Source organism: Pseudobutyrivibrio sp. ACV-2 (assembly GCF_900107545.1).
GTDB lineage: Bacteria > Bacillota > Clostridia > Lachnospirales > Lachnospiraceae > Pseudobutyrivibrio.
The window spans coordinates 132,079-189,749 of sequence record NZ_FNQZ01000007.1 but is presented as its reverse complement, the minus strand read 5'-3'; the positions used below and the strand labels follow the sequence as shown (position 1 = coordinate 189,749).

The window sequence follows — 57,671 nt, the reverse complement described above, 5'->3', positions numbered from 1 at the left end:
CTTGACCTTATCCTGGGTCTTCTTAAGCTTACCAACAGCAGATTCTTTCTCAGCCTCTTTATCAGGCTCATGCTCCTTTGTAGCTATACGCTCTTTGAAGTTCTCAGCCAGCTCAAATACCTTTTCCTTTGAATCATAGTGATATAGATTATCCGAAAGGATGTCCTCTGGCTCTAACTCACAAGAATTCACATTGGATATCATCTCCTTAAGTGAATCTATATCGTGAGCCATAGACTCAGGTACTAAAAGCACCTCGTGGATTGAACAAGGGATAATATAGAAGTCTTCTCCCATCTTTTTTGCCTGCTCATCCAAGAAGCCCTCATAAGCAATAACACCAGCTCCATGATGCTTATCCGCCACTGTTCCAACGAGAATCTGATCTTCTGGTCCACCAGCAGGGAGCATAAATCCTGCATCCGGAATAAGCTCTGCAATTGTTCCAAATAAAGTATTAACCTCCACAGGTCTGATCTCCGGTGATGAAATAAGAGCATCCTGATGAAGTTGCTCCTTTGTAATATCCATCTTCTCAAGCATCTCATTTGTAACCACAACTGATGCTATTCCATCATCCATCTGTCCAAGCAATACGCGATATACAATCGCTATATCCTCCATATCTTTGTGAGGAACCTTCTCTAGAAGTGATGAATTCTTTTCCGCATTTACTGCTTCAAGTACCAGCTTGTCCTTGATGAAATCATAATCTGTAAGCTGATTTGCATCGTAGCTTGGCATGTTAGAAATAGCGTCATCCATCATCCTTGTCGCGTGGTTCAGAACCAGGTCGTAATCATCTGTTTTCTCATATGCTGCAAACAGATTTGAGAAATTACCACTAGGCCCCATCATGGAATCCTCTAGCTTAACAGAAATTGCGTCATAAGCACCCTGATTAAGCTTCTGTGAAGGGCCAATATCAACACTGGCGATCTCATGCCCCTTTGCCTCAAGATTCATCTTAAGGTCTTCTTTGAACTGCTCTTTGAACTGTTCATAGTCCATCATAATGGTGTATACCTCCTTAAAAAAATGATTAATTTACCCCAAAAAAGGGTAAAAAATAAGAGCAATTACTCAATTGAATAATTGCTCTATGTACTGTATTTATCACGTTTTTTGAGGTAAATGGTGTATGAAATTTATACACCATTTTATACACCATTTTTTCATGAGACCAAATGTAAGAATGCCCATTTTACGCCATTTTTACACCATACGTTATGACAACTTACGATAAGTTATGATAGCTTATAACAGGTTACGACAATGCCCGCAACCCCAGTATTTACGCTATTTCTCACTAATCTTATTCCACTCATAAGGGGTGTTCTGATATACGTAGTAATTCAACCAATTAGAATACAAAATATTCCCATGACTTCTCCACTGAAGCAAAGGCTTCTCCTCAGGATCATCATTAGGATAATAATTGACTGGAAGTGCGATATCCAATCCTTTGCCCTTGTCGCGCTTGTACTCGCTGTCCAGTGTGTAGCGGTCGTACTCTGGATGGCCCATGACAAAAATATTGCTGCCGTCCTTTGACATGCAAAGGAACACACCAGCTTCTTCGCTCTTAGCGCAGACTACAAGCTCATCGCAGGCTTCGATATCCGCGGTGCGCATGCCTGTGTGACGACTGTGTGGAGCGTAAAATATATCATCGAATCCACGGACAATAGGAATCTTTCTGTTTTGAACTCTATGTGGGAAAATGCCAAATTTCTTTTCATCCAAATCATATTTTTGGATGCCATAGCGGTAATACAATCCAGCCTGGCAACCCCAGCATAGATGAAGTGTGGATGTAACATGGGTTTTTGTCCACTCGAATACGTGGGTAAGCTCCTCCCAGTAATCTACCTCCTCAAAAGGCATCTGCTCCACAGGCGCACCTGTGATGATAAGCCCATCAAAATATCTATCGTACACATCCTCGATACGCTCATAAAATGTATCTAAATGTGTCTTACTTGTATGTTTGCTTTCATGACTTCCCACAGTCAAAAATGTCACATCCACCTGCAGTGGAGTATTTGAAAGAGAACGCAAAAGCTGAAGCTCCGTATCCTCCTTTAATGGCATAAGGTTTAAAATACCGATTGATATAGGTCTAATGTCCTGATGAGTAGACCTATTTTCATCCATAACGAATATGTTTTCATTTTCAAGTATTGCCTTTGCAGGTAAATCATTTTGTGTTCGAATTGGCATACTTCTCCCTCTCCTTCATCAAAAACTAGTATATCTCACGTAACTTTTTTAATGATAACACAACCTAACGGCTTGCGCCATGCATTAATTCTTTATTATTATACATACGCTCATCGGCTTTGAGATATACCAGATTTGAATCGGCATTAACATATTCGTGTTTATAGGCGTAACCAATTGCAGCGCTGCGATGAATAGATGAATCTTCTTTATTTAAATCATCTAAATAATTATTTAGTTTAGTTGCATATTTCTCGACCTGTGTCATGACATCTCTTTTAAGAATAGCAACAAATTCGTCTCCACCAATTCTTGCAACAAAACCTATCTGGCCAAAGGTCTCTTTTAGTCCCTCTGCAAATTCTGTCAAATATTTATCTCCTGACAAATGCCCCATGTTATCATTTATAGTTTTCAGTCCATTCAAATCAATACTGACTATGCAATAGTCATCTTCTTTATTTATGGATGACATATATGAATCATATCTAGCTCGGTTTGCCAGGCCGGTAAGTTCATCAGCATAGGCAAGATGAGCAAGTGATGAATACTCCTTTTGCCTAGCATAGGACTCAGATATAAAAGTGTAATAATTGAGCAGAGTTGCAAAAACCATGCACATGGCCCCCATCGGAACTGCCAATTTTGAAAGCATAATCTGCTCAGAAACTCCTATCATCTCCAAATAATAAAAAAGTACATTAAACAAAAAGGATACGCCAAGGGCTCCCAGCCCAACGATTTGCACATATTGGGCTATAGTGGCTTCCTTCAAGCCAGAACCATTGCGAAGTAGCATGACAATCATAAAAACAATCAATACAATTCCGTCAATTTGATAAATCACTAGTGTTTGGTTAATGTGAGTTATCCCTGCAAAATGAATAAATATTAATATGAATGGGATTACTGAACCCGTAATAGCAAAAATCAAAAAAATTTTCTTTTTAATATAGTCTCTCATACAGCCTATTACTACATACATAATTGGGACTACCATATATAAAGAAATATATTCTATTTCAGTTTGATGTCCATTAGTTTCAATGAATAAATCCAGCAATTTAAACTGTGTCATAAGCCATGTTCCAAGAACTATATATAGCAGTGCCGAGTAAATCTGCATATTCATCTCTGCTATCTCGCTTCTGAAACCTACTGCCACCGCCAAAAATACAATACCAAAAACAATGAGAAAAGCTGATATCAAAAACACAAACATATGTTTATATACTTCATATAACAGTAAATCAAAATATCCGCCTACAGCAGGAGCCTCATAAAAATTATATGCTCCTTCTTCTGTAACCAGTAAATCTATTTCCACTGTCACAGGAGTATATGACCTTGGCAATGCCACAAAATTATTTTCACAACCAATAAATCTGTTATTTTTGTAGGCGCCTATAAACCTTTCATCTACCTTTTTTGAATTAGCATAAACAGTCCATTCACTAAATCTGGACTCAAACATAATTGTTGGTGAAACATAATCTCTTAAATTGACACCTTCCTTTGTAAAGACAATCCTGTCTCCTTCCGCTGAGCCGCTTCCAACAATACTTCTCAGCATGGACAATTGCACGTCTTCATAGGTTTTGTCGTTATAAGTCACATTCCAACCATCGTTTAATACTGTAACATTTGAATAGCCCTTAGGTTTTAACAAAATGTTTCCCAGCGATACAATTATTACAAAAGCGATAAAGGCTATTCCAAGATAAACATACTTTTTACCCATGGTGAGCCTCCTTCATTTTGTACATACGCTGATCTGCTAAATAAAAAACATCATGAACTTTTTTCCCTTCCACCTCAGATGCAAAGGCATATCCTGCAGATGCTGATAATGTAAATGTATCTTTCTTTTCATTAAAAATTCTCATTTCTTCGTTAAGATTATCGATACATTTTTCAATTTCCTCAGGACTTGAATTTTCAAAAGCAGCTACAAACTCATCCCCGCCATTACGTGCCAATATAGCCGCACCGGCAAAAGTCTTTTTTAACAACTGGGCAAAGGTCTTTATCATCCTATCCCCTTCTGTATGCCCAAGTGTGTCATTCACCTGTTTTAATCTATCTAAATCCAGACTAACCAATGCATACTCCTCACCTACGGTTGCAAAAAATTCTGCACATGCGGCTCTATTCATCAATCCTGTCAGTGCATCCGTATATGCCAAGCCCTCTAATTGAGCCTTTATCATATCTGCGCTCATATGATTAATACCATTCATTAGATAATAAACAAAATGGCACATCATAAAAATCAACATACCAAATTCCAGGGAATCCACAGTTGGAAATAGTTTCTTGTCGGTAAAATCGCTATTTACATTAAAACTTAATACCATAATCATTTCTATTAACGCAGAAATCACTAAGCTGAAAAAGCCAAAAATTAGATAATAATCGGCATCCAATCCTGCATAGTAATCCGTCTCTAAATTCTGTTTGAATTGTTTTTTTAGAGCACTAACAAGCGATGGTAGAATAAGAATTATTTCTGCGAAACCGATAATACCAACAATTTCTCTGAATCTATTTATATGAATTATTCCAGAAAAATGCATTGTAAAGATAATTACTGGCAATACGATATTAATTTTTAAAATAGATTTTTGGAATTTTAATAATTCATTATGATTAATTGAGTGAAACAGAATTGTAAACGCCAACGGCATTAAAGATACACAGATATATTCCATCAAAGAAAATAGCATTTCATGATTTCCTACGAACCATAAAATGTCATTTTTAGATAAAATATAGCATCCCAATAGCATAGAAAAGAAAGCACCATAATATATTTGTGCTGCGTCTCGACGATTGAGAGACATAAAAATCCATAACGAACATAAAAGACATGAATAAATAACCAAAAAGCTACCTATAAACATAGAAATTCTATGATAGCTGAAGAAAGCTCGAATTAAATCACTTCTTCTTCCATAGAATATTGGAGATATTTTGCTGACTGAATCATCCTCACCCATGGTATATGTAATCATGATATTGTGGGTGGCAGCTTTTGGATTTAGATTTATCAAATTATATCTTTGCGGAATAAATCGTCCCTCTTCCAGATAATCTCTTCCATGGGAGTAAATTCTTCTTCCATCTACATACATATCAACTGCTTCGTGCTTGCTTCTGAACATTAAGGTAGTATGCTCAGATACGTTCAACGTGTTTGATATTGTTATTCTCTCACCTGCTTTACTACTACCTACTTTATAATCTGATAACGACGCATTAGTAATAACCTTTCCGCCACGAAAAATAGACCAGCCCTCATCCAAGCAGCTGATTCGATAATTAGACGATGCGGTAAACCAGCTACTTCCGAATACTAATAGAATTATAAGTAACATCAATATTAGCATCGGAAGTACCAGGAACCTTTTTATTAAGATTCTACGTCGAATTTCATCCATCATGGAATTATTATACAAATGATATGTGTTTTTTTTTGTAAAATTTCGTTACAAATTCAGCACAAATTAATTGTTTATTAATGAAATAAGCCCAACTTCATCAAGAACAGTTACTCCTAAAGCATTGGCTTTATCAAGCTTGCTTCCGGCTGCCTCACCTGCAACCAGATAATTGGTTTTCTTTGAAACAGAGCCTGAGCACTTTCCACCATTTAACTCGATAAGCTCCTGTGCTTCTTTTCTTCCCATAGTAGGCAAAGTTCCAGTGATTACAAAAGTAAGACCAGCAAGCTTATCAGTAGCACCTTCCTTTTCTTCCTCTACCATATTGACCCCGGCCGCCTTGATTCTACCGATAATATCAATATTCACAGCATCATGGAGATAGTTATAGATAGAATTTGCACTGATTTCTCCGATATCATTTACCTGCATGAGTTGCTCCACAGAAAGCTCCATAATAGCATCAATACTTTTGAACTCTTTCAATAAGGCCTTGGCTGCAGCTTTTCCTACATTTGGAATTCCAAAGCCTGTGAAAAGACGTGTTGCCTCATTTGATTTGGAACCATCGATAGCAGCAAGCAGCTTATCAGTATTCTTTTCCTTGCCAATAATTCCCTCTTCGATAAGCTCATCTCTTTTATCCTTAAGGGTGTAAATATCAGCGATGTCCTTGATGTAGCCTCTGCGCACCAAATCGATAATATAAACCTCTCCGAACCCCTTTATATCCATTGCATCTCTCGATACAAAATTAATAATATGGCGTTCAAGCTGGGCTGGACAGCTTGGATTAGTACACTTCATATCAGCAGTATCTGCATCTCTTGTAACAGTGCCTCCACATACTGGACAGACATTTGGAATCTTAAATGTGCTTACCCCTTCAGGTCTTTTATCATGCTTTACCTCTTTGACCTTAGGAATGATTTCACCAGATTTGTACACCACGATAGTGTCGCCTATACCCACGTTCAAATCATCGATAAAATCCTGGTTATGAAGTGTAGCACGGCTGACACTTGTACCGCATAGACGAATCGGCTCGAAAATAGCGGTAGGTGTCACACGTCCGGTGCGACCTACAGAAAGCTCTATATCTAAAAGCTTTGTCTCCTTTTCCTCAGGAGGATACTTGTAGGCAATATGACCGTTTGTGTACTTGGCACTGGTAGAAAAATCATTTCTATATGCCACCTGGTCAATCTTTACCACAGCACCATCTATATCAAATTCAAATTCCTCACGCTTCTCACCTATTTCATCGATAACAGCTATTATTTCTTCTGCTGATTCGCATATACGGTGAAAAACGACAGGAACATTGTGCTGATTTAAAATATCAAGTCCATTCACATGACTTTCTGTTAATTCTTCTGGACCCTGCTGGACATTAAACACAAACATCCTGAGGCCACGCTGCTTTGTGATGTTGGCATCCAGTTGACGAAGTGTTCCCGCTGCCAAATTTCGAGGGTTAGCTGCCAACTTGCCACCTTTTAATTCCTGGTCTTCATTATATCTATCAAAATCCTCATGGGACATATATACCTCACCACGAAGTTGCAAAGAATCATAAGGTAAATCTAAATATTTGTTTACATCAGGAATAACAAGAGCATTTTCTGTAACATCCTCTCCGATGAAGCCATCGCCTCTTGTCTCTGCAAGCTTTAGCTTGAGCTTTCCATGACTATCCTTTTCATATCTAAGCGTCATGCTAAGGCCATCAATTTTTGCCTCTACAGAAAATTTAGCGTCTGGATGAACTGCCTTTACTTTTTCCACCCAAGCTGTAACATCCTCTTTATTAAATACATCCTCAATAGAAAGCATCGGTACAACGTGTGTAACCTTAATTCCCGCTTCACGCATAGCCACACCACCAATTTTCTGTGTAGGTGAATCTGGTGTAACCCACTCTGGGTGTTCCTCTTCTGCTTTCTTAAGCTGTTGCATCAGCTGATCGTATTCAAAATCGCTTATTTCAGGTTCATTTTGATTGTAATAACGATCCATGTGATAATCTATAGTGTCTACTAATTTCTTATATTCTTCTATTTGCATTAGTTCTTCGATCCCTCTAGCATTTTTTTTAGTTTTTTTAGTTCTGATGGAGTGATATCCCTGTAGGTATCCTCCTTTAAATCGCCAAGATTGATATTCATAATCCTCACTCTTTTAAGAGTGCGTACATGATACCCAAGTGCCTGACACATTCGTCTGATTTGACGATTCAATCCTTGAGTAAGGATTATATTGAATTTATTAGGGCCAAGCTTTTTTATATGGCATTTTCTTGTGGTCACTTCAAGCTCATCTAGATATACTCCATTAGCCATCTTTTTAATGAAATCTGCAGTAATTTCTTTATCTACTGTAACAACATATTCCTTTTCGTGAGCATTTACTGCACGCATTATTTTGTTTACCAAATCACCCTGATTTGTAAGAAGTATAAGTCCTGTACTGTCTTTATCCAATCGACCAATAGGATATATTCTCTCAGGATAATTCAGATGATCTATAATATTATTCTTTTCACGTTTTTCCGCTGTGCATACTATTCCAGCAGGCTTATTATAGGCTATCAACACTTCTTTTTTGGACTTATTTGAAACTGGTTTACCATTGAATAACACCATGTCATCACTGGTAACTTTCATACCCATAACAGCCACTTCACCGTTTACAATGACATGACCTGCCTCAATAGCTGCATCTGCAGCCCTACGACTACAAACACCTGCATCGCTTAAATATTTATTTAATCGATATAGCTCTTGGCTCACTCTATCCTCCTAGTTAACAAATGGAGACCAAAATATGGTCTCCATTATTGTTTATCACTGTCTATAGACTAATTTGTTAAAAGGTCTGTTCGTATAAAACCTTCCTTGTCCTTGTATTTAACCTTTGTCCATCCCTCTGCATAGCTCATAACTACTTCAACAGTTTCACCTGCATAGGCAACCGCTACCTTAGAAGCAGACTTATCCATCTTTGAGCGGATATTGGTTGTAGACTGAATGGTAATCTTCTTTCCTTTTTCTAAAGAACCTGCTGATTTTGCCTCTTCTTTTTCTGTGGCTGTCTCAGTCTCTGTGTTGTCACCTGCTGATTTGACAGTTACAGCATCTTTGGTGATGTAGGCAGTTGTTCCATTGTAATCAAATTTATAGAAATCGCCCTCTTCACCATATATAGTAATTGCATTACCACTATCTAAAGAACCAAGTTTGTCGCTGTCTTTATCAGCTGCTGAACGAACATTTGCTCTAGAGTTAACCTTGCCTTCGTACGATTTTGACTTTGCTTCATCTGTTTCTGCTGCCTTGGTTTCTTCTTCCTCTTTGGCTTTAGCTTCTTTCTCAGCCTTTGCTGCCTCTTCAGCCTCCTTTTCTGCTGCGGCTGCTGCTTCTTCTGCTGCCGCGGCTACCTGGGCATTGTAATCTGTATTCCACTGAACTATTGCTGCCTTAAGTGTATCTGTCATAAATACCTTGAGCGCTTCATCACTCTTGATAGCTGCATTATATTCGTTTGTAACCTCAGCCTGAATATCAAGCAAATCCTGTTGACGAATAAATACTGAAATCAAATCAGACACTTTTGTATCCATCTCATAAATATTATTATTCTGATTGAATGAACCATATTTATTATTGATGTAAAGTTTTCCGTCAGCTGTTTCAAGATAGAAGAAATCCTGTCCAGGAGCTGGTGTATCGATATCTTTGTATTTAAGATTTACACGCACAGATGCAAGATAAGACCCCTTATCAAGTCCTTCCTTTGTATATATCTGGATATCTGAAAAATTATCAATATACTGGCTATAAAACTGAATATAACTGATTTCCTGGTCACTAAGTGGTGATGGGTCAACCAGTTTTTTAATTTTATCTGTATCACCATTAGCATAGGCTGTGTAGTAGTCTTCTATTAATTTATTGATTTTAGTATCTTTATTTTCTTTGAACTCTTTGTATACGCCCTCGCCAGAGGTATCAGTTACTGCGGATTTAGTACCTAAAAATAATACTAAAATCATGCAAATAAATATGCATCCTGCTAAAAAATATCTCTTATATCTAAAAATAAAATCCCCGCATTTGCCTGCGGCTTCCTTAACCTTTTCTATTACTTTATTTAAACTCATTTGCCCCTCCAGCTATAGTAACCAGGCTAATTTAAAACTGTAGACGGCCGGATTCGAACCGGCGGTCTTCGGAGTCGGAGTCCGATGCGTTATCCAGCTACGCTACGCCTACGAAATGCCTGCCGAATTATTTTAACACAACTTACTATTCACATCAAACTTTTAAAAAACTTTAGTTGATTAAAGTGCTACAATAAACTACACTATATTGTAAATTATAAAGGGAGGAAATTGTATGAATCCAACAGGAACTACTAAACTCATCTGCTTGCTTGGAAATCCTGTTTCTCACAGCATATCTCCAGCAATGCATAACACAGCTTTTGATGAGCTTTCTTTAGATTATTCATATATGGCCTTTGGCGTTGATGAAGATAAATTTGCAGATGCCGTAAATGGCCTGAAAGCTATTGGCTGTGCAGGTTTCAATCTTACAATGCCATTTAAAAATGCAATCATTCCTTTTTTAGACGAAATGGACAGCGCTGCATCGCTCTCTCACTCCGTAAATACGGTAGTAAATGATAATGGTAGACTTAAGGGCTATACCACAGACGGAATCGGTTTCTTAAGATCCATGACGGAGTCAGATATCAAATTTAAAGGTTCTACTATTACTATCCTTGGTGCAGGTGGTGTTGCAACCTCTATCGTCACCCAGGCTGCCTTAGAAGGTGTTTCTAAAATCAATATCTTTAAAAGGAAGAATTTCACCTTTGATAAGGTAGTTGATTTTGCAAATAGAATCACAAAATCTACTGGTTGCGACTGCTTCGTATATGATATGGCCGATAATGACATATTAGAATTTTGTCTACAGGAAAGCGACATACTAATCAATGGGACCAATGTTGGAATGGGCGATGATGACACATCTTTAATCCCAAAGGAATTTCTTCATCAGGGACTTGCTGTATGCGACACTATCTATCATCCAGAGCGCACCCGACTTCTTAAGGATGCCGCATCAAAGGGCTGCAAGACAATGAATGGAAAGCTCATGCTTCTTTATCAGGGAGCAGCTGCTTTCAAACTATGGACGGGCCAAGATATGCCTGTTGATATTGTTAAAGAAAAATATTTCAGTTAATGAAAAGAATCGAGGAATAAAAATGAGTTTCACTTACTTAAAGAAATTGCCTACACCAGAGGAAATAAAAGAAATGCTTCCAGTACCTGAAAAGGTACAGCAAATAAAGCTTCAGCGTGATAAGGAAGTTGCTGATATTATTACAGGAAAAGACGACAGATTTCTATGTATCATTGGTCCATGCTCAGCTGATAATGAAGATGCAGTATGCGAATATATCAGCAAGCTTTCAAGGGTAGCCGAAGATATTAAAGATAAAGTACTTGTTGTTCCTCGTATTTATACAAACAAACCACGCACTACAGGAAGTGGCTACAAAGGAATTGCTTCTCAACCTGACCCAAATGAAGCTCCTGATATGGTGGCAGGACTTATCGCAATGAGAAAGATGCACATCCGCGCCATGACAGAATCAGAGCTAACAGCAGCTGATGAAATGCTATACCCTGAAAACTGGGGATATGTCGATGACCTTTTGTCTTATGTGGCAATCGGCGCACGTTCTGTCGAGGATCAGCATCACAGACTCACAGTATCAGGCTTCGATGTTGCCTCAGGTATGAAAAACCCTACTTCAGGTGATTTTTCTGTAATGCTTAATTCCGTATATGCTGCTCAGCATCCACATCATTTCACATTTTCAGGATACGAGGTTAAAACAAGCGGAAATCCACTTGCTCACACTATCCTTAGAGGTGCAGTTTCAAAGCATGGCAACAGTACACAGAATTATCACTACGAAGACCTTATTCGCCTTCACAATATGTACGAGCAAATGGATTTAGTAAATCCAGCCTGCATTATTGATGCAAACCACTCTAACTCAAATAAGCAATTTAAAGAACAAATCAGAATTGTTAAAGAAGTGATGCACAACCGCAATCACTCAGATGCTATAAAGAGCCTTGTAAAGGGTGTCATGATTGAAAGTTACCTTGTAGAAGGATGCCAGCCTATCTCTGACCACCAGACCTACGGACAATCAATCACTGACCCATGTCTTGGATGGGAAGATACACGTCATCTGCTTTACACAATTGCTGAGCGCAATTAATAGCAGAATGACGTATAAATTATCCTTAGAAATTAAGCTATAAGTGATGAAACCTCAAATATTGAAATCAGGTTATTTTCCTTTCTACCAACTCCACTAATGAAGGACTCTTCCTTCTTTACGAATGGAGATGAATCCTGAATTTCATCATTTGCAATTTTTATTACTTCCTTGACATCATCAACGACAACTCCCATAAGCTCGTCATTTTCAAGGTTAAGAATAATTACGCGAGAGTCCTTTGTAATACACTCTTCCCCATAATTCATTCTTTTATGCAAGCTTACAATAGGGATTACTCTGTCACGAACATTAGTCATGCCTAATAAATATTCAGGTCCGTTTGGAACACTGGTAATATTTGGCATTTGGATGATACTGTTAATATTTGAAATATCAATTCCAAAGTATTCTTTATTAATGAGGAAAACAACATATTGTTTTTCCTCATTTTTTTCCGTATTAATAACTGTTAAATCGTTCATTTTTGTTCTCCTATGCAATCTTAAAGAACTTCATTTCATTATTTAAGCTTTCAGCGATACCTCTAAGGTGATTAGCCGACTCAGCAAGAGTTGAAACAGTAGCAGAAAGCTCCTCTACTGATGCACCTGTTGTCTCTGATGAAGCAGCATTTTCCTCTGAGATAGCAGAAAGTGAAGTCATAGCATTAGCAACTACTGTATTTGAAGAAACACATGTATCTGCATGGTCAGAAATCTTTGTCACACTTGAAACTGTCTCGTCGATATCATCAAGCATTCCGTGAACTGCCTCAAGAGTCTCACCTAATGCTTTCTGCTGCTCTATATTTCCATCCATAACAAAACCAGCTGCCTTAACTGCCTGTTCAGCTTCCTGTAACAGTTCATCCATTAAAACTCTGATTTCAGAAGCAAGACTTTCTGAGTTATCAGCAAGCTTTCTAATTTCCTCTGCAACTACTGCAAATCCACTTCCTGCCTCTCCAGCTCTTGCCGCTTCAATAGAAGCGTTAAGTGAAAGAAGATTTGTCTGTGAAGCGATATCAGAAATACCTTCAACACGCTCATTGATGTTTGTAACTGCATTCTGTGTTGAAGAAATCTTTGTAGCAATTTCCTCAATTTTAATAGTCATTGATGTGCTTGTATTCTGAAGAATAGCAAGTGAAGAGCTAGATGCCTCAGAAGCCTTCTTCATTCTATCTGCAAGTGATGTCATCTCTGTTGTCGAGTCCTGTACATTTTCTACAGCATCTGTAATAACATTTGTGCTCTTTGCTGCTGCCTGAATTTCCTCTGCCTGCTGTACTGCACCGCTTGCAATCTGCTGTACAGCAACTGCAACGCTTTCTGCAGTTGCAGCAATCTGATTCGCCATTAATGACAATTCATCTGAAGACTCTCCTACGTTGTTTGAAGAATCTACAATACTTCCTACGATAGATGAAAGTTTGTCCATAAGAAAGTTTGTATTATTTACAATATGTCCAAACTCATCTTCACGATCTGTGTACTCATCAATTCTGTTAAAATGTCCCTCTGCAAGCTCTGAAAGTGCGAGGTTTACCGCAAGAATAGGCTTAGTAAAGTTGTTAGCAATAAAGAAAGCAATTATTGCACCAATTATAAGAAGTACTATGCCAATTACCACAGTAGTTAATGCTGACATTCTTGCTTCATATACAACTTTGTTAATAGAAACAGTCATGCATGCTGTAACGCCAGTAATAGGCTCCTTTACATAAGAAACATATAATGGAACATCATCCATTACACATTCGTAAGTACCCTCTATCGCATCAGATGTCATAAAAGGAGTATCTGTCAATAACATAGGTTCATCATCAGCTGAAATCTCATATAGTGAATGAGCAGCTAATGTACCATCCTTATCCACAATAAATGATTCTCCGCCTGCATCAACAAGAACCTCATGTAACTGAGCTAAATCATAGCTTCTATATAAAACACCAATTATATTTTTTGTACCAGTCTGATATACTGGAACTGCAAGACAAATACTTCTGAGTTTTGTTGAGCTGCTTACCATTACCTCTGAAGCAGTGGTTTGTCCCTTCATGGCTCCCTTGAAATAATCTCTCGAAGCTACATCAGATAATTCTCTGTCATCGCTTCTAAGAACCATCTTTCCGGAGGTGTTAACAAGAGTCATCTCATTACCGTCAGCTAAAACAGAATTGATATACTGCATTTGCTTTCTTACCTTTGAACCGTTTTCACCAGAAGTAAGAAAATCTACAGTATCCTGTGAAGAGGCTACTGAATATAATGCAGATTCACCTTTTGAAAAGATAGTATTTAAAGATGCCTGCAAATACCATGCTGCCCATTCGTTATCATCCTTAGCCAACTGCTTTGCTTCTTTCGTAGAAGAATAATAGCTAATAGATGTTGCAACAAGAAGTGGAATAGCTGCGATTGCTACCATTGCAATAATCAGCTTTGTTTTTACACTTGAAAATAGTGATGCCTTAAATTTCATTGTCATACCTCCATGTATTTTTTGTGTTTAATTTGTGTTATTTTCGTGAACATGTTTTGCATTATAGCATTGTTTTATAACGTTGTCTTGTATTTATACGAGTACAATTAGCAATTTAGCACAATTTATTCATGTTATATATAGTGCAATTTGCACATAGAAAAAGAGAGACTAAAACTTTATCGCTTTAATCTCTCTTTCATAGTAAACAATAAAATATAAATAATCTTAATTAATTCTGTACATAAAAAACAAACTATCTTCTAGCAGCATAGGCCATAATAGCCGCAACAGTTTTTGCATCTTGAATTTTTCCTGAATAGCACATTTCCATTAAATCTTCGAGTTTCCATGATTCAACGTTAATATCTTCAGATTCGTCTAGATGCTGTCCTCCCAGTTTCTGTAAATCTGTAGCAAGATACACATCTATCATTTCATCACAGAAGGCAACCGTAGACTTAAGTGAAAGAATTTTTTCTAATTTTCCTGCTTTATAGCCCGTTTCCTCCTCTAACTCTCTTGCCGCACAAATAGATGTATCTTCATTTAAAGAATCACGTTTTCCCGCCGGCACCTCTAACGTTTCCCTCTCAAGTGCATTCCTATATTGACGTACCATAAGAATTTTGCCATCTGGTTCAACAGCAAGGACACAAGCAGCTCCCATTCGATGACTTACAAAATCCCACTTCTCAGTTTTTCCATTAGGAAGTTGCATTGTATCTTCATATATATCCAGAATTGTGCCCCTATGTATTAATTTTCTATCGATTCTTTTTAACTGATCCATTTTGTTCTCCATTAAAATAAGCGGCTGGAAAACCAACCGCCTAAAAATTTACTTCGCGTAATCGGTAACTCGTGATTCACGAATTACATTCACCTTGATCTGTCCAGGATATTCTAGCTGATTCTCAATCTGCTTTGAAATATCCCTAGCCATGATGACCATATCGGCATCTGTAACCTGTTCAGGAACCACCATGATTCGAATCTCTCTACCTGCTTGAATAGCAAAAGATTTATCAACACCCTTGAAGCTGTTAGAAATCTCTTCAAGTTCTTTTAATCTGTTTGTGTATGTCTCCATAGCCTCGCGACGTGCTCCAGGTCTTGCTGCACTAATTGTGTCAGCCGCCTGTACGATGCAAGCTATAAGTGTCTCTGGCTCTACGTCGCCATGATGTGCCTCAACAGCATTTACTACTGTCTGAGACTCTTTGTACTTACGGCAGAGATCTGCACCAAGCTGTACGTGTGTACCCTCCTGCTCTCTATCTACTGCCTTTCCAATGTCATGGAGTAAACCAGCTCGTTTAGCTACTCTTACATCAAGACCAAGCTCTGCAGCAAGTAATCCTGATAACTGAGCAACTTCGATAGAATGCTTTAACACATTCTGCCCGTAGCTAGTTCTGAATTTCATCTTTCCAAGTAATCTAAGAAGTTCAGGATGAATTCCCTGAACACCAACCTCAAGTGCAGCGGCATCGCCTTCCTCACGGATTTGCTGTTCAACTTCCTTCTTAGCTTTTTCTACAGTCTCTTCAATTCTAGCTGGATGAATTCGACCATCAACGATGAGTTTTTCAAGTGCAATACGTGCAATTTCACGTCTCACTGGATCAAATGCAGATAAGATAACTGCCTCTGGTGTATCATCAATGATAAGCTCAACACCTGTCATTGTCTCAAGTGTACGGATATTTCTACCCTCACGACCAATGATACGACCCTTCATTTCATCGTTTGGAAGCTGTACTACGGAAATAGTAGTCTCTGCCACATGATCTGCTGAACATTTCTGAATAGCACTAACTACGATTTCTCGTGCTTTTTTTTCTGCCTCATCCTTTGCTTGTGCAAGGCTTTCCTTGATAAGCTTTGCTGCGTCTAGTTTGACGTCTTCTTCTACAGATTTTAAAAGTTGTTCTTTTGCTTGTTCGGAGGTAAGTCCTGAGATTCTTTCTAGTTCCTGTACGCGCTGCTGATTAAGCTTTGCTACTTCCTCGCGCTGTTTGTTAAGCTGCTGTTCCTGACGAGCAAATTCTGCTTCACGTTTTTCAACGGCATCAAGCTTTTTCTCAAGGTTATCTTCCTTTTGAGAAATTCTATGCTCGCTACGCTGGATTTCTGCTCTGCGCTCGCGGATTTCTTTGTCGAGATCATTCTTCTGCTTCATGACATCTTCCTTTGCCTCAAGCATTGCCTCTCTCTTCTTTGCCTCCGCACTCTTAACTGCTTCATCAATGATTTCACGAGCCTTTTCCTCAGCAGAACCAATCTTTTTCTGACCTTGTTTCTCGTGAATGTTGTTTGAAACAACAAGAGTCGCAACAACTGCAACTACAACAGCAACGATAGCTACAATAATCGTCACTGCCACAGGAGCACCTCCTTATTAAATTCTTAATTGAATATAAAATAAAAGCTATAAAGGCTCTCATTTATACATATCAATGTAAATAGTTTAACTTTATAATGGGTTTATGTCAAGACTGTGCATACAATATATAGTGTATCAAAGCTATCTATAATTGCTTATATTCTCTAGCTTAGCGCACGATTGATTGTGTCCGATGAAAATCCCCTGGATGCAAGGAAGCGATAAATTTTTCCACGGTCCTCATAGGTGGCAGTTTCCTTGTCATAATGCTTTTTTGCAAGAAGTTTTTCTATTAAATCCTGCTCATCGACTGTGTATTCTTCATCTAATACACGCTCAATAATATCTGAAGAAATACCTTTGCCTAAAAGATCCTGCTTTAACCGCTGTCTGCTGCGACTATCCTGATAAAAGCGCACATGACTTGCAGCCATTCTGGCATCGTCTATGTAACCATAGTCGTTTATATAGTCTATAGCGATATCAATAATATCAGAAGAATAGCCGCCTTCTGAAAGCTTATCTCGTAAGTTTTTCTCTGAGCGATCCTGTTTTTCCAGCAGATGAAGGGCTCGTTTTTTACATCTGGGAATAAGAATTTCTGTAAGGATTTCTTCGTATTGAAGTTCTGACAGTTCTGCTCCTTCTTCTATTCCATAATGCTCATATTCTTTTTTATATAGAACAAAATCTGCCCCGTTATCGAGACAGATTTTAGCTCTTCCCTTGGTTAATTTAACAAGAGATGTAATTTCCATGATTACTCAACAACCTCTACATCGTCCTTTTCACCACCAACGAGTCCAACTTCACTTTCGTCAGCCTCTGCATAGTGATCACGAATTGCACTGGCGATTTCTTCGCAAACTTCTGGGTTCTGCTTTAGATAGTTCTTTGCATTTTCACGACCCTGACCAATCTTTTCGCCAAGATATGCATACCATGCACCAGATTTCTGAACAATATCAAGATTTGTAGCTACATCAAGAATATCGCCTTCGCGGGAGATACCCTCACCAAACATGATATCAAATTCTGCTTCTCTGAATGGTGGTGCCACCTTGTTCTTAACGATTTTAGCACGAGTTCTGTTGCCGATGACTTCACCGTTCTGCTTTAATGCCTCGATACGACGTACATCAATACGAACTGATGCATAGAACTTAAGCGCACGTCCACCTGTAGTAGTCTCTGGATTACCAAACATAACACCAACCTTTTCACGAAGCTGGTTGATGAAGATAACTACACAATTAGTCTTTGCAACAATACCTGTAAGCTTTCTCATAGCCTGTGACATAAGACGTGCATGAAGACCTACATGGCTATCACCCATATCTCCGTCGATTTCAGCCTTTGGTACAAGTGCTGCAACTGAATCCACTACGATAATATCCATAGCGCCCGAGCGAACCATAGTCTCTGTGATTTCAAGTGCCTGTTCACCATTGTCTGGCTGAGAAATATATAAATCATCAATGTTAACACCGATAGCCTTAGCATATTTAGGATCCAATGCGTGCTCAGCATCGATGAAGCCTGCAATACCGCCAGCCTTTTGAACCTCTGCTACTGCATGAAGTGCAAGTGTAGTCTTACCAGAAGATTCAGGTCCATATATTTCGATGATACGGCCCTTAGGAAAACCACCCTGGCCAAGAGCTATGTCAAGACTGATAGAACCTGTAGGAACTGTCTCTACCTGGATGTTAGCACCCTCGCCAAGCTTCATTACTGAGCCCTTACCATATTGTTTTTCTATCTGAGAAATCGCTGCATCTAAAGCTTTTAACTTATCTTCGTTTGCCATTTTATAAAACCTCCGTTCGGAACAATTGTTCGTTCTTTAAATATAATAATAGTGAAATGGGTATTAAATGTCAACAACAAATTGGGATAAAAATTTTAGAATATAAAACAAAAAACAAAAAGACAGTGGCGATTGCCACTGCCCATTACTATACATATCTATATGATATAAGTCAAGCATTTTTATAACGCATTATAAACCTAGTTTGTACCAAACTCTGATAATACAAGACCTTCGTTTCTATCCTGTACCATTCCCACTGACCATGAATTGACAAACAATAAAAGTGGTCTGTCACGTAAATCCTTTATTTTTTTCATGTCAGAGGTACCGGAGATTTTATTTATATCGTAATCTCCTTCAATCCATCTGATGTGTTCGTATGGAAGATTTTCAAGACCGATTTCTACGTTGTATTCGTTGTTTAAACGATACTTTAAAACATCAAACTGAAGTACACCTACAACACCAACGATGATTTCTTCCATACCAGTGTTGAACTCCTGGAATATCTGAATAGCACCTTCTTGAGCAATCTGGGTGATACCCTTCATGAACTGTTTACGCTTCATGGTATCTATCTGGCGAACACGAGCAAAATGCTCAGGCGCGAAGGTTGGAATACCCTCGAATTGGAATGGCTTTTTAGCTGAGGTAAATGTATCACCAATGCTATAAAGACCCGGATCAAATACACCAATGATATCGCCTGCATAGGCCTTATCAACGATTTTACGTTCATCAGCCATCATCTGCTGTGGTGCTGAAAGCTTAGCTTTTCTTCCCCCCTGTACGTGAAGATAATCTTTTGTAGCATCAAAAGTACCTGAGCAGATACGAAGGAATGCCACTCTATCTCTATGGGCTTTGTTCATGTTTGCCTGAATCTTAAATACAAATGCCGAGAAATCCTCAGAGAATGGACTTATTTCTCCAATATCACTCTTACGAGGAAGTGGACTATAGGTCATCTTAAGGAAATGTTCAAGGAATATCTCAACACCAAAGTTGGTAAGAGCTGAACCAAAGAACACTGGAGAAAGCTCACCCTTGGTAACAAGCTCCTGATCAAATTCTGCGCCTGCGCCATCGATAAGCTCAAGCTCTTCAATAAGCTGATCATATTTATCCTGACCGATTTCATCCTTTAGAGTAGGGTCATCGATTGATAGGATGCGTTCTTCTCCCTGCTTTGTACCCTTTTGAGTATCAGAGAACATACGGACAGTACGCTCATTTCTATCATATACACCCTTGAAGCCTTTACCAGAGCCGATTGGCCAGTTAACAGGAACTGTTGCAATGCCAAGTTCGTTTTCAATATCATCTAAAAGCTCAAAGGTATCGTTGGCATCTCTATCCATTTTGTTGATGAATGTAAAAATAGGAATGTGTCTCATAACACATACTTTGAAAAGCTTACGTGTTTGAGCCTCTACACCCTTGGATGCATCGATGACCATTACAGCAGAATCTGCTGCCATAAGTGTACGATATGTATCCTCTGAGAAGTCCTGATGTCCTGGTGTATCAAGGATATTTATGCAGTAGCCATCATACTCAAACTGAAGTACTGAAGATGTAACAGAAATACCTCTTTCCTTTTCGATTTCCATCCAGTCAGAAACAGCATGACGAGCTGTTGCCTTACCTTTAACTGAACCGGCCAGATTAATCTGTCCACCATATAACAAAAACTTTTCAGTAAGTGTAGTCTTACCTGCATCAGGATGGGATATAATCGCAAATGTACGACGTCTTTTAATCTCTTCTTCTACTGTAAAAGCCATCTAAACCTCCAAATAAAAACATTTCTATAGATAAACCGAAAAATAGCCTGTACCGCAAGGTACAGGCCATAAATTCAAAATTGCAAGCGGTAAATTAGTATTTACGCTTTCTAGCAGCCTCAGACTTCTTCTTACGCTTTACTGAAGGCTTCTCATAGTGCTCACGTTTACGAATCTCCTGCTGGATGCCAGCCTTAGCACAGTTTCTCTTAAATCTACGAAGAGCGCTGTCTAATGACTCGTTTTCTTTAACTGTAACATATGACATAGTCTAATCCTAACCTCCCTCCATTTGGGGACTTGTACTCATTAATCTAAAAGCACTAACAAGCATTTTAGCATATATTTCTATTTTGTCAACAATAATCACACAATTTTACGACTTCTAGTATTTTATTATAAAAAAAATTATGTTTTAAGCTTCAAAGCTAGTATATCTACCATCATCATTCCTATGGTGTTGTTTCTTTGGATATGCCATTGCAGATTATATTTCGCCCAAAAAGGAGTTTCCTAAAACTAAGAAACTCCTTAATTATCAAGAATTTTTATTAAAGCATACCTTCAAGTACATTCTTTGCTTCAGCAAGGCAATCATTAATTCCTGCTGGATTCTTACCGCCGGCCTGAGCCATGTTTGGACGACCACCGCCGCCACCGCCGACCTTTGGTGCAATAGCCTTTACTAGATTTCCCGCGTGTGCTCCCTTTGACTGAGCATCATCTGTAACCATAACTACAAGATTAACCTTGCCATCACAGTCAGATGCAAGAACGATAACGCCCTCTCCAAGCTTAGTCTTGAGGTCATCTCCAAGGTCGCGAAGTCCGTTCATGTCAACACCTGCAACTGATGTAGCAAGAAGCTTAACGCCCTTAACTTCAACTACAGATTCCATAACATCGCCTACTGCAGCCTGTGCTGCCTTAGCCTTCATAGACTCAAGCTCAGAATTTGTTTCCTTGAGCTGCTTCTGAAGATGTGCGATTTTTTCCTCTACATCTGCTGGCTGACACTTAAGAGCTGCAGCTGCAGCATTAAGCTTCGCCTCAATGTCAGCATAGTGTTCAAATACAGCTGCACCTGTGATAGCTTCGATACGACGAGTACCAGCTGCTACACCACTCTCTGAAAGAATCTTGAATGCAGAAATCTCAGATGTATTAGATACATGTGTACCACCACAAAGCTCCGTTGAGAAGTCGCCCATCTTAACTACGCGAACTTCATCGCCGTACTTTTCTCCGAAGAGAGCCATGGCTCCTGACTTCTTAGCTTCGTCGATAGACATGATAGCTGTAGTAACTGCAAGTCCTTCAGCAATCTTGTCGTTAACCATCTTTTCAACCTTTGCGATCTCTTCTGCTGTCATTGCTGAGAAGTGAGAAAAATCGAAACGTGTTCTGTCAGCATCCTGGAATGAACCCTTCTGCTCTACGTGTGTACCAAGCACCTCACGAAGTGCCTTCTGAAGAAGGTGAGTAGCTGAATGGTTCTTGCAGATGCGAGCACGTCTTGCAGCATCAACCTTAAGTGTAACCTTATCACCAGTCTTAATCATGCCTGACTTCATTTCACCAACATGACCGATTTTGCCACCCTTAAGCTTGATTGTATCTTTTACTTCAAACTCACCATTTGGTGTGCAGATGATACCAGTATCACCAGTCTGTCCACCCATTGTAGCGTAGAAAGGTGTTTCTGGAACGATGATTGTTCCAACAGTACCTTCTGTGATTGTGTCAACGATTTCTGTCTCTGTAGTAAGTACTGTGACTGTAGACTCAGATGTAGTCTTGTCATAGCCAACAAACTCAGATGTAACAGAAAGATCAATATCGTCATAAACAGATGCATCAGCACCCATGTAATTTGTTTCTTTTCGAGCAGCACGAGCCTTCTGTCTCTGCTCTTCCATACAAGCTTCAAAGCCTGCAGCATCATATGAGAAGCCCTTTTCCTCAAGGATTTCTGCTGTAAGATCTACAGGGAATCCATAAGTATCGTAAAGCTTGAATGTGTTCTCACCAGAAAGCTCCTTTGAGCCAGATGCCTTAAGCTCATCTTCCATCTTTGCAAGGATTTCAAGACCCTTATCGATAGTCTTGTTGAACTGCTCTTCTTCGGCTGTAAGAGTCTTGAAGATGAATTCTCTCTTTTCCCAAAGCTCTGGATAGCCATCCTTACATTCATTGATAACAGTCTCAGAAAGCTTTGCCATGAAAATACCATCAATACCAAGAGCTCTACCGTGCTTTGCAGCACGTCTGATAAGACGACGAAGAACATAGCCTCTACCCTCGTTTGAAGGTGTAACACCATCAGATACAAGGAATGTAGATGAACGAATATGATCAGTGATAAGACGGATAGAAACATCATCAAGAGCATCTACCTGATACTTCTTGCCTGACATCTCACAAATCTTGTCACGAATAGCCTTCATAGTATCGATATCAAAAACAGAGTCAACATCCTGCATAACTACAGCAAGACGCTCAAGGCCCATACCTGTATCGATATTCTTCTGAGCAAGCTCCTCATAACCGCCGTGACCATCACCATTAAACTGTGTGAATACGTTGTTCCAAACCTCCATGTAACGGTCGCAATCACAACCAACCTTACAATCTGGCTTACCACAGCCATATTTCTCACCACGGTCATAATAAATCTCTGAGCAAGGACCGCAAGGACCAGCACCGTGCTCCCAGAAATTATCACATTCACCTGTCTCAGGATCACGGTAGAAACGAGTAATGCGCTCTGGAGCAACTCCCACTTCCTTAGTCCAAATTTCAAAAGCTTCCTCGTCCTCGCCATAGATAGATGGATAGAGACGATTTGGATCAAGCTTTAATACCTCAGTAAGGAATTCCCAAGACCAAGCAATAGCTTCGTGCTTAAAATAGTCGCCAAATGAGAAGTTACCAAGCATCTCAAAGAATGTAAGATGGCGAGCTGTCTTACCTACGTTATCAATGTCTCCTGTTCTAACACATTTTTGACATGTAGTAACGCGCTTTCTTGGTGGAATCTCCTGACCTGTGAAGTATGGCTTAAGTGGGGCCATACCAGCATTTATGAGCAACAAAGAGTTGTCATTTTGTGGTACAAGAGAAAAGCTGTTGAGGCAAAGATGATCCTTGCTCTCAAAGAACTCCAAGTAGGCGCGTCGTAAATCATTTACACCATTATTCAAAACAAAAGTCCTCCAAAAATTATTCCTCGGAAGGTGTATCTGCCATTGTGTTGATACCCTTCTTTCTGTCGTTGGATTTGCGAAGCTTTACACCAATGAAGCCACCACATATACCCAACGCAACGAGTATGATCATTTTGATAAGATAACTTGCAAAACTAGATAAAAATGCAGACATAGCAGTTCCTCCTCTAATTTCCAAAATCTTTATTGCATACTTACACTAATTATAATCTAATGCATTTTTAAATTCCATACGAATTTTTGAATTTTCAGTGAGAAATCATCGTAAATTTCTCTTATGATAAAACTGAAGTTGTTGAACATACCCCTGAAATCCTGGGTATGTATTATTGATGTAATCCAAATACTCTTTTTGAGAATACTGTGCATAATCCTCGGTTATTATCTTTTTCATCCAGGTATCTATTGGGTAGCTTTCCATAAAATGAAAACCATAAAGCATAATACAATTGGCAACCTTTGGCCCAATACCCTTTATTTCAAGGAGGCTCTTGTAGGCTTTATCATAAGGCAGCTTACTGATACTTTTGATATCAAGCTTACCATCTACCACTGCTTTTGAAATACCTATGATATAATCTGCCCTGTAGCCTAAAGCTGTACCATTCATAAGTTCACTTTCAGGGATATAAGCTAAATCTTCAGGCTTTGGAAAATGAATTCCGTCTGAATATCTGTCACATAAAGTCTGAATTGATTTTTTAATCTTTGGGATATTATTATTTTGTGATATAACATAAGAAATAAATACTTCCCACAAATCCTGTCGTAAGATTCTCATACCAAAGGAATCCTTTAAGGCATCCTTCAAAAACGAATCGTTACTTTTTCTAATATCGTCGTTATATTTGACATAATCTGTAGCAAAATCGAAATATTGCTGCCAGAACTCCCAGGCATTTTCATCGCATGCAAAGTCCCATTCATCTGTCTTGTTATTCAGATAAAAATATATGTCATAACTTCCCGAACATGCACTATAGGTATCAGGCATCCCATCAGCGCCCTTTGTCTCGCGCTTCATTCTAAATACCTGGCCTGAATTCATTATAACTTCAGGATTAAATTCTTCTGCTGAAAGCATCTTACTAAATACCATTCTAATCCTCGATTTCAAATAACATATTTTCCTGGTCTATATCTACTACTCTGTCTTTAAGATTTGCAATACCAGGGCGACTTTTAAATCTCTCCACCCATTTATATTCTCCCCACATATGCATAGGGAAGATGTGGTCACAATCTATATTTTTTATAAAGTGCTCCATTCCAAGGAAGTATCCATCCTCTCCCATACGGGAATCCAATACCACAAAGCCTAAATCAAAGTGTCTGTTTGTGATAGGCCTTAGAGCCCTTTTATATTCCCTGCCATATACCTCACCATAAAGCTCACCTCTACCTTCAGCATTCCACCAGTTTAAGTCCCCTGCATGATATATATTCATATCATTAACATTTATCACAAAGGCTACACCTGAATCAGTGGAACGAAGTGTTTCGATAGTCATATCATCTACATGATATTTTTTTAGAGGTGCCACAAATGTAATCTTATCTCTGATAGATAAATCAAATCCGTTTCTAATTAGGAAGTTTCTTCCTAGCTTAATATCCTTCGACAAAATATAGTGGATATTCCCCCGATCATTTGCCCACCTTAAAGTCTCTATCCACCAATGGTCCTTATGGCTGTGACTTGAAAATACATATAAATATTTTTCAGGATTAAGCGTCGGCAAGCCTCCCTTAAATACAACTGTGTCTTTGACAACTTCTTTATTAAAATAATCAAATAGTAAATATCTGTCCTCAAGCTCAACCAAAAAACAGCTATGCATTATGTAATATACTTTATACATTATTTACACCCTTTTCATCATACTGCTGTCCATTATAACACAATAGGCCCAGACAGAACATCTGTCTAGGCCTACTAAAAGCAAAGTTATAAATTTATCTGGCAACACGCGCCATAGCTTCATCAAAATCCTTTGTTCCAACGAATACCTGGTTAGAATATGGATTTCCACCAATTCTGATAGAATTTCTGATGATAACTGCGATACAAACAACGTTAACTGCAAGTGCCATCATTGCTACAAAGCCCTGCATTGAAGGGTCAGCTGTGATTCCCATAGCTGCGATAGCATCACCAGCTGCTACTGTCTTGCCCTGGCCTGCATTGTAAAGACCGATAGCCTTTTCGTAGAGGTCCATAGTAGTAACACCAGCCTCAACTGCGCCACCATAAACACGTGGAAGAACAGCTGCGAATGTACCCTTAAGCTGGAAAAGAGGTACTACCTGAGCCCACATACACCAGATAGCAAGTGTGTTTGCACGGTTCTGAATCCATGCACCCTTGTTCCAAAGAGCATTAGCAAATGTAGGAGCAAGAAGAAGTGCAACACCACAGTACCATGTATGTGTTGGGAGATTTAAGTATGTGTACTCAAAGTTCCATACATCATAAGCGATGATAAACCAGATTGTCATATCAGGCCAGATCATATCTGACTGATTCTTGTCTTTTGATGTGTAAAGCTTTACACAACCTGTCATACAGAAGATGTTGATAAGACCAGCGATAGCGTTAACAACGTTCCACCATCCACCGTAGATGAATACACCTTCGTTTGAAGCCCACCAAGCACCTGAGAAATCACCAGTAATTGCATAAGCTGCGAGGGCTGATTCCATATCAGAAACGTTTGCAATCATGATATTAGCTGCAACGATGAACCATGGCCACCAAGCGAACCATTTTTCTTTACCAATGCCCCACTTGTACTTAATCATCATGAAGCCGACACATCCGATGTCTGCTGCATAAAGCTTAAAGTAATGGAACCATCCATCCATATAAGCAACTGTAGGGTTAGCTGCTCCACCAAACATACCAACATGTGCAAGAATGAAGTAAACTGTGAGAATACATGGGATGATTACAAAAATAATCATACCGCCAAGCTTAGTACGACGACCAAGTTCGTTCATAACAATTAAGCCGGCAAATACGAGGCACCAGCCTAAAATCTGCCAAAGATTATTAATTTGGAAAAACATTTTTCCATCCTCCTTATTAATATAATATTGAGAAACACATTTTCTCTCCTCTGCTAATTAATTATACTCACATGAGAACTAAATACAATGAGGTAGCTGTTAAACTTTTTAATACTTTTTTTATTATTTGTACTATCATCAGCCTCTTGTTTCATAGTGTGTGGTTTTTAACTGTCCCCTTAAATCCCAAGCATTTTGGGCTGTTCCCAATCAGTATAAACAGGATTTAAATTTGCAAAGCATGGGATAACTTTATCATTTTTTAATATCTTTCATATTATTCATTTTAATGTTAGCATATATGATAGTTATCAAATTAGAAAGGCAACAACAATGATCAATCATAATTTAAAAGAAAAAGCTGTACATAAATTAGACCATAACAGCAAACGAGCTTTATCTGTCCTCAGCTGGACATTAGCCGCCATTATAGTAGGTCTTGTGGTAGGCGCATTTGCCACTGCATTTGGTCTCTCTATGAGATATGTAATCAAAACTAGGGAGGCATATCCTTGGCTGATATTTTTCCTGCCTGTCGGAGCAGTAATAATCACATTTATCTATAAAAAAGTGCTAAAAGAAAAAGATAGCGGCACAAATACTGTCATTGCAGCTATACAATCGGATGTAAAACTTCCATTTAGATTGGCCCCTCTCATTTTTATAGCAACTCTTATCACACATCTTGTAGGTGGTTCTGCCGGTCGTGAAGGTGCCGCTCTACAGATGGGCGGATCCATCGGCGTTGGAATCGGAAGAGTCTTAAGGCTAAATCCCACTGATAAAAAAACTATGATAATGTGCGGCATGAGTGCTGCCTTTTCCGCCCTCTTTGGAACTCCTATGGCAGCTGCAATATTTTCAATGGAGGTTATTTCCGTAGGAATAATGCATTATGCAGCACTTGTACCTTGTGTTATTTCTTCTCTCGTTGCTAGAGCCGTAGCATCGTACTTTGGACTTGGAGCAGAGGATTATATCATCCCACTTATCCCAACATTTGGAATACAAAATGCTGTTCTCATTAGCATTTTTGCTGTTTTATGTGGATTTGTTTCCATACTTTTTTGCACCTGCCTGCATAAATACGAAGAGTTTTTAGCAACAAAGCTTACCAATCCATACTTAAAAGCCGTAATCGGTGGTACATCTGTATTATTACTCACCCTACTGGTAGGTTCTCAGACCTATAACAGTACCGGCACTGCAATCATCGAATCCTGTTTTACCGGAGCAGCTATAGGACTTCATTTTTTCCTTTTAAAAATAATATTTACAACGCTTACATTATCCTGTGGATATAAAGGCGGAGAAATCGTTCCAACTCTTTTTATAGGAGCCACCTTTGGTGCTGCAGTTGGACCTCTACTTGGACTTCCTGCTCCACTCGTGGCAGCCGTTGGTATGGGTGCATTATTTTGTGGAGTTACTAATTGTCCTATCTCTAGTCTATTAATTTGCTTTGAGCTATTTGGCTACGAACCTATGCCATATTTCTTGCTTGCTGTGGCATTTAGTTACTGGGTATCAGGCTACTCTGGATTATACCGTGCACAGAAAATCGTATATTCTAAATATAAAAGCAACTTCATAAATAAAGATGTACAATAAAAACATCCCCCAAAGCATTAAAACCTTTGGGGGATGTTTTCTATTTACTATATCTTTTCTGTAAAATAAAGCCTTGCTCCAAAATCCGGGAAGTATCTAACCCTATCATCATAGCCTGTACCTACGAATGACTGAGCCAGTTTAACGCCTGCGTTATTTAAAGTATATCCTGATGCTATAAAGTCTTCTGACTCTCCTGGCATCTTGACAAATTTTGCAATCACATTATGAAGTAAACCATCCTGTTTGACATGGATCGGCGCCACTGTATTTACTAAATTTCCAAACCCCTTCACATTAAACTCCAGCTTACGTCCAAAGAAGTGATATTTTGCCTCATTATCAAGGCCTGTCTGCTGAATTTTTAGATACTGCTCTCCAGCTTTTATTTCCTTTTGCATAACCATGGTTACTGCGGTATTTTTTGTCTTATCTACAATACTCCATTCGTAGATATTTCCATCTTTAAGGCGATAGAAATCACCAAACTGCATAGTATGTCTATACTGCTTGTAAAGCTCAATTTGAGCCTTTACAGAGGCAATCTCCTCTCCACTGCAATCATTAAGATTAAGCTCATATCCAAGGACGCCAAAACTAGCTACTGCAAATCTGCTTTCTATCGGAGTCACACGCAGCGTCTGATGATTTGGACACGAAGACACATGGGCTGTGTATGTACTTTGAGGATAACCATAAGAATATCCATTTTGTATAGCAAGTCGGCTCACAGCATCTGTGTTATCGCTAGCCCAAATCTGTGGATAATAGCACAATACACCTAAATCAAAGCGATTTCCTCCAGATGCGCACCCCTCCATAAGAATTTCAGGAAATTTTTCAGCTAAAGTCCTAAGCAAACGATAAAAACCTAAAACATATCTGTGGCTGACTTCCTGTTGTTTATCTGCAGGTAAGTATTTTGAATAATAATCCGTGAAGTTACGATTCATATCCCACTTGATATAGGATAGTCCAGGTGTAGCAAATACCTTGCTCATAGCATCTATCATGTAATCTACTACCTCTGGATTGCAAAAATCAAGTATTCGCTGATTACGACCTTCTGCGTGATCCATTCCTGGAATATCAAGAACCCAGTCTGGATGCTTGCGATAAAGCTCACTATCAACGTTTATCATCTCTGGCTCTACCCAAAGGCCAAACATCATACCTAAATCATTGATTTTTCTTGCCAAACCTTCAAGTCCGCCTGGGAGCTTTTTTTTATTTACTATATCCCAGTCACCAAGGGCTCTCTTGTCATCGTTTCTGTCTCCAAACCAACCATCGTCCATCACAAAGAGCTCAACTCCAGTATTTTTTGCAGCCTTTGCAAGCTTTAATAGTGAGCTTTCTGTGAAATCAAAATATGAAGCCTCCCAGCTATTGATAAGAACTGGTCTCTCCTTATCCTTCCATGGACCTCTTGTAATATGTTCCCTGACAAAATCATGCATATTTAAACTCATCTGTCTAAATCCAAATGGTGAATAGGTCATAACAGCCTCTGGCGCTTCGAATTCCTCTCCAGCATCAAGCATCCAGCTGAAATTCATAGGATTAATTCCATAACAAACCCTGGTTTTATTCCAAGGACTCACCTCGGTGGCTGAATAATGATTTCCTGAATAAATCAAATTAAAACCAAATACTTCTCCTGAAGTTTCTGTAGATTCAGGCTCTGATACCATAAACAGAGGATTGGTTCTGTTAGAGCTTGTGCCCGTAAAAGATGAGTTGACATATTTACCTGCAGTCAGGATAATATCAGATTTATTCATCTCTCTGGTCCAGCTACCGTGGAAGGATGTCACCTTCATTCCTGCCCTGTCAAAATCTATGAGCATTGAAAGCATTCGAGTAAGCTTTACTTGTTCTTCTGATGTATTGATAAATTTGGCAGAGCGTGATATCACATCACAATCCGCATATACGTAATAGGAAAGAATAAGTGTAAACCCATGATTTTTATCCTTCATGGTGATATTTAAAGTCTCTACGTTATCACTTTCATCGTAGGAGCCAGGCAAACCATTAAACTCTGGCTTACCTGAAATAACCTCGTAACTATCATATACAAAATCAAGGCTTGAGCTTCCGTCAGAACATACCACTTCTAGCATAGGCTCACGAAAATCCCCTTTTCCTATAGCAGAGGTCTCAAGGCGCACATCTTCCAAGGAAAGTTCTGGATGCTCATTGTTATAACAGCAGGTATTTCCTGGCGCATATGCTCTTTTTTCCATCAGTGAATTTGCCTGCTCAATTTCAATATGATTTCCATAATGTAAGTGCTCCAACTGTCCAGTCTCTAATACCGTAAATACGTAGGAGCTATTATTTGTATTTAATACAAACAGTTGTCCATCTGCTTGAATCATTATTATTTCTCTCTTCCTTTATTTATTCTTTAATCCCATAGCAAGCTCAACCACCTTGTAAGCTCCGTCATAGAGACCTATCTGCTTGTTTTGCTTGATGCAATCACACATTTCTGTGAGAAGTCTTTCATCCTGCATAAACAAATCAATCATCTGAAGTGTGTGTGGCACATCACGACACTCTAAAGTTCCGTCACCCATCTCGGCTGAGTGAATTGCTCCCCACATTTCGTGTTTGCCTACTCTTTTTATAAACAGCTTTGGCACAGGATAAAATGCTAGCTCAGAAGGCTTTGTTACGAGCACATCACAGCTTCTCATAAGTAGATTTGTACAGTAAACAGCCTCGAAAATATTCTCATGATAAAAGCCATGTATTCCTGTCACATCACCTGTTAATGCCTCCTCAGCAAACTTAACAGTATTTTGATATTCATTGAAATGCTCAGTAGATACTGCTTTCATCTCTGGAATCTCTGCAATTAAATCATCCCAAACATTTTTATAATCACCTACATTTACATAAAGTGTAGCTTTTTCTTCTTTTATCTTTGGCAAAAGATATTTGATAATAGCTGCAAATATTTCCTTTTGCGCACCAGCTCCACCGATTGTAAGCAAGAAACGCATTGGCTTATTATTCTTTTTCCTTAGAATTCTGGCATTACAATCCATTTCAATATTGCTAACAAGCTCATGGTCGATATAATGTCCTGTATAAACCAGCTCATCGCCTGGAATTGGATTGCACACTGCATCACCATTCATTCCATTGCAGATGCGATATCCCATATAAGCGTTTCTACACTGAATGGTGTGAATAGAGCCTTCGGCAAAATGAAGTGCCATTGGCCAGTTGTCAGGAATGGCATTTACAACATGTTTCATTCCGGCATGCACAGCAGCCTGAGCTGGCCATACATGAGTGCCAACAACAGGAATATCCTTTGGAACATTTTTGAAAACTGTGGCCATAAGCTCTGCATTCTTTTGATCAGCTGCATTGTAGCTTAGCTTTCTAAACCATTCGTAATTAGCTGGCTCCCAAATGAATTTATTAAATAACTTATTTTTTGAAAGTCTTGATCCCAAAGAATATAAATCATTTTGAGCACTGATAACCTTTGTACAGGTAGTTTGTGGATAGCCATTTAAATCCATCCAATATGGCGTGTAGCCAAGTGCTTTCGCAGCTGATGCCATAGCCATGGAAATCCTGTAATGACCAAAACCCATACGTATATTTCCTACTATGATTCCCTTATTTGTATCAAATTGTTCTGGACTTTCTCCGTCCTTTAAAAGTACATCATATACCCCAAGTGAATCTCCAATGTGACTATTTTTTGAAATGACGATATTATAGTCCACTGCTGAATCATCGCCATATTTTTTTATATTTTTAGCCTTGGTTTTACAGGCTTTCTTATAGTCCTTATCTGAGATTCTATTTCCAAAAATCACTTTACTCTTATCTGTCATTATTTATACACCCTTTATAATTATTTTGTCAGGCACTCCACCGCCAGACCAATTGTAACCTCATCAAGTCCATCGGATTTGATTGTAAGTTTGCCATCTCCATCCTCTCCAATAGATTTGATATATACCCCTGTGCATCCACCCATAGGTGATACAACTTTCGGTCCTATTATTTCAAATGGACCTTCTATCTCAAAGCTTATAGGCTGAGCGAAATAGTATAGCTGATTGTTATTTTGATCTACTATTTTTATTCTTACAGCTGCTACATCGTAGGTATGAAGCTCTGTCAAAAGTGTATGACTGGCTTTTGCCTCGATATGAGCTTTCGTTACCGCTGTCTTCGTTACTGTTTTTGCCACTTCCCCATCCTTAATAGCTTCAAATTTATATTCTCTAGACTCACCTCCCCAATCTCCTATAAATTTGTTATAAATGGCAACAGCATTCTTCGGATTCATTCTGTGGAATAAGATTAATCTGATGGCAGCCATAACGAGCTTAGGAGATGGACTAAAGCCCTTTAGTGTAACTTCATTAAGGACCTCTTTTATAAGCTTAGCCTGTCCCCTTGTATATCCCCCATCTTTTTCAATAGCATCTCCCACAAAATCATTAATCAAAATCGGTCCATGCTTCATATTTTCAAATGAGCTGTCTGTAGGCAGGTATTCTTTAATCAACTCATTATTTTTGTACATTTTTACAGAATCTGCATTGCTGATGATATAGCTTTTACCTCTGTTGCATGCTGGATGCTCTCCTATATCAAAGCTTGATGTAACCTCTAACACTGTCTCATTTTCAGAATATGCTGCATAAACTGAAGCTGCCAGCTTTGGATTTCTAAACATATCCATAACACCGTGATAACAAATTCTATCCCCTGAACCAAAATCCTTATGAGTATTGTAATCAAACATACACCAGCCAAAACCACCCGCAATGTCGCTTTCTGCAGCTAGACCATTAAGAACATTGGCATGTCTGATTGCATGTTCCTGTCTTTGTTCCTCATCATCAAATGATTTTGTTGGGTACATGTGTCCATTGTACTCGCTCACAAGATATGGCTTTTCGACATCTGATGTTATATCACTTTTCTTTGAGCAACCTTTATTATCTCCAGAATGAACAAAATCATTGTAGGTATAAACATCCTCTAGCAAATTACTTTTTGCTATACAACGCACGCCTCCTGTAGGACGTGTAGGATCCAGCTCATGGGCTATCTGATTTGTTCTGGTATAAAACTCATCATTATCTGGAGATTCGTTTATACGTACTCCCCACAAAATAATGGAAGGATGATGTCTATACTGCATAATCATTTCTTTTGTATTTTCCACACCTATATCCTGCCAGTTTTTGCCACCGATGTGTTGCCAGCCAGGGATTTCTGTGAATACCAAAAGGCCTATTCTGTCACATTCATCTATAAAATACTGGGATTGTGGATAATGAGATGTTCTAACCGCATTAAGCGCCAGCTCATCTTTCAAAATCTTGGCATCCATTCGCTGCATTGATTCAGGCATGGCATAACCTACATAAGGGAAGGATTGATGCCTGTTAAGACCTCTCAGCTTTATCTTTCTTCCATTAAGATAGTATCCAGTCTTTCTGAATTCCGAGCTTCTAAATCCAACTGCGACATTTTCTTCATCTACCACCTCATCATCTAACACAAGCTGAGTTTTGACATTATAAAGTCTTGGACTTTCAATATCCCAAAGGCATACTGAAGATGGTGCAGTAGTCAAATTTAAAAGGTATCCACCTTCACTATCTTCCAGGCCTCCCACCGGCTGAGAAATAATTAAATCATCATCTAAAAACTGCTTTATAAAGACTCTTTCATCAGCAGCCAGTTTATATATCTTTTTAGGGAAATAGCATTCGGTTTTAATGATTCCCTGAACCTTCATCATTTGTATTTGCTTTGCAGAACGCTTGCTTGTGGATACTTTTTCCAACAACGAAGGCGTAACAACTACATCTAAGAAATGAGCCTTTCCCTTTACTTCAAAATATACATCCCGATAGATTCCACCATAAGTCATATAATCAATAACATACCCAAACGGAGGTTGGTCTAAAGACTCTCTGGAATCCACCATTACTGTTATAAGATTTTCCTCACCCAGTGTAAGATATTTTGTGACATCAGTAGAGAAGGCGGTATATCCGCATTCATGAGTCTTCACAAGCTCTCCATTGACGTATACCTCACAGTAATGAGCTACCCCTTCAAACACAAGATTAATCACCTGATTTTTCCACTGCGTTGGAGGAAAAATGCTTTTCTGGTAACAGCTAACCATTTGATATGAGCTTTCATCAAAATACGATAAAGGCGTTTCCTTAACAGTATGAGGAATATTAACAAGTGTGTACTCATCCATAGGATTTGTAGTCATATCCTCTGAAAAGTTTTCATTAAATCTCCATTTTCTGTCTAAATATATTCTCTGTGCCATTTATTATCCCTTTTTCAAACAGACTAAACCAGTATCCCATCAATCAAAACTGAAGCCATATTTTCTAACGCTTCAGGATATCTCATATTGTTTTCCTTTAAAAAGTCGCCTACAAGTATACGTTCTATTGAAGACTCGTACATAAGCTTAAAAACAGGAAGACTTATCTCTCGTACGCTTCCCTCTTCCATTCCTTTTTTTAGAAGATCAAATGTCTTGTCCCAACCACTTTCAAGTCTTTCCTTGAGCATCTGATATGCTTTAGGATATTTTGCAGCCAACACCTGCATAGCACTAAAATCATAAGCATAATATTTTTCTGGAAGAACCACCAATATTGAGCGTAGCTTGTCTACCGTGGATAATGTATTGTCATTATAGACCCTATCCTCAGCTTCTTTGATTAAATCAAAGGTATAATCAACCATTGCACACATCAATTCATTTTTATCATTAAATACTGTGTAAATGGTTTTCTTGCTCATCTTCATCTCAGAGGCAATATCATCCATTGTAAATTTAGGACCCTTTTTCTTAAATACATTTAAAGCTCCTTCTAGAATTCGTTCAACCATATTTATCTCCTTATCGTGTAATCAGTTAAAAACTTTCGATACACCTCATAGTTTCCTTATACAAATTGTAACAAACTGTGGAAACTAACTCAACAAAAACAGTTTTGTTACTTTTTCACAATTTCTTTGCAATCTTTTTGTTGACAAAGTATAGGGATAGGTTTATTATTCTCTTGTAAACAAGAAAGAGAGATTTTAGGAGGTAAAAAGAATGTTCGAAGAAGTATCATTCCAGATGTACACAGTTTATTCAGATTATGAGAAGTATTGTAGAGCTCAGAAGAAGGAAGGCAAAGAGCCTGTATCATTCTTCAAGTATGCATTTGGTCAGTTCTAATTCTGACCAGTATTTTTAAGTTGAACTTACAGCAGCTTATGGATTTTCATATCCTGAGCTGCTTTTTTGTTACCTTTTCATCATGATTTTTTGCCAATTAAAAAGCAACTGCCTCCCCATTTTCGGAAAACAGTCGCTTCTTTTATTTTATATTACTTACTTTTAAAATATTCATCAATAGCTGCAGCTGCAGTCTTTCCTGCTCCCATGGCAAGGATTACTGTTGCGGCGCCTGTAACAGCATCGCCACCTGCGAAAACTGCATCCTTTGTAGTGGCGCCCTGCTCTGTAGCGATAAGACATCCCTTTTTGTTTGTCTCAAGACCTACTGTTGTGCTAGAGATAAGTGGGTTTGGAGATGTTCCAAGTGACATGATAACTGTATCACATTCGATTTCGTATTCAGATCCTGGAATCTCTACTGGACGACGACGACCTGATGCATCTGGCTCGCCAAGTTCCATCTTGATTACCTTACATCCGCGAACTGAACCTTCCTCGTTTACAAGGATTTCAACTGGATTCTGGAGAAGGTCAAAGATAACTCCCTCTTCCTTTGCGTGATGTACTTCTTCTGCTCTGGCTGGAAGCTCCTGCTCACTTCTACGATATACAACGTGAACCTCTGCTCCAAGACGAAGTGCTGTACGAGCTGCATCCATAGCAACATTACCGCCACCAACAACTACAACTTTTTTACCACGAGCGATTGGTGTGTCATAGCCCTCCTTGAATGCCTTCATAAGGTTGTTACGTGTAAGGTATTCGTTTGCTGAGAATACGCCGTTAGCCTGCTCACCTGGGATGTGCATGAACATTGGAAGTCCAGCGCCTGAACCAATAAATACAGCCTCAAAGCCTTCATTTTCCATAAGCTCATCGATTGTAATTGAACGACCGATAATAACGTTCTTTTCAAACTTAACGCCAAGAGCCTTTACGTTTTCTACCTCTGCCTTTACGACCTTATCCTTTGGAAGACGGAATTCTGGAATACCATATACAAGTACGCCACCCATCTCATGAAGAGCTTCAAATACTGTTACATCATAACCAAGCTTTGCAAGGTCACCAGCTGCTGTAAGACCTGAAGGGCCTGAACCGATAACAGCTACCTTGTGACCGTTTGGTGTAGATGTATTCTTAGGTTTGATTCCATTTTCTCTAGCCCAGTCAGCAACAAATCGCTCAAGCTTTCCGATTGCAACAGCCTCACCCTTGATGCCACGGATACATTTTCCCTCACACTGTGATTCCTGTGGACATACACGACCACATACAGCTGGAAGTGCTGATGACTCAGAGATAATTTCGTATGCTCTCTCAAAGTTGCGTTCCTTAACCTGCTCAATAAATGCAGGAATATTGATAGATACAGGGCATCCGCCTACGCACATAGGCTTTTTACAGTTAAGGCAACGTCCTGCCTCTTCAACTGCTTCTTCCTCTGTATATCCAAGACAAACCTCTTCGAAGTTTGTAGCGCGAACCTTAGGGTCCTGCTCTGAAATAGGTACTCTAACTAATACGTCTCCCATTACTTGTCACCTCCACAATTGCCACATCCGCCGTGATGTGTGTCACCTTCCTGCTGCTTAAGAAGGGCTCTGCCTTCTTCTGTCTTGTACTGCTTTGCACGTGCCATAGCCTGATCAAAATCCACAAGATGTCCGTCAAACTCAGGGCCATCTACACATGCAAATTTAACTTCATCACCAACTACAAGACGGCAAGCTCCACACATACCTGTTCCATCTACCATGATTGGGTTCATTGAAACAACTGTAGGAATGCCAAGCTCCTTTGTAAGGAGACAAACAAATTTCATCATAATCATAGGACCGATTGCTACGCAGTGGTCATATTTCTTGCCCTCATCAACAAGTGCCTGAAGCTGCTGGCAACCATTTCCGTGGAAACCATAGCTTCCGTCATCTGTTGCAAGATAGAGCTCATCAGCTACTGCACGCATCTCATCCTCGTAGAAAAGGATATCCTTTGAACGTGCTCCAATAATAACTGTAGTCTTTACACCATGCTCCTTAAGCCATTTAACCTGAGGATATACAGGCGCTGTACCTACTCCACCAGCGATGAAGACGATGCTCTTCTTTTTAGTCTCCTCTAAGTCTTCTTCAAGGCAAAGCTCAGATGGCTGTCCAAGTGGACCAACAAAATCTGCAAATGCATCACCTTCATTAAGTAGAGCCATGCGCTCTGTAGAAGCACCAACTGTCTGGAATACTATAGTGATTGTGCCTTCTGCTCTATCATAATCACAAATTGTAAGAGGAATTCTTTCGCCCTCCTCATCAATTTTTGCAATAATGAATTGTCCCGGTAAACAACCAGCGGCAACACGAGGTGCCTTTACTACCATAAGGAAAATCTTATCTGAAAGCTTTTCCTTTTTTACGATTGGATACATAAAATTAGACTCCTTCCCTTTTAACCGATTTCTATTAATTTATAACATTTCTTTAGCTCTGTAAAGTGTTAAATCATACAAAAAGGTTACTATTTTCAAATAGTAACCTAGTGTCTTTTAGCTAAAGTAAACTAATTCATCTTCAGGTTTCTCTGCCTTGATAACATTCTTAGGATAGAGAACCGGTCCTCTGCCCTTATATTCTTTTGCAAATTCAACCTTTACAGTGGCTGTAATATCAACCCAGCTTCTGTGCTCAAGCGTCGATGCCTTATCCCACTTGCACTTCATGCCAAGGAACTGAATGTCCTCAACACAGCAGGTCATTGCGAAACGTCCTGGTACAAATACATCCTTGCGAAGCTTACCATCGTTAGGGTTGTAAACAAGACCAAGGAAATGAACAGTTTTACCATCATATTTCTTTGGTGTTTCCATGCAGTCCATAAACCAAAGTGCGTAATCTGCATCTGTGATTTCGATAATATCTGCATTAATATCAAATGGAAGTTCCTCTGGAGAATCATCTATAGAACCATCTGCACGCTCGTAAACTATCTGCGCCGGACGATTCATAGATTTAATCTGACCGCGGAACTTTGTCTTTGGTGTGTCATCAGTACAACGATTAAAAATGACTACCTCTGCCTTAAAAAGCTGTTCCATCATCATGGTACGCATATTGTTAAGGTAGTTTTCAAAGGTAGTAGCATCTACTGTAGCTAATCCCTGCGCTATAACCCAACCTTCTGGAAGCTCTTCGTCGTAAATCTTATCGACGCCCCAGGTACCATTGTATTCAAGGAATACCACGTCTGGGTCGTATTCCTTTGAAATTTTTGAAAGATTGTCTAAATTAAACTCATCTTCAGATTCAATCATAACAACCTTTGCATTGATTGTCTTAAGCTTTTCGATGTCATATTCAACATCGCCATCCTCACATGATAAAATGAGGATTTTATCCTCGCCTCCTGCGGCGAAATCATTTTCAAACAGTGTCTCCTGGATAAGTGTAGTCTTACCACTATCCATAAATCCAGTGAAGACATAAACTGGTATATCTTTTGCCATTATAACCTCTATTCTATTGCTTTAGGAACCTTGGATTATAGTCCAAATAACTCTTCAATCTTATGCTCATCAATATCAGCACCGATTACAACAAGGCGTCCTGTATAGTCTGGCTCACCTGCTCTAAGCTCGTATTCACCGTCAACAAAATCGAAGTAAATCCAGCCGCCCTCTACAGACTCAACCATACCCTTTGAACGGATGATAGTACCATAATCCTCTGTATTAGCAAAAGCCTTCATAGCCTTTTCAATTGTAGCCTTTTCGAACTTATGAGGAGTCTCCTTGCCCCATGTATCAAATATTTCATCTGCATGATGGTGATGATGGTCATGATCGTGGCATCCACATGTGCAGTTTACATCATGCTCGTGGTGATGATGCTCGTGTTCATGGTGATGTTCATGTTCATGTTCCTCATGGTCGTGGTCATGATGATGATCGTGCTCATGTCCCTCATGATCGTGGTCATGATGATGCTCATGCTCGTGGTGATGATGCTCATGCTCGTGTTCATGCTCTTCGTGCTCATGAGCTTCCTCTGCAAGATGCTTCATATCTGCAGCTAAATTATCCTGGCCTTCCATTACAGAAAGAAGCTTCTCTCCTGTAATTTCTTCCCAAGGTGTAGTAATAATAGCAGCCTTTGGATTAAGATTCTGAATCTGCTTTACACAGAATTCAAGCTGATCCTCTGTAGCTGTCTGTGAACGTGAAAGAACGATTGTTGTAGCAAACTCAATCTGATTGTTAAAGAATTCGCCAAAAGCCTTCATCTGCTTTGAAGCCTTAAGTGCATTTACAACTGTAACAAGTCCGCAAAGCTTAACATCCGCTGTCTCTTCAAGCTTAATAACTGATGTCATAACATCTGAAAGCTTACCAACACCTGATGGCTCGATGAGGATACGATCTGGGCTGAACTTTTCAAGAACTTCGTGAAGGTTCTTGTCAAAGTCTCCAACTAATGAACAGCAGATACATCCTGAATTCATCTCTGAAATAGTGATACCCGCATCCTTTAAGAAACCGCCGTCGATGCCAACCTCTCCGAACTCATTTTCAATAAGTACTACCTTTTCACCCTTATAAGCTTCCTCAAGCATCTTCTTGATGTAGGTAGTCTTACCAGCACCTAAAAAACCTGAAATTATATCAATCTTTGTCATCTTAATACCTTCCTTCTTGACAAACTTTTATACTAATCACAACAGTTTATTTTAACATAAGATTGCAAAAAATTAAAGATGAAGAAATCTAAACAGTTTATTAAAAAAAGCCAGCTTATTACAGTAAGCTGGCTGAATGTATTATGTATATGGGTTGTTATAAGTGAACTGTTTTAGGGATTGTTAATAAAAATGATTAAGTTAATCCATTTCACTAAGTGCTACTCTCTCGATATGCATAGCAAGATATCCTATTTCCGCTTCATGAATCTGCTTTCCTAAGCTTACACCAAGCTCGTTGCATATTCTTGTAGCTGCTTGAAATGAATTTGCGGCTGAGGCATTAATATAGTCGTTCATATCTAATTTAATGACCTCACCCTTTAAAGTACGTGCAATCATATAACGAATATGATTGAGTAATCTGTTATAGGACAATGATTGAGTATCTATTTTCTTGCCGGTTTCCTGTTCTACCATGGACACGCACTGTCTCACAGCGTCGGCCATCTGCATGGCCTGAGATACTGCCTGATCCATGATTGAAGAATGGACATGAAGTGCAATATAACCTATCTCATCATCTGAAATACTTATACCAAGCCTCTCAGCAAGAATGTCCCTCGCCTTCTCTGCCACCTTAAACTCGACATGAAATAGAATTCTTATGTCGTCTGTAAGTGGGTTTTGAAGCTGCTCATTATTTTTAATTCGTTTGACTGCGAATTCAATATGGTCAGCCATAGGCAGCAACACATCTCGGTCGATGGTCTTAAATGCCGCCTCGGCCCCATCTAAAATTTCATTAGCGATTTCCAGATATACAGGGTCTATAGTTGTTGCTAATTCTTTTTTGTCCCCTCTGTCGGTAGATTCCTGAAGGGAATAAACCTTGTGATCCCCAGTGACTTCAATAGTCTCGCTGACATGTTTTCCAAACCCTATCCCCTTGCCCAGAATCAGATATTCCTGAGTTGTGTTTTCTGGAATACCAATGAGGGCATTATGATTTAGAACCTTCTCGACTCTGTACATCAATTTCTCCTCTAATTACTCGTAAAAATCTATTGCAAGTAAATCATCACCGGCATTGATGTTTCCATCGCCTATACGACGAAGCTTCTGGTTGTTCTTAAGCTCTGTGCAAAGAACAGGAGTTGCAATAGATGGTGCATTCTTAGAAATGAAATCTAAATCTGCTTCCATAAGCACATCACCCTTCTTTACCTGCTGTCCGTTTGTTACATGGACAGTAAAGCCTTCACCCTTAAGCTTAACTGTATCAATACCAAAGTGAAGAAGCATAGCTACATCATCATCTGTCTTGAATCCGATTGCATGCTTTGTATCAAATACGAATACTACTGTTCCGTCTGCAGGTGCACATACCTTTCCATCATTAGGTGTTACAACTGCACCGTCGCCCATCATCTTCTGTGCGAAAACATCATCTGGAGTCTCTGATAAATCAGCTGCAACACCAGAGATTGGGCTACCAAGAATAACTGTCTTTACGACCTTGCCTGTAGGCTCATTAGACTCTTCTGTCTTAGCCTCCTCAGCAACTGTCTCACCTGCTCCATTATATTCTACATTTGGAGCTGTCTCAAGATAATCTTCAAGATTAGACTTGATAACTGTAACGTGTGGTCCGTAGATAATCTGAACACCGTTACCCTTGTGAACTACACCAGAAGCACCTGTTGCCTTAAGCATAGCATCATTTACAAGCTCAGACTTCTTAACTGTGATACGAAGTCTTGTTGCGCAGCAGTCAACATCAGAGATGTTTGCCTTACCACCAAGACCATTTGTAATCTTTTCAGAAGTGTTGTCTCCCATCGACTCCTTCTTTGCATTGTAATCAGAACGTCTGTAAAGCTTAACCTCTTCATCAGCATCACGACCTGGAGTCTTAAGATCAAACTTCTTGATAAGGAAGCTGAATAAGAAGTAGTAAACTACAAAGTATCCGATACCAACAACTGGAATCCATACCCAGCTTGTCTTAGCATTTCCAGGAAGAATACCAAAGAGGATTAAGTCGATGATACCGCCTGAGAATGTCATACCAACACCTACACCAAGCATGTGCATGAACATGTAAGCTGCACCAGCGAATACGCAGTGGATACCATAAAGAGCTGGAGCTACAAATAAGAATGTGAACTCGATTGGCTCTGTGATACCTGTAAGCATTGAAGTAAGGGCTGCTGAAAGAAGAAGACCTCCTACTTCCTTCTTCTTCTCTGGAAGAGCACATCTGTACATAGCAAGAGCTGCTCCAGGAAGACCAAGAATCATGAATGGGAACTTACCAGACATAAATCTTGTAGCTGATACTGCAAAGTGATCAATTGTATTCTGTGCACCAAGCTGTGCAAAGAAGATGTTCTGTGCACCTTCGATAAGCTGACCGTTAACCTCAAGCGTTCCACCGAGGGCCGTCTGCCAGAATGGAAGGTAGAATACGTGGTGAAGACCGAATGGAATAAGAAGTCTTTCCATAAGACCATATACCCATGTTCCAGCATAACCAGAAGCAAGAACAACACCACCTACTGCGTAGATGCCCTGCTGAATGAATGGCCATACGAAGAACATTAAAATACCAACTGCTGTGTATACCAAACCTGAGATGATAGGAACGAATCTTGTACCACCGAAGAATGATAATACCTGTGGAAGCTGGATTTTATAGAAACGATTGTGAAGTGAAGCAACACCAAGACCTACAATCATACCACCAAATACACCCATCTGTAATGAAGTGATACCGCAAACTGATGTTGTTGCACCATCAAGCATTGCCTCTGCTCCGCCGTGAATTGTAATCATAGCGCCGATTGAAGCATGCATGATAAGGAAAGCGATAGCTGCTGCAAGAGCTGCAACTTCCTTTTCTTTTTTTGCCATACCGATTGCTACACCGATAGCAAATATAATAGGTAAGTTGGCAAATACGATGTTACCGGCCTCGTTCATAACAGTGAGGATAGCATTACCTACTGTACCTGGGCCTAAAACGCTTGTAAGACCATAAGTCTCAAGCATAGTTGTGTTGGTGAATGAACCACCGATTCCGAGAAGCAAACCTGCTACTGGAAGGATTGCGATTGGAAGCATGAATGAACGTCCAACTCGCTGCAATACTGCAAAAATCTTGTCTTTCATTTGTTTTTTCTCCTATACATTAAGCTGTTTGTGTATTCATGCGGAATGTCTAGGAGATGCCTTTGATGGGAAAGCATAAAAAAAGACACGAACCCACATAAATACAAATTAGTTTATGCATAGTTCGTGCCTTGATTGGTTACAAGTTACACACTATGTTAGGTAATTTAACATGTTGGTAGTGTCTTGTCAATAGTTTTTGAAATTTTCGTAAAACGTTTAAGTATATATTTTATACTTTAGCAACAGCTCTCCTAAACATGTTGATAACTAGCAGTTCAGTTATTCCTAAATATATTTATAAATATTAAATAATCGTTTAACTCATCATTATCATTTAAACTAAATACATCCAAATAAATCAAGTTAAAAAATTATTGACAACACTTTATAGATGTTATATCCTTGTGAAGGTTTTGTGAACATGTAATTATTTATAACATTAATGTTATTGAGGAGTCGAAAATGATAACTGTACGTACAAGAAAAAGAGTCGGAATGAGTCAGCAACAGTTAAATGGTGCAAAAGAAGAAGAATTCATACTTGGTTTAGGTCAGAACTTCCTTGATTTTATCGAAAAATACAGTGCTGAAGGCCAGTGCAGTGATTCTATTTTATTAGATAGAATGACTGAGGCTGTTAAAGATAAAGACCTAACAGAAATCACAAGATTATTTTCTGTAATTCAAGTTTTTGGTACATATGATAAAGTAACAATGCTCACTACAAAATATAAAAATGTTAAATCAGCTGTAGGTAATGCTTTTAATGGTACTGTTTACGAAGGCAAGCCTGACGAACAGAGTGAAATCCAAAGAATTGTTGCTCATACTTGTGCTATTTGTTCTCCGCAAGGTAACGATATATTAGAAAAACTTTTAGCTTAAGTATTAAAATAATTATTGCGCGAGATGATATTTCATCTCGCTTTTATTTTATATAGAAATATAAATATTGCTTTAATAAATCAGATTTTTTAGTGCCTCAAGCAGTCCCTCATTTTCACTGTGCTGCTTAACACATATACGATAGAAACCTTTATATAGACCTATGTAGTCCGAACAATCTCTGATTAATATTCGATACTCAATTAATTTTGAATTTAAATCCTCTTCTTTACATTTAAATAGTATAAAGTTGGCATCTGAGGTAAAAACTGTCAATCCAAGTTTTTTTAATTCCCGATTTAAAAATCTACGTTCTTCTTCTATTACCTTCACAGCCTCGTTTATATATGCAGGATGCTTTATACACTCTGCGCCTGCCATCTGTGCAAAGATCGAAAGGTTCCATTCTGGCAGATGCCTTCTGATGGAATCTGCGATAGTATTCTTAGAGCAGACAGCATAACCAATACGTACACCGGGAATTGCAAATGTCTTTGTGAAAGCTCTGAGAACAATCAATGAACAATGATTTGGAATGTTGTATATTAAAGACTGCTCTTTGTCCTTTCCCGTAAGTGGTAAGAAGCATTCATCTACAACGATGGTTGTCTTCGTATTCTTGCAAGCATCTACGATATCGCTAAGAAGCAAGCTGTCTATAAGTTTTCCGTTAGGATTATTAGGATTGGTGAGAAATACAATGTCTGGCTTTTCTACAAGCATAGTTTCAATGAACCTGTGATGAAGCTCAAAGTCATCTTCCTCAGATAAAAAGTAATGTACAATTTGGCAATCCTTTGTAGCTCCTAGAATGGCTGTCTCATAGCCCGAAAAGCAAGGTGCCACAAGCAAGGCTTTTTTGGGCATAATACTATGGCATATAGCCATAATTATTTCGGACGCTCCATTACCGTATACGATTTTCCCTGAGTCCACATCCAAAAGTTTTGCTGTATCTTTTATAAGATTCTCATGTACAATATCAGGATATTTATTTGAATGAAGTACAGCCTCTGTAAGAACCCATTGCACCTCCTGTGGTACCCCCAATGGATTAAGATTTACAGAAAAATCAAACTGTATGCTGTTTCTATAGATGTCTCCACCATGCATGTCAAAAAACCTCTAATATCAAAATGTATAATAAAATAACTAAAACTACCAAAATAAACTCTGCGGCAAACATTAATCTGTTCGCCCTTTTTATATCAAAAAGTTCGATATCTCTAAAACTATCTCCAATATAAGGCTTTACTACTCTTTTTCCAAAATAGCTTGCAGGTCCCGCGAGTCGTACACCAAGTGCTCCAGCGCAGGCACTTTCCGTCTGTGCAGAATTTGGACTAGAGTGATTGAAGCGGTCTCGTATAAATATCCTAAAGGCATTTAAAGCACTATAATCCTTACCTAAGAAAAAACAACCTGCAACCAATAGATATGCACTGATTCTAGAAGGTATAAAATTTACCACATCATCAAGTTTTGCGGCAGCTCTTCCAAAATCCATATATTTATCATTTTTATATCCAACCATGGAATCCATGGTGTTGATTGCCTTATAGCAAATGCCAAGGATAGGCCCGCCAATGGCAAGATAAATTAGAGGTGCTATAACACCATCTGAAGTGTTTTCTGCAACAGTCTCCACTGCTGCCTTAATAACACCTTTTTCATCAAGGCTTTTTGTATCCCTGCCAACTATCATGGACACAGCATTCCTTCCTGCCTCAAGTCCATCCTCCGTCAACGCATAATATACCTTCATACTCTCAGTATAAAGGCTCTTTGCTGCAATACACTGATACGTAATTACGGTTTCAATTATAATTCCAAGAAATAAATTTAATGTGTAGGCCAAATGAAGAATAAAAAAACAACTGCCTGTTGAAATGACAATAACTAAAATCACCATCAAAAGCCCTAGTCTTCTTTTTTTTCTTGAAATGCATTCGGTTTCAAGACTTCTGTCCGCCGATTTAAGAAAGGTCTCTGTAAGAAAACCTATAAGACTTCCAATCCATCTGATTGGATGTGGCCACCCCTGTGGGTCACCTAAGAAAAGATCCAGGATGAAGCCCGCTAAAAATGCCGTTATGTGATAAATCAAAAGTATATCCCTCGCCGTTTTCTATATGATATGAATAATAATCCCCACCAAAATAATGACTAAGTATAGCCATAATTGTTCCGCCATGTGCTATGACAGAAACCAGCTTTGCTTCTCCTGATAGATTTAATACTCTCTCAAATCCATCGATACTCCGCTCTACTGCTACTTCCCTGCTTTCGCCCCCTGGAAATGCAGCGGTACCTCCACTATCTATCCATGCTTGATAATCCGCGTTATTCGATAAATCCTGATAATTTTTCCCTTCAAATATACCAAAATCTGTTTCCCTTAGGTTTTGTATTATATTAATCTCTTTTTCGGGATAAATGATTTGAGCTGTCTCAATACATCGAATTAGTGGACTCGAAAAAACAATATCTACTTTTGGATATGTCCTCGATTTAATTTGGCTAACACCTATCTTAGAAAGAGGCTCATCCGTAATTCCGATATAGGCTTTTCTTTCATTTGAAGCTGTGGCGCCATGTCGAATTAAAATAATTGTTTTGTCTGTCATTTAATCTTCATTCCTATCCCACAAACCACTTTGTAAACCTCTGTGGCCTCCTTGGCAAGGCTGATGAGTATTCGTCCCGTAACCTCTCTCCACTGTCTCTCAAAAAGCTCTATAGGTACAACTCCATTTCCTATTTCATCTGAAATTAAAACCCACGGCCCTTCAGAAATTTCCTCTTTTATTTCACTTAGAATTTCAGCTTGCTCTTTTCCATTTTCAAGGCGCTTTCTAATGAATAAGTGAAGCTGATTGAAATATTTTGCATTTGGAAAATTTTTTCTTGCAAAATCTGTTTTACCCTGACAGCTTCCACCAACAATAAGAATCATACACAAACTCCTTTTATAAATAGCTGAAAATTGCCAATGCCATGGCCATTAAAGTTTCTGCAATACAAACAAACCAACCTGCTAAATCACCTGTGATTCCACCAAACTTTGATTTGGCAGTATGTAAATAGTAGGCAAGACTTAAAAGAAGTGCTAAAAGCATAACTGTAAGCTGTACCTTAAACAGATAATTAACTAAAATGCAACATATTACAAACTGAACTGCAAGCCACACGAACACAGCTTTGTCATCAGCAGTATTACTCTCAGTGGATAGAAGTCCCTCTGTTTTAGCCTTTTTATTTTTCACCACACATATACCACTTATTATCCTTGCAATAAAAAAGCTAAAGCACCAGGCTATAAAGCAGTCAGAATTTAATGAATAGATGGCTGCAAATAAAATCAGGCCAAGGATCAAAATATGAATTATTGCAAATGCACCTACGTGGGAATCCTTTAAAATAGCAAGTCTTTTTTCTTTGTCGCCCCAGGATGAAAGGGCATCACTTGTATCCATAAAGCCATCCAAATGAAAACCACCGGTGATGATAATTGGTATCACCATAGCAATTATCGTAAATACGATATTTTCAATACTATAAGATTTTGAAAGAATATACCAACCGTATTCAAGAGCACCTATCACTGCCCCTACCCATGGAAAAAAAATAAGATGATATTTCATATCATCACTTCCCCATTCAAACCTTGGCATAGGGATTCTTGAATACATTGAAAACGCTACTGCTATTGATTTCAAAAAATTCATTTTACATTATTATCCTTTTATTTTGATTGGTATTCCCACCACTACTTCGTATACCTCTTCAGCCATCTGAGCAATTCTGCGATTAATCATGCCTAAAGCCTTGAGATATGCTTTTGTTCCTATATCATACTGGCCACCATCTTCGTATATGTCATTACTGACAATCACAAGAGTTTCCAGACTGTCATTTAACCTTGAAATATCATGAAGAACTTTTCTAGCACAAGAAGTCTCATCCATAATAAGGCCATCTCTAAACATTTCATTTGCTACAAGATTTGACATACACTCCAAAAGAACAATGCAGCCCCCTTCAAGTGAATTATTTGTAAAAAACTCAGGGGCTTTTATTCTATCTATTTCTGCAAGGGCTTCATCCACATCCATGGGATGCTCTAAAGTGATGAAGCCCTTACCTTTTCTTTGGTTGCGATGTTTTTTAATGCGAAGCTTACTTTCACTGTCATATGAATTCATTGTGGCCAGATAAAATCTGTTGTCAAAGGGTGTGGCGCATACGTAATCCTCAGCGAACTCTGATTTACCACTTCCGCTTCCGCCATATATAAAAATAATCATTCAGATTTCTTACTTTCCTCAAAATTCTCGTATTGTTCCACTTCGGAATCGGCAAATTTTAGTGCCTGATGAAAAACAATATCTGTCATTTTTAGCATGTGTGCCATCATAACAGCACCTGCCCCTTCGCCTACAGCCATTTTCCCATCAATTACAGGAGAAATATCAAGCTTTTTAATAAGCTTTTGGGCAACAGGCTCTTTGCTGATATGAGATGGAATCAGATAGTCCTTTACATTTTCGATGAGGCGTTCTGCAACAAGCGCTGACACCATGCTAAGCATTCCGTCTAGAATAATTGGAACACCGTATAGGCCTCCACCTATTACAAGACCTGTCATAGCTGCCAGCTCAAGTCCTCCGAAATAGCTGCAGATTTCAACAGGTGAAAGACCGTTGTACATTGAAAGCGCCATGGAAACAACAGCTCGTTTTCTACTGAACCCTGCATCATCAATTCCAGCTCCGCGACCTGTAACAGCTTCAGCGTTAAGATCTAACAAATAGCCTGCCATAACTGCAGCAGAAGTGGTATTTCCTATGCCCATCTCTCCTATGAGTAAAGTGTTAAAGCCCTGCTCTTTTGATTCCTTTACCAAATCCATTCCCACTTGAACTGCACGTGAAAATTCTTCCACCGACATGGCAGGACTCTTTAAGAAATTGCAGGTGCCATATTTTACCCTGCGATTTAGTGTATATGGAACCTCTTTTGAATAATTAATTCCAACATCCACAGAGACTATATCGATGCCAAGGGATTTGGCCATGACTCCAGCTGTTGTAATACCTTTTCCGATATTGGTGGCGCAGATTCTGGTAACATCCTGAGTGGTCTGACTCACACCCTCTTCCACGATTCCATGATCGCCACAGCAAACGATTAGACGCATGTGCGATAAATCAGGGGCATCCCCCCCCTGAATTGCTGATATTTTTGAGTGATAATGCTCAAAAGAGCCAAAGCTATTTATTGGCTTTGCTATTTTATCCCACTCCTTTTGTACCTTTGAAACAGCCTCTTTATCAACAGGCGAAACTGTTAGCTTGTTTTCTAAAATGTCTTCAAACAAAAATCTAGTGTCCCCCATATTTTTTCATAACCTCCACAAAGTTTTTTACGAAATCTGGATTAGATGGGTAATACAGATGAGGAAAGCCGATGTAAGAGCCATCAATTTTGTGAATGCAGCTCCACTGCCTGTCACTTTTTGGTTTTCTTGCAATGCAGTCATTTCCATTGTTATCTGTATCATAGTAGTGAAATTCATGACCTTTTATGCTGATATCATTATCTGAAAGGGTCACATATCCAAAGCGAACCAGTTTTCCAACAAAGCTTGCCTCCCCTTTTATGGCGCCAACCATAGGAAAGCTTTTACCATCCTTATCCGAAATAGACTCCGTAAGATACATGAAACCACCGCACTCAGCCAGCACAGGCATTTTATTTTCAATAGCCTTTTTTATCTGAGATTTTAAATTCGTATTTACGGATAAATCGGAAAGGTAGTTTTCAGGGTAGCCTCCACCAATCAGGATTCCCTGAATATCATCAGGTAAATCATGGTCTCTTATAGGAGAAAAGTCGATAAGCTCTACACCTGCATCACTTAGTAATTTAATGTTTTCTCTATAGTAAAAGCAGAAGGCTTCATCCCTTGCTACAGCAAGCCTTACAACTGGGTTTTCCTTAACTTCATTCCTATCTTCTATTATATCTAATTTAGATGCTGAATCGGCAATTATTTTAACCTCTGAAAGATTGATATTTTGCTCTATTTTGTTTGCTACTATGCTTAATTTATTTTGAATCTCATCGATTTCCTCTGGAATAATAAGTCCTAAGTGACGACTGCCTATTTCAGCATCATTTATCTGAGGCACTGTCCCTAAATATTTGATGGACAGCTCTGCTTCTATAAGCTCGCCTAGCTTATCTCCAAAGACAGGAGTTGTTCTATTTAAAATAACGCCCTTTATTAGATTATATTTATCGTAATCTAAAAATCCCTTTAGCTGGGCAATGACTGAGCGTCCTGCGCCTTTAGCATCTATAATGAGGATTATTGGAGTCTGAAGGACTCTGGCCAAATCATAGCTTGAACCAGTTTCTTCTGTACCTCCCACTCCATCATATAAGCCCATAACACCTTCTATAACAGCTATATCTCCATCGTATTCACTGGCGAAAAGGCTTCTGGTAGTAGCATCATCTGTAAAAAAGGTATCAAGATTTCCTGATGGAATACCAAAAACCGTTCTATGAAACATAGGGTCTATGTAGTCTGGGCCACACTTAAAGCTGCAGGGATTTATACCTGCATTTTTTAGAGCCGCTAAAAGGCCACATGTAATTGTAGTTTTGCCGCTTCCACTTCTTGTGGCAGCCAACATTATTCGTTTGTATTCTATACTCATATTTATTAATAACTTACATCGCCTGTAGCCAACAATCTTTGGTGTTGCATAAGGCGAGCTTTCTATTGCTCACCGTTGCAATACCAAAGATTGTTGGCGTAACAGGCGTTCACAGCCTACAATTTAAACGTCGTTATGTATACGGGATTCTGCCCCTGCATCAAAGTATAGTCACCAGCTTTTTTAGATTTGCTGACGGATACCTGTACAATGTCCGCTCCTTTTATTTCACGGCTTTTTAGTACGTGATAAATCTCTGCGCTGGTTTCTATGGTGACAGAATTTACTACTATTTTGATATCTGATGCCTTTGATTGTAGAGTATTTATGATGTCGCCCAAGCGTCCTGCACTGCCGCCTATAAATACGTGGGTCGGAGCTGGTAAATCAATAAGCATATCAGGGGCTGCTCCTTCTACCACGGTAACGTTATGAAGATTATATTTCGCTACGTTTTTACTGATTAGCTCACAGGCTTCCGGTTTAAGCTCAATTGCAAAAACCTGTATGGTTGGGTCTAACATAGCAAGCTCCACTGCTACTGAGCCTGTACCGCTTCCAATATCGTATACTACTGCATTTTTTGTAGGTCGAAGTTTGCAGATAGATAGCTCTCTGATTTCTTCCTTTGACATTGGAACCTGGTCACGTATAAATGTGTCGTCAACTAGACCTGGTGCACAAAACCTACACTTCGCATTTACGTTTTTAATCAACAGTGTACAAAGTCCCTCTTCACTAAAAATGCTGCACTTCTCAGGCGTCAAATTAAGCACCTTTTCATTTGAATATAGATTCACACCTGCGTAAATCTGGAATTTCATCTGGTGTTTTTCTGCCAGTTCTACCAGCATCTCGCCAATTTGGCGTACATCTTCACTTCCTGATGTAAGTGCAAATGTTTTTTTATTATATAGAACTGCATCTGTAAGTCTTGGCTTCCAGTATGTCTCATCTGTTCCATGGGTGCTTACTATAACGCCATCCTCCCAGCTTTCTGAGGTCCTTGCTGCAAGTGCACATATAGAGGAAATTCCTGGCATGATTTTAATGGTACAAAAAGCCAGCTTTTCAATAGCTTCTTTAAGTTTTTTAGAGCCACTATAAAAGCCTGTGTCACCAGAGAATAGTATAACAACTCGCTTTTTACCAAACTTAATTTCTGCTGCTATTTCTTCTAAAACCGGAACTATATCCTTAGCAAGATAATAAGGATATTTTTTACAATCTCTATCTATTCCAACGAGCATGCGGGAAGCGCCAAAGATATAGTCAGCTTCATTTATGGCAGTTTGCACTTCACTTGTGATAGAGCCAAAGCCCATGCCAAATCCAGCAAGAGTAACAGAAAGTTTTATATCCGGGGTGATGTCATCTACATCCTCTGCAAGATTAAACATTTCAAACAAAGTATTCTTCACTTGAACAAAATTCATGGCATCCATCTTTTCCTCTGGGCGCTTTAAAATGAATACCTTTACTCCAAGCTTATTGGCGGCAACTATTCTCTCACGCTGTCCACTGGATTTGCCACCTTCCTTCATGACAAGAACCTGAGCCTGACTATCCTTTAAAAATGCCAGATTCATACCTGCAGAAAATGGTCCCTGCATGGCTATAATCTGATTTCCCTTTAAGCCATTGTCATAACATATCTTTATGCTTTCTTCGCTTGGAATGACTCTGGCTATGAGACGCTCTTTAAGTTCTTCGTCTCCACAGAAGGCTTTTAGCTCCTTACTGCCTGTTGTAAGAAAAATAGTACCTTTAGTATTTTTTAAGGCTCGAATACATTCCTCTATGTCATTGAAGAAATAGCAGTTACTATAGTCAAGGCCTTCCTCTTCATCTCTTGCCAATCTGAAAAATGGAACGTCTCTGTATGCAAATATGCTGTTTTCTATTTCAGTTTTCACAAGCTGGGCAAAAGGATGCGTGGCATCCACGATTGCATCTGGCTCCTGCTGCTCATAAAGTTCAGTCATGGCTTTCGAATCCATGCGTCCCTGATGAATGCGCAAATAGTCAGACTCCATCACAGGCTGTTTACCATATTCTGTTGCAACACAATAGATGCAGGAGACCTTTGCCTTCACTAAAATTTCCGCAAGTCTTCTTCCCTCTGTTGTACCACCAAAAATAATTACTTTTTTCATAATTCGTATCCCCTTGGTGTGACCAGTCTATTGTTTAGGATTCTTGTATTTGAATTACCAATGAACACCGTTGTAAACATGTTTACACTGGCATTTCTTAATTCTGCTAAGGTGCAGGTGTTAGCATTTTCACCTTCACGACCAATATTTTCTACATAACCGCAGGCTCTATCTTCTTTGGCACCGGCTGCAAGCATAATGTCGCAGGCCTTCTGTAAATAATCATGACGCTTATGGCTGCTTGGATTGTATAGTGCAATTGCAAAATCCCCCTTAATGGCACATGCTATTCTGTTTTCAATAGCCTCCCATGGAGTCAGTAAGTCACTTAGACTAATTACACAAAAATCATGATTGATAGGAGCACCAAGAACTGCGGCACCGGAAATAGCAGCTGTTACTCCCGGAATTACTGTAATGTTTTCTTCTGTGATATCTGAATTCGTATTTACGTATTCAGGAAGTAGTTCAAACATTGGGGCCGCCATTCCGTATACGCCTGCATCTCCGCTGCAAATAAATGCAACGTCTTTACCCTCAAGTGCAAAATCATAGCAGGCTCTGCAGCGTTTTATCTCCTGCTTCATTGGAGTGGTATAGAATTCCTTATCTTTAAAATATTCCTTTACCAAATCAATGTAAACAGTGTATCCCACAATTACATCTGCTTTTTCCATTAGGATAAAAGCTTCCTCTGTCATAGAAAGTCTTTCGCCCGGTCCCATTCCTATAATATAAATATGTCCTGCCATGTTATTCTCCTACCAAACTATGTATATTTTTTCTCTAATTGCAGCAGCTAGTGTCATTCCGTTTTTTGCTGTCTTATTAATCACAAGCTTTGGATTTGGACCGGCTGCAAGAAGGGCTGCTCTTTCACACACGTTTCCCACTCCCACTTGTTCATTTACAAATTCTGACTCATTAAAGTCTCCAGCCACCTGTTTTAATTCATCTGCAGCGTAAGTCAATAAATCCACACCATAAAACTGAGCCAGCTTTAAAAGGCCTATTTCTTTTTCCTTTACATCTATTGAGGCTATTGCATATAAGTTTTTTTCAAGCTCCTCATCGGTATAAAACGTATTTACGAATTGTTTTATTTCCTCAAAGGCCTTCCCCTTTTTACAGCCTATGCCAAGGATAAGTCTTTTGGGAATAAGCTTTAAATCATCGATTATTATTTCAGAATCTGATTCTTTGATATCTGGCTTTTCTCCTCTTAACACCTTTGCTGAGACCTCTTTGATTTTGCTTTTATCTGTAATCAGAAGTCCATTTTTTTTTGCAAATACATCCACTGCAAAAAGATTGTTGATATCTGTGGCTGTGGTAATGACTGGATTAGCTTCAAGTACCTTTGCAACTTCAATGGCCAGTTCGTTGGCTCCACCAAAGTGGCCTGAGAGGATTGGGATAACATTTTTTCCAAGCTCATCCACCACTATTACTGGGCTGTCTTTAAGCTTATTATCTATAAATGGAGCTATAGAACGCACTGCAATTCCTGTGGATGAAATAAACAGAATCGGAAGATGCAGGCTAAAGCAATCCTTGGTCCAGCTTTTTAAATCCATATCATCAGGCTTTTCTTCAAGGACGAAAGCATTATTTAGTTTTTCTTTTATATGCTTACCATTTTCTGTGAAATAAACCACTCTAAGTATTTTCATTTGGGCTTCCTAAATCCTGTTTCAAAATCCTTGTCATATAATTTGCTCAGGGCATATCCAGATTTTGCAATAACATCTCCCACAAGAATTACTGCAAGATTTTTGATATTATTTTCTGCACCAGTTTGGGCCAAGGTTCCTACAGTGCATATGAATTTCTGTTCTTCAGGCCAGCTGGCTTTGTATACTATAGCCGCAGGTGTATTCTCAGCGTAGCCTCCTGCTATAAGTCGCTTTTGAAGCTCCTCTAGCATACCGCTGCTTAAGTAAATTGCCATGGTGGCCTGGTGTGCTGCAAAGCTTTCTATAGATTCCTTTTTAGGAACTGATGTCCTGCCCTCCATTCTGGTGATAATAAGTGACTGGCTCACCTCTGGAAGGGTGTATTCTAAATTAAGGCTGGCTGCGGCGCCAAAGCAGGCGCTTACACCTGGGCATGACTCATATGGAATATGCTTTTCATCCAAAATATGCATCTGCTCTTGAACTGCACCATAAATGCTTGGCTCACCTGTGTGGAGACGCACCACCATTTTTCCTGCCTGACTTGCAGAAATCATCACTTCCATGACCTCCTCTAGGTTCATGGTGGCGCTGTTATAGATTTCGCAATCTTCCTTTGCATATTCTAAAAGTTCTGGGTTTACCAGCGAGCCTGCGTAGATGATTACATCAGCCTGCTGTAGTAGTCTCATTCCTCGAACTGTGATAAGATCGGCTGCTCCACAGCCTGCGCCCACGAAGTGGACTATAGCCTTCCCCCTCAGGGGGAAGGTGTCAGCGTAGCTGACGGATGAGGGTTCCCCTCGCCTTTCAATAATGTTCATTATATCCTCACATACCGCAACAAAATTTCTATTAATATCGTAATTTGAATATCTTACTATCTTATAACCATTATCAATTAAATATTTATCTCTTAAAAGGTCTTTCTCATGTCCCTCTTCTTCAAAATGCTGAGAACCATCTAGTTCTATAACCAACTTTGCTGTGGGACAGTAAAAATCTACTATGTATGGTCCTATAACTTTTTGTCTTTTAACGGGAACTTTATATTTTTTTAGAAAGTCATACCAAAGATGTCTTTCTTCTTTTGTCATTGATTTTCTTAGTTTTCTTGAATTTGATTTTAGTTTTTCATTTACTCTTGGCATAGTGGTAGCCCTCATCCGTCAGCTAACGCTGACACCTTCCCCCTCGCCGGGGTGGCAGATAACGCTAAAGCATTATCTCTTCCCCACAGGGGGAAGGCTTATAGCAGTTTATATATATAATCCATATCCAGATTTTCACGTACAGCATTTGCTAATTTATCGTATTCGGCTTCTTTTAGGATTTGATAATCAATTGACTCTGTCTCCAGAGTGCAACCTTTAGCTTCTGCCAGGGATGATGCAAGCTTGTAAGCCAAATCGGCATTATCGAAAATTCCATGGATATAGGTTCCAAGAATATTGCCTTCTTGGATTATTTTTATGCCCTCTGTGTTTCCGTTATGGATTTCATAGCCGGTGTATTTTTGTCCTGACAGAGAAGCAAAGATGCCTTTCATTTCAGGGAAGTTGCCTGTAGTTTGACTTCTATATTTTTGATTCAGCAATGTTGTTTTAAGTGTAAGCAGTCCAAGTCCTCTGATACTTCCCCCCTCTTCTATGTGGTCTGGGTCCAAGACTTCTTCGCCTAGCATTTGAAAGCCACCACATATTCCTACAACAGGCTTTTCAATGGCAAATCTTTTGATGGCCGCTTCCATGCCTGATTCTCTCATCCAACGTAAATCAGATATGGTATTCTTACTTCCTGGGATAATGACCATATCCGCATTTTCGATATCTCTTGGATTTGAAGTAAAATTAACCTTTACTCCTGAAATATTTTCAAAGGGTGCTATGTCAGTAAAATTTGAAATCCTTGGCAATCTAACAACGGCAATTTCCACCATATTTACGTTATTGTCATCTGAAAAGGAATTACTTAATCTTTCGCTTAAGCTATCCTCATCATCTATCATCAAACGTACATATGGAATAGTACCTACCACAGGGACCTTGCCTCGTTCTTCCAGCATGTCGATTCCTGAATCTAAAAGGCTTTTGTCGCCTCTGAATTTATTGATAATGAGTCCCTTTACTCTGTCTCGCTCCTGAGGCTCTAAAAGTTCAAGGGTTCCAAGTAGCTGGGCGAACACTCCACCTCTATCTATGTCTCCCACTAAAAGTACAGGGGCATCTACAAGCTCCGCCATTCCCATGTTTACTATGTCATCACTTTTGAGATTAATTTCTGCGGGACTGCCTGCTCCTTCAATTACGATTATGTCTGCCCATTTTTCAAGCTCATGATAAGCTGCCATAATATCTGGAATAAGGTTTTTCTTGTAGGCAAAATAGTCCCTTGCAGACATATTTCCTACCACTTCACCATTTACTATTACCTGACTTCCAATGTCATTAGTGGGCTTAAGTAAAATTGGATTCATATATACACTAGGCTCAACTCCTGCACACTCAGCCTGCATGGCCTGCGCCCTTCCAAGCTCTAAGCCATCTGCTGTGACAAAAGAATTTAGCGCCATATTTTGTGATTTAAATGGTGCCACCTTGTAGCCATCCTGCTTAAAAATTCTGCACAAAGCGCCCACTAGCAGGCTTTTGCCCACATTTGACATTGTGCCCTGTACCATGATTACTTTTGACATGTATAGCCCTCATCTATATGTAATATTTATTTTAGGTAAAATCCGTAAATGCGTTTTTTGCATCCTTGGA

At 39.1% G+C, this 57,671-nt stretch carries 49 protein-coding genes, 1 tRNA gene and 1 pseudogene (2 of these 51 only partly in view); 5 read left to right on the top strand and 46 right to left on the bottom strand.

Features of this window, described 5'->3' with window-relative positions:
- From BLV53_RS09515 to BLV53_RS09480, 8 genes are all read right to left on the bottom strand, one after another.
- Positions 1–1,014 carry the 5' portion of a DUF5688 family protein gene (locus tag BLV53_RS09515; protein ID WP_090300230.1) on the bottom strand. The gene continues 60 nt to the left of window position 1, outside the view, so only the first 1,014 of its 1,074 coding nucleotides appear in the window; it begins with the start codon at positions 1,012–1,014; its stop codon lies beyond the left edge, outside the window.
- Positions 1,015–1,299: 285 nt separating this feature from the next.
- Positions 1,300–2,223 (bottom strand): homoserine O-acetyltransferase MetA, encoded by a 924-nt coding sequence (gene metA / locus BLV53_RS09510; protein ID WP_090300228.1) that lies wholly within the window; start codon positions 2,221–2,223, stop codon positions 1,300–1,302.
- Between the two features lie 64 nt (positions 2,224–2,287).
- Positions 2,288–3,964, bottom strand: a complete 1,677-nt coding sequence (locus tag BLV53_RS09505) for a GGDEF domain-containing protein (RefSeq protein WP_090300225.1) — start codon at positions 3,962–3,964, stop codon at positions 2,288–2,290.
- Positions 3,957–5,600, bottom strand: coding sequence for a sensor domain-containing diguanylate cyclase (locus BLV53_RS09500; RefSeq protein ID WP_170830811.1), 1,644 nt, complete (start codon positions 5,598–5,600; stop codon positions 3,957–3,959). Before BLV53_RS09500 ends, BLV53_RS09505 begins: the two co-directional genes overlap by 8 nt.
- 129 nt (positions 5,601–5,729) lie before the next feature.
- On the bottom strand, positions 5,730–7,733 hold the full coding sequence (gene ligA / locus BLV53_RS09495) for an NAD-dependent DNA ligase LigA (RefSeq protein ID WP_090300221.1): 2,004 nt from the start codon (positions 7,731–7,733) through the stop codon (positions 5,730–5,732).
- Positions 7,733–8,458 (bottom strand): pseudouridine synthase, encoded by a 726-nt coding sequence (locus BLV53_RS09490; RefSeq protein ID WP_090300219.1) that lies wholly within the window; start codon positions 8,456–8,458, stop codon positions 7,733–7,735. Before BLV53_RS09490 ends, ligA begins: the two co-directional genes overlap by 1 nt.
- Before the next feature lie 68 nt (positions 8,459–8,526).
- Positions 8,527–9,828 carry an SH3 domain-containing protein gene (locus tag BLV53_RS09485; protein ID WP_090300217.1) on the bottom strand — a complete coding sequence of 434 codons (1,302 nt, stop codon included), beginning with the start codon at positions 9,826–9,828 and terminating at the stop codon, positions 8,527–8,529.
- Between the two features lie 38 nt (positions 9,829–9,866).
- Positions 9,867–9,940 (bottom strand) — tRNA-Arg (locus tag BLV53_RS09480).
- Positions 9,941–10,063: 123 nt separating this feature from the next.
- On the opposite strand from BLV53_RS09480, the gene BLV53_RS09475 reads away from it, so the two are divergent.
- Both BLV53_RS09475 and BLV53_RS09470 read left to right on the top strand, forming a co-directional pair.
- Positions 10,064–10,918 carry a shikimate dehydrogenase gene (locus tag BLV53_RS09475; RefSeq protein WP_090300215.1) on the top strand — a complete coding sequence of 285 codons (855 nt, stop codon included), beginning with the start codon at positions 10,064–10,066 and terminating at the stop codon, positions 10,916–10,918.
- A 22-nt stretch (positions 10,919–10,940) separates the two neighbouring features.
- Positions 10,941–11,972 carry a 3-deoxy-7-phosphoheptulonate synthase gene (locus BLV53_RS09470; RefSeq protein WP_090300213.1) on the top strand — a complete coding sequence of 344 codons (1,032 nt, stop codon included), beginning with the start codon at positions 10,941–10,943 and terminating at the stop codon, positions 11,970–11,972.
- A 32-nt stretch (positions 11,973–12,004) separates the two neighbouring features.
- Here the strand turns inward: BLV53_RS09470 and BLV53_RS09465 are convergent, their stop codons facing one another.
- The 13 genes from BLV53_RS09465 to BLV53_RS09410 form a co-directional block, all read right to left on the bottom strand.
- Positions 12,005–12,457 (bottom strand): chemotaxis protein CheW, encoded by a 453-nt coding sequence (locus tag BLV53_RS09465; RefSeq protein ID WP_090300211.1) that lies wholly within the window; start codon positions 12,455–12,457, stop codon positions 12,005–12,007.
- 10 nt (positions 12,458–12,467) lie between these two features.
- Positions 12,468–14,459 carry a methyl-accepting chemotaxis protein gene (locus tag BLV53_RS09460; RefSeq protein ID WP_242879072.1) on the bottom strand — a complete coding sequence of 664 codons (1,992 nt, stop codon included), beginning with the start codon at positions 14,457–14,459 and terminating at the stop codon, positions 12,468–12,470.
- Positions 14,460–14,715: 256 nt separating this feature from the next.
- Positions 14,716–15,252, bottom strand: coding sequence for an NUDIX hydrolase (locus BLV53_RS09455; protein ID WP_090300207.1), 537 nt, complete (start codon positions 15,250–15,252; stop codon positions 14,716–14,718).
- Between the two features lie 48 nt (positions 15,253–15,300).
- Positions 15,301–16,824, bottom strand: coding sequence for a ribonuclease Y (rny, locus tag BLV53_RS09450; RefSeq protein ID WP_442960180.1), 1,524 nt, complete (start codon positions 16,822–16,824; stop codon positions 15,301–15,303).
- A 188-nt stretch (positions 16,825–17,012) separates the two neighbouring features.
- Positions 17,013–17,606, bottom strand: a complete 594-nt coding sequence (locus BLV53_RS09445; protein ID WP_090300204.1) for a regulatory protein RecX — start codon at positions 17,604–17,606, stop codon at positions 17,013–17,015.
- A gap of 2 nt (positions 17,607–17,608) precedes the next feature.
- Entirely contained in the window at positions 17,609–18,658 is a 1,050-nt protein-coding gene (gene recA, locus BLV53_RS09440; protein ID WP_090300202.1) for a recombinase RecA, read from the bottom strand.
- A 200-nt stretch (positions 18,659–18,858) separates the two neighbouring features.
- Positions 18,859–20,448, bottom strand: a complete 1,590-nt coding sequence (locus BLV53_RS09435) for a peptide chain release factor 3 (protein WP_090300200.1) — start codon at positions 20,446–20,448, stop codon at positions 18,859–18,861.
- Positions 20,449–20,542: 94 nt separating this feature from the next.
- A complete protein-coding gene (gene rpsU, locus BLV53_RS09430) occupies positions 20,543–20,716 on the bottom strand; it encodes a 30S ribosomal protein S21 (protein WP_015549455.1) in 174 nt (57 codons plus the stop codon).
- 283 nt (positions 20,717–20,999) lie between these two features.
- On the bottom strand, positions 21,000–23,651 hold the full coding sequence (alaS, locus tag BLV53_RS09425; RefSeq protein WP_090300198.1) for an alanine--tRNA ligase: 2,652 nt from the start codon (positions 23,649–23,651) through the stop codon (positions 21,000–21,002).
- 19 nt (positions 23,652–23,670) lie between these two features.
- Positions 23,671–23,829 (bottom strand): hypothetical protein, encoded by a 159-nt coding sequence (locus BLV53_RS17035; protein WP_170830810.1) that lies wholly within the window; start codon positions 23,827–23,829, stop codon positions 23,671–23,673.
- Positions 23,830–23,934: 105 nt separating this feature from the next.
- Entirely contained in the window at positions 23,935–24,774 is an 840-nt protein-coding gene (locus tag BLV53_RS09420; protein ID WP_090300196.1) for a DNA-3-methyladenine glycosylase 2, read from the bottom strand.
- A 1-nt stretch (position 24,775) separates the two neighbouring features.
- Positions 24,776–25,537 (bottom strand): MBL fold metallo-hydrolase, encoded by a 762-nt coding sequence (locus BLV53_RS09415; RefSeq protein WP_090300194.1) that lies wholly within the window; start codon positions 25,535–25,537, stop codon positions 24,776–24,778.
- 94 nt (positions 25,538–25,631) lie between these two features.
- A complete protein-coding gene (locus BLV53_RS09410) occupies positions 25,632–26,744 on the bottom strand; it encodes a DUF5692 family protein (RefSeq protein WP_090300191.1) in 1,113 nt (370 codons plus the stop codon).
- Between the two features lie 333 nt (positions 26,745–27,077).
- Here BLV53_RS09410 and BLV53_RS09405 point away from each other — a divergent pair, with 333 nt between their 5' ends.
- On the top strand, positions 27,078–28,355 hold the full coding sequence (locus tag BLV53_RS09405; RefSeq protein WP_170830809.1) for a chloride channel protein: 1,278 nt from the start codon (positions 27,078–27,080) through the stop codon (positions 28,353–28,355).
- Between the two features lie 47 nt (positions 28,356–28,402).
- Here BLV53_RS09405 and BLV53_RS09400 read toward each other — a convergent pair whose 3' ends face one another.
- Genes BLV53_RS09400 through BLV53_RS09385 form a run of 4 tightly spaced genes read right to left on the bottom strand, consistent with a single transcriptional unit; the run spans position 28,403 to position 35,276 of the window.
- Positions 28,403–30,739, bottom strand: a complete 2,337-nt coding sequence (locus BLV53_RS09400) for an alpha-galactosidase (protein ID WP_090300189.1) — start codon at positions 30,737–30,739, stop codon at positions 28,403–28,405.
- Between the two features lie 18 nt (positions 30,740–30,757).
- Positions 30,758–32,221, bottom strand: a complete 1,464-nt coding sequence (locus BLV53_RS09395; RefSeq protein WP_090300187.1) for a DUF6937 domain-containing protein — start codon at positions 32,219–32,221, stop codon at positions 30,758–30,760.
- A 20-nt stretch (positions 32,222–32,241) separates the two neighbouring features.
- Positions 32,242–34,701, bottom strand: a complete 2,460-nt coding sequence (locus BLV53_RS09390; RefSeq protein ID WP_090300184.1) for a glycoside hydrolase family 2 protein — start codon at positions 34,699–34,701, stop codon at positions 32,242–32,244.
- Between the two features lie 23 nt (positions 34,702–34,724).
- Positions 34,725–35,276 carry a TetR/AcrR family transcriptional regulator gene (locus tag BLV53_RS09385; RefSeq protein WP_242879071.1) on the bottom strand — a complete coding sequence of 184 codons (552 nt, stop codon included), beginning with the start codon at positions 35,274–35,276 and terminating at the stop codon, positions 34,725–34,727.
- Between the two features lie 211 nt (positions 35,277–35,487).
- On the opposite strand from BLV53_RS09385, the gene BLV53_RS17550 reads away from it, so the two are divergent.
- Positions 35,488–35,613, top strand: coding sequence for a hypothetical protein (locus BLV53_RS17550; RefSeq protein WP_278335385.1), 126 nt, complete (start codon positions 35,488–35,490; stop codon positions 35,611–35,613).
- 152 nt (positions 35,614–35,765) lie between these two features.
- Here the strand turns inward: BLV53_RS17550 and gltA are convergent, their stop codons facing one another.
- The 6 genes from gltA to BLV53_RS09355 form a co-directional block, all read right to left on the bottom strand.
- Entirely contained in the window at positions 35,766–37,151 is a 1,386-nt protein-coding gene (gene gltA, locus BLV53_RS09380) for an NADPH-dependent glutamate synthase (RefSeq protein WP_090300180.1), read from the bottom strand.
- On the bottom strand, positions 37,151–38,041 hold the full coding sequence (locus BLV53_RS09375) for a sulfide/dihydroorotate dehydrogenase-like FAD/NAD-binding protein (RefSeq protein WP_090300178.1): 891 nt from the start codon (positions 38,039–38,041) through the stop codon (positions 37,151–37,153). The genes gltA and BLV53_RS09375 overlap by 1 nt, the downstream gene beginning before the upstream one ends.
- A 117-nt stretch (positions 38,042–38,158) precedes the next feature.
- Positions 38,159–39,115: a TIGR03943 family putative permease subunit gene (locus BLV53_RS09370; RefSeq protein WP_090300176.1), complete on the bottom strand. Its 957-nt coding sequence runs from the start codon at positions 39,113–39,115 to the stop codon at positions 38,159–38,161.
- A gap of 35 nt (positions 39,116–39,150) precedes the next feature.
- Complete coding sequence (locus BLV53_RS09365; protein WP_090300175.1) at positions 39,151–40,284, bottom strand: CobW family GTP-binding protein; 1,134 nt, start codon at positions 40,282–40,284, stop codon at positions 39,151–39,153.
- Positions 40,285–40,485: 201 nt separating this feature from the next.
- A complete protein-coding gene (locus BLV53_RS09360) occupies positions 40,486–41,319 on the bottom strand; it encodes a PRD domain-containing protein (protein WP_090300173.1) in 834 nt (277 codons plus the stop codon).
- A gap of 15 nt (positions 41,320–41,334) precedes the next feature.
- Positions 41,335–43,458, bottom strand: coding sequence for a PTS sugar transporter subunit IIABC (locus BLV53_RS09355; RefSeq protein ID WP_090300171.1), 2,124 nt, complete (start codon positions 43,456–43,458; stop codon positions 41,335–41,337).
- Between the two features lie 465 nt (positions 43,459–43,923).
- Between BLV53_RS09355 and BLV53_RS09350 the strand changes: the two genes are divergently transcribed.
- On the top strand, positions 43,924–44,346 hold the full coding sequence (locus tag BLV53_RS09350) for a hypothetical protein (protein WP_090300169.1): 423 nt from the start codon (positions 43,924–43,926) through the stop codon (positions 44,344–44,346).
- A gap of 72 nt (positions 44,347–44,418) precedes the next feature.
- Here BLV53_RS09350 and BLV53_RS09345 read toward each other — a convergent pair whose 3' ends face one another.
- From BLV53_RS09345 to cbiD, 15 genes and pseudogenes are all read right to left on the bottom strand, one after another.
- Positions 44,419–45,459, bottom strand: a complete 1,041-nt coding sequence (locus BLV53_RS09345; RefSeq protein WP_090300167.1) for a pyridoxal phosphate-dependent aminotransferase — start codon at positions 45,457–45,459, stop codon at positions 44,419–44,421.
- Between the two features lies 1 nt (position 45,460).
- Entirely contained in the window at positions 45,461–46,453 is a 993-nt protein-coding gene (cbiB, locus tag BLV53_RS09340) for an adenosylcobinamide-phosphate synthase CbiB (protein ID WP_090300165.1), read from the bottom strand.
- A complete protein-coding gene (locus tag BLV53_RS09335; protein WP_090300163.1) occupies positions 46,395–46,973 on the bottom strand; it encodes a histidine phosphatase family protein in 579 nt (192 codons plus the stop codon). The genes cbiB and BLV53_RS09335 overlap by 59 nt, the downstream gene beginning before the upstream one ends.
- Complete coding sequence (locus BLV53_RS09330; protein ID WP_090300161.1) at positions 46,970–47,302, bottom strand: bifunctional adenosylcobinamide kinase/adenosylcobinamide-phosphate guanylyltransferase; 333 nt, start codon at positions 47,300–47,302, stop codon at positions 46,970–46,972. Before BLV53_RS09330 ends, BLV53_RS09335 begins: the two co-directional genes overlap by 4 nt.
- A 13-nt stretch (positions 47,303–47,315) precedes the next feature.
- Complete coding sequence (locus BLV53_RS09325) at positions 47,316–48,074, bottom strand: adenosylcobinamide-GDP ribazoletransferase (RefSeq protein WP_090300159.1); 759 nt, start codon at positions 48,072–48,074, stop codon at positions 47,316–47,318.
- A 9-nt stretch (positions 48,075–48,083) separates the two neighbouring features.
- Entirely contained in the window at positions 48,084–48,653 is a 570-nt protein-coding gene (locus BLV53_RS09320; RefSeq protein WP_090300156.1) for a bifunctional adenosylcobinamide kinase/adenosylcobinamide-phosphate guanylyltransferase, read from the bottom strand.
- Positions 48,650–49,744, bottom strand: a complete 1,095-nt coding sequence (locus BLV53_RS09315) for a nicotinate-nucleotide--dimethylbenzimidazole phosphoribosyltransferase (RefSeq protein ID WP_090300154.1) — start codon at positions 49,742–49,744, stop codon at positions 48,650–48,652. The genes BLV53_RS09320 and BLV53_RS09315 overlap by 4 nt, the downstream gene beginning before the upstream one ends.
- Positions 49,731–51,074, bottom strand: coding sequence for a cobyrinate a,c-diamide synthase (locus BLV53_RS09310; RefSeq protein WP_242879070.1), 1,344 nt, complete (start codon positions 51,072–51,074; stop codon positions 49,731–49,733). Before BLV53_RS09310 ends, BLV53_RS09315 begins: the two co-directional genes overlap by 14 nt.
- Positions 51,075–51,190: 116 nt before the next feature.
- Positions 51,191–53,230 carry a precorrin-6A reductase gene (gene cobK / locus BLV53_RS09305; RefSeq protein WP_090300152.1) on the bottom strand — a complete coding sequence of 680 codons (2,040 nt, stop codon included), beginning with the start codon at positions 53,228–53,230 and terminating at the stop codon, positions 51,191–51,193.
- Positions 53,227–53,982 carry a precorrin-3B C(17)-methyltransferase gene (gene cobJ / locus BLV53_RS09300; RefSeq protein ID WP_090300150.1) on the bottom strand — a complete coding sequence of 252 codons (756 nt, stop codon included), beginning with the start codon at positions 53,980–53,982 and terminating at the stop codon, positions 53,227–53,229. Before cobJ ends, cobK begins: the two co-directional genes overlap by 4 nt.
- 9 nt (positions 53,983–53,991) lie before the next feature.
- On the bottom strand, positions 53,992–54,903 hold the full coding sequence (locus BLV53_RS09295; RefSeq protein ID WP_090300148.1) for a cobalt-precorrin 5A hydrolase: 912 nt from the start codon (positions 54,901–54,903) through the stop codon (positions 53,992–53,994).
- Positions 54,900–55,655, bottom strand: a complete 756-nt coding sequence (gene cobM, locus BLV53_RS09290; RefSeq protein WP_242879075.1) for a precorrin-4 C(11)-methyltransferase — start codon at positions 55,653–55,655, stop codon at positions 54,900–54,902. The genes BLV53_RS09295 and cobM overlap by 4 nt, the downstream gene beginning before the upstream one ends.
- 75 nt (positions 55,656–55,730) lie before the next feature.
- Positions 55,731–56,057 (bottom strand): annotated as a pseudogene (locus BLV53_RS17735) (endonuclease domain-containing protein); the annotation flags it as partial.
- A 98-nt stretch (positions 56,058–56,155) separates the two neighbouring features.
- Positions 56,156–57,601 (bottom strand): cobyric acid synthase, encoded by a 1,446-nt coding sequence (locus BLV53_RS09285; RefSeq protein WP_090300144.1) that lies wholly within the window; start codon positions 57,599–57,601, stop codon positions 56,156–56,158.
- Positions 57,602–57,632: 31 nt separating this feature from the next.
- Positions 57,633–57,671, bottom strand: the end of a protein-coding gene (gene cbiD / locus BLV53_RS09280; RefSeq protein WP_090300142.1) for a cobalt-precorrin-5B (C(1))-methyltransferase CbiD. 1,077 nt of this gene lie beyond the right edge of the window; 39 of the gene's 1,116 nt are visible here — the last part of the coding sequence; its start codon lies beyond the right edge, outside the window — the gene reads right to left on this strand; the stop codon is at positions 57,633–57,635.

Excerpts from the sequence above, each read along its gene's own strand:
- metA (WP_090300228.1), bottom strand. The coding sequence starts at position 2,223 with ATGCCAATTCGAACACAAAATGATTTACCTGCAAAGGCAATACTTGAA.
- BLV53_RS09505 (WP_090300225.1), bottom strand. The coding sequence starts at position 3,964 with ATGGGTAAAAAGTATGTTTATCTTGGAATAGCCTTTATCGCTTTTGTA.
- BLV53_RS09500 (WP_170830811.1), bottom strand. The coding sequence starts at position 5,600 with ATGTTACTTATAATTCTATTAGTATTCGGAAGTAGCTGGTTTACCGCA.
- ligA (WP_090300221.1), bottom strand. The coding sequence starts at position 7,733 with ATGCAAATAGAAGAATATAAGAAATTAGTAGACACTATAGATTATCAC.
- BLV53_RS09485 (WP_090300217.1), bottom strand. The coding sequence starts at position 9,828 with ATGAGTTTAAATAAAGTAATAGAAAAGGTTAAGGAAGCCGCAGGCAAA.
- BLV53_RS09475 (WP_090300215.1), top strand. The coding sequence starts at position 10,064 with ATGAATCCAACAGGAACTACTAAACTCATCTGCTTGCTTGGAAATCCT.
- BLV53_RS09470 (WP_090300213.1), top strand. The coding sequence starts at position 10,941 with ATGAGTTTCACTTACTTAAAGAAATTGCCTACACCAGAGGAAATAAAA.
- BLV53_RS09465 (WP_090300211.1), bottom strand. The coding sequence starts at position 12,457 with ATGAACGATTTAACAGTTATTAATACGGAAAAAAATGAGGAAAAACAA.
- BLV53_RS09460 (WP_242879072.1), bottom strand. The coding sequence starts at position 14,459 with ATGAAATTTAAGGCATCACTATTTTCAAGTGTAAAAACAAAGCTGATT.
- BLV53_RS09455 (WP_090300207.1), bottom strand. The coding sequence starts at position 15,252 with ATGGATCAGTTAAAAAGAATCGATAGAAAATTAATACATAGGGGCACA.
- BLV53_RS09445 (WP_090300204.1), bottom strand. The coding sequence starts at position 17,606 with ATGGAAATTACATCTCTTGTTAAATTAACCAAGGGAAGAGCTAAAATC.
- recA (WP_090300202.1), bottom strand. The coding sequence starts at position 18,658 with ATGGCAAACGAAGATAAGTTAAAAGCTTTAGATGCAGCGATTTCTCAG.
- BLV53_RS09435 (WP_090300200.1), bottom strand. The coding sequence starts at position 20,448 with ATGGCTTTTACAGTAGAAGAAGAGATTAAAAGACGTCGTACATTTGCG.
- rpsU (WP_015549455.1), bottom strand. The coding sequence starts at position 20,716 with ATGTCATATGTTACAGTTAAAGAAAACGAGTCATTAGACAGCGCTCTT.
- BLV53_RS17035 (WP_170830810.1), bottom strand. The coding sequence starts at position 23,829 with ATGTCTGCATTTTTATCTAGTTTTGCAAGTTATCTTATCAAAATGATC.
- BLV53_RS09420 (WP_090300196.1), bottom strand. The coding sequence starts at position 24,774 with ATGGTATTTAGTAAGATGCTTTCAGCAGAAGAATTTAATCCTGAAGTT.
- BLV53_RS09415 (WP_090300194.1), bottom strand. The coding sequence starts at position 25,537 with ATGTATAAAGTATATTACATAATGCATAGCTGTTTTTTGGTTGAGCTT.
- BLV53_RS09410 (WP_090300191.1), bottom strand. The coding sequence starts at position 26,744 with ATGTTTTTCCAAATTAATAATCTTTGGCAGATTTTAGGCTGGTGCCTC.
- BLV53_RS09405 (WP_170830809.1), top strand. The coding sequence starts at position 27,078 with ATGATCAATCATAATTTAAAAGAAAAAGCTGTACATAAATTAGACCAT.
- BLV53_RS09400 (WP_090300189.1), bottom strand. The coding sequence starts at position 30,739 with ATGATTCAAGCAGATGGACAACTGTTTGTATTAAATACAAATAATAGC.
- BLV53_RS09395 (WP_090300187.1), bottom strand. The coding sequence starts at position 32,221 with ATGACAGATAAGAGTAAAGTGATTTTTGGAAATAGAATCTCAGATAAG.
- BLV53_RS09390 (WP_090300184.1), bottom strand. The coding sequence starts at position 34,701 with ATGGCACAGAGAATATATTTAGACAGAAAATGGAGATTTAATGAAAAC.
- BLV53_RS09385 (WP_242879071.1), bottom strand. The coding sequence starts at position 35,276 with ATGGTTGAACGAATTCTAGAAGGAGCTTTAAATGTATTTAAGAAAAAG.
- BLV53_RS17550 (WP_278335385.1), top strand. The coding sequence starts at position 35,488 with ATGTTCGAAGAAGTATCATTCCAGATGTACACAGTTTATTCAGATTAT.
- gltA (WP_090300180.1), bottom strand. The coding sequence starts at position 37,151 with ATGGGAGACGTATTAGTTAGAGTACCTATTTCAGAGCAGGACCCTAAG.
- BLV53_RS09375 (WP_090300178.1), bottom strand. The coding sequence starts at position 38,041 with ATGTATCCAATCGTAAAAAAGGAAAAGCTTTCAGATAAGATTTTCCTT.
- BLV53_RS09370 (WP_090300176.1), bottom strand. The coding sequence starts at position 39,115 with ATGGCAAAAGATATACCAGTTTATGTCTTCACTGGATTTATGGATAGT.
- BLV53_RS09365 (WP_090300175.1), bottom strand. The coding sequence starts at position 40,284 with ATGACAAAGATTGATATAATTTCAGGTTTTTTAGGTGCTGGTAAGACT.
- BLV53_RS09360 (WP_090300173.1), bottom strand. The coding sequence starts at position 41,319 with ATGTACAGAGTCGAGAAGGTTCTAAATCATAATGCCCTCATTGGTATT.
- BLV53_RS09355 (WP_090300171.1), bottom strand. The coding sequence starts at position 43,458 with ATGAAAGACAAGATTTTTGCAGTATTGCAGCGAGTTGGACGTTCATTC.
- BLV53_RS09350 (WP_090300169.1), top strand. The coding sequence starts at position 43,924 with ATGATAACTGTACGTACAAGAAAAAGAGTCGGAATGAGTCAGCAACAG.
- BLV53_RS09345 (WP_090300167.1), bottom strand. The coding sequence starts at position 45,459 with ATGCATGGTGGAGACATCTATAGAAACAGCATACAGTTTGATTTTTCT.
- BLV53_RS09335 (WP_090300163.1), bottom strand. The coding sequence starts at position 46,973 with ATGACAGACAAAACAATTATTTTAATTCGACATGGCGCCACAGCTTCA.
- BLV53_RS09330 (WP_090300161.1), bottom strand. The coding sequence starts at position 47,302 with ATGATTCTTATTGTTGGTGGAAGCTGTCAGGGTAAAACAGATTTTGCA.
- BLV53_RS09325 (WP_090300159.1), bottom strand. The coding sequence starts at position 48,074 with ATGAATTTTTTGAAATCAATAGCAGTAGCGTTTTCAATGTATTCAAGA.
- BLV53_RS09320 (WP_090300156.1), bottom strand. The coding sequence starts at position 48,653 with ATGATTATTTTTATATATGGCGGAAGCGGAAGTGGTAAATCAGAGTTC.
- BLV53_RS09315 (WP_090300154.1), bottom strand. The coding sequence starts at position 49,744 with ATGGGGGACACTAGATTTTTGTTTGAAGACATTTTAGAAAACAAGCTA.
- BLV53_RS09310 (WP_242879070.1), bottom strand. The coding sequence starts at position 51,074 with ATGAGTATAGAATACAAACGAATAATGTTGGCTGCCACAAGAAGTGGA.
- cobK (WP_090300152.1), bottom strand. The coding sequence starts at position 53,230 with ATGAAAAAAGTAATTATTTTTGGTGGTACAACAGAGGGAAGAAGACTT.
- cobJ (WP_090300150.1), bottom strand. The coding sequence starts at position 53,982 with ATGGCAGGACATATTTATATTATAGGAATGGGACCGGGCGAAAGACTT.
- BLV53_RS09295 (WP_090300148.1), bottom strand. The coding sequence starts at position 54,903 with ATGAAAATACTTAGAGTGGTTTATTTCACAGAAAATGGTAAGCATATA.
- BLV53_RS09285 (WP_090300144.1), bottom strand. The coding sequence starts at position 57,601 with ATGTCAAAAGTAATCATGGTACAGGGCACAATGTCAAATGTGGGCAAA.